At 64.3% G+C, this 55,291-nt stretch carries 57 protein-coding genes and 4 tRNA genes (1 of these 61 cut by a window edge); 34 read left to right on the top strand and 27 right to left on the bottom strand.

Annotation, left to right across the window (positions count from 1 at the left end; all coding sequences use genetic code 11):
* On the bottom strand, positions 1-3 hold the start of the coding sequence (gene finR / locus WCE05_RS18180; protein ID WP_225787376.1) for a LysR family transcriptional regulator FinR. The gene continues 924 nt to the left of window position 1, outside the view; 3 of the gene's 927 nt are visible here — the first part of the coding sequence; the start codon lies at positions 1-3; its stop codon lies off the left edge, out of view.
* A 120-nt stretch (positions 4-123) separates the two neighbouring features.
* Here finR and fpr point away from each other — a divergent pair, with 120 nt between their 5' ends.
* A complete protein-coding gene (fpr, locus tag WCE05_RS18175; RefSeq protein ID WP_225787377.1) occupies positions 124-903 on the top strand; it encodes a ferredoxin-NADP reductase in 780 nt (259 codons plus the stop codon).
* Positions 904-985: 82 nt separating this feature from the next.
* Here the strand turns inward: fpr and tsaA are convergent, their stop codons facing one another.
* From tsaA to WCE05_RS18130, 9 genes are all read right to left on the bottom strand, one after another.
* Entirely contained in the window at positions 986-1,681 is a 696-nt protein-coding gene (tsaA, locus tag WCE05_RS18170; protein WP_368816258.1) for a tRNA (N6-threonylcarbamoyladenosine(37)-N6)-methyltransferase TrmO, read from the bottom strand.
* A 6-nt stretch (positions 1,682-1,687) separates the two neighbouring features.
* On the bottom strand, positions 1,688-2,149 hold the full coding sequence (locus WCE05_RS18165; protein ID WP_225787379.1) for a DUF1456 family protein: 462 nt from the start codon (positions 2,147-2,149) through the stop codon (positions 1,688-1,690).
* 61 nt (positions 2,150-2,210) lie between these two features.
* Entirely contained in the window at positions 2,211-2,921 is a 711-nt protein-coding gene (locus tag WCE05_RS18160; protein ID WP_225787380.1) for an rRNA pseudouridine synthase, read from the bottom strand.
* 114 nt (positions 2,922-3,035) lie between these two features.
* Positions 3,036-3,494, bottom strand: a complete 459-nt coding sequence (locus tag WCE05_RS18155; RefSeq protein WP_225787466.1) for a GNAT family N-acetyltransferase — start codon at positions 3,492-3,494, stop codon at positions 3,036-3,038.
* A 129-nt stretch (positions 3,495-3,623) separates the two neighbouring features.
* The gene (gene rimO, locus WCE05_RS18150; RefSeq protein WP_225787381.1) at positions 3,624-4,955 is read right to left on the bottom strand and encodes a 30S ribosomal protein S12 methylthiotransferase RimO; all 1,332 of its coding nucleotides are present in this window, start codon (positions 4,953-4,955) and stop codon (positions 3,624-3,626) included.
* Positions 4,956-5,188: 233 nt separating this feature from the next.
* Entirely contained in the window at positions 5,189-6,469 is a 1,281-nt protein-coding gene (locus WCE05_RS18145; protein WP_368816257.1) for a virulence factor family protein, read from the bottom strand.
* Positions 6,469-9,024 (bottom strand): bifunctional lysylphosphatidylglycerol flippase/synthetase MprF, encoded by a 2,556-nt coding sequence (mprF, locus tag WCE05_RS18140; protein WP_368816259.1) that lies wholly within the window; start codon positions 9,022-9,024, stop codon positions 6,469-6,471. Before mprF ends, WCE05_RS18145 begins: the two co-directional genes overlap by 1 nt.
* Positions 9,025-9,351: 327 nt before the next feature.
* A tRNA-Met gene (locus WCE05_RS18135) sits at positions 9,352-9,428 on the bottom strand.
* A gap of 123 nt (positions 9,429-9,551) precedes the next feature.
* Positions 9,552-9,628, bottom strand: a tRNA-Met gene (locus WCE05_RS18130).
* A 231-nt stretch (positions 9,629-9,859) separates the two neighbouring features.
* On the opposite strand from WCE05_RS18130, the gene dinB reads away from it, so the two are divergent.
* Positions 9,860-10,924 (top strand): DNA polymerase IV, encoded by a 1,065-nt coding sequence (dinB, locus tag WCE05_RS18125; RefSeq protein ID WP_225787468.1) that lies wholly within the window; start codon positions 9,860-9,862, stop codon positions 10,922-10,924.
* 66 nt (positions 10,925-10,990) lie between these two features.
* On the opposite strand, the gene WCE05_RS18120 is transcribed toward dinB, so the two are convergent.
* From WCE05_RS18120 to WCE05_RS18110, 3 genes are all read right to left on the bottom strand, one after another.
* Positions 10,991-11,944: a hypothetical protein gene (locus tag WCE05_RS18120; protein WP_225787383.1), complete on the bottom strand. Its 954-nt coding sequence runs from the start codon at positions 11,942-11,944 to the stop codon at positions 10,991-10,993.
* A gap of 20 nt (positions 11,945-11,964) precedes the next feature.
* A complete protein-coding gene (locus WCE05_RS18115) occupies positions 11,965-13,680 on the bottom strand; it encodes a proline--tRNA ligase (protein WP_225787384.1) in 1,716 nt (571 codons plus the stop codon).
* A 160-nt stretch (positions 13,681-13,840) separates the two neighbouring features.
* Positions 13,841-15,115, bottom strand: a complete 1,275-nt coding sequence (locus WCE05_RS18110; protein ID WP_225787385.1) for an OprD family porin — start codon at positions 15,113-15,115, stop codon at positions 13,841-13,843.
* A 722-nt stretch (positions 15,116-15,837) separates the two neighbouring features.
* Here WCE05_RS18110 and WCE05_RS18105 point away from each other — a divergent pair.
* Complete coding sequence (locus WCE05_RS18105) at positions 15,838-16,257, top strand: HIT domain-containing protein (RefSeq protein WP_225787386.1); 420 nt, start codon at positions 15,838-15,840, stop codon at positions 16,255-16,257.
* 4 nt (positions 16,258-16,261) lie between these two features.
* A complete protein-coding gene (locus WCE05_RS18100) occupies positions 16,262-16,468 on the top strand; it encodes a SlyX family protein (RefSeq protein ID WP_225787387.1) in 207 nt (68 codons plus the stop codon).
* Between the two features lie 53 nt (positions 16,469-16,521).
* Here WCE05_RS18100 and WCE05_RS18095 read toward each other — a convergent pair whose 3' ends face one another.
* Entirely contained in the window at positions 16,522-17,115 is a 594-nt protein-coding gene (locus WCE05_RS18095; protein WP_317235040.1) for a cold shock domain-containing protein, read from the bottom strand.
* A 268-nt stretch (positions 17,116-17,383) separates the two neighbouring features.
* Between WCE05_RS18095 and WCE05_RS18090 the strand changes: the two genes are divergently transcribed.
* From WCE05_RS18090 to WCE05_RS18005, 18 genes are all read left to right on the top strand, one after another.
* On the top strand, positions 17,384-17,857 hold the full coding sequence (locus WCE05_RS18090; protein WP_225787388.1) for a Dps family protein: 474 nt from the start codon (positions 17,384-17,386) through the stop codon (positions 17,855-17,857).
* Positions 17,858-18,073: 216 nt separating this feature from the next.
* Entirely contained in the window at positions 18,074-18,346 is a 273-nt protein-coding gene (locus WCE05_RS18085; protein WP_225787389.1) for a ribbon-helix-helix domain-containing protein, read from the top strand.
* A 94-nt stretch (positions 18,347-18,440) separates the two neighbouring features.
* Positions 18,441-18,662, top strand: a complete 222-nt coding sequence (locus WCE05_RS18080) for a zinc ribbon domain-containing protein (RefSeq protein ID WP_225787390.1) — start codon at positions 18,441-18,443, stop codon at positions 18,660-18,662.
* Between the two features lie 94 nt (positions 18,663-18,756).
* Positions 18,757-20,532, top strand: coding sequence for an aspartate--tRNA ligase (gene aspS, locus WCE05_RS18075; protein ID WP_225787391.1), 1,776 nt, complete (start codon positions 18,757-18,759; stop codon positions 20,530-20,532).
* Positions 20,533-20,640: 108 nt separating this feature from the next.
* Positions 20,641-21,393: a YebC/PmpR family DNA-binding transcriptional regulator gene (locus WCE05_RS18070; RefSeq protein ID WP_253090635.1), complete on the top strand. Its 753-nt coding sequence runs from the start codon at positions 20,641-20,643 to the stop codon at positions 21,391-21,393.
* Positions 21,394-21,587: 194 nt separating this feature from the next.
* Positions 21,588-22,112: a crossover junction endodeoxyribonuclease RuvC gene (gene ruvC / locus WCE05_RS18065; protein WP_225787393.1), complete on the top strand. Its 525-nt coding sequence runs from the start codon at positions 21,588-21,590 to the stop codon at positions 22,110-22,112.
* Positions 22,113-22,220: 108 nt separating this feature from the next.
* A complete protein-coding gene (ruvA, locus tag WCE05_RS18060; RefSeq protein WP_225787394.1) occupies positions 22,221-22,838 on the top strand; it encodes a Holliday junction branch migration protein RuvA in 618 nt (205 codons plus the stop codon).
* Complete coding sequence (gene ruvB / locus WCE05_RS18055) at positions 22,835-23,881, top strand: Holliday junction branch migration DNA helicase RuvB (protein WP_225787395.1); 1,047 nt, start codon at positions 22,835-22,837, stop codon at positions 23,879-23,881. The genes ruvA and ruvB overlap by 4 nt, the downstream gene beginning before the upstream one ends.
* A gap of 125 nt (positions 23,882-24,006) precedes the next feature.
* A complete protein-coding gene (ybgC, locus tag WCE05_RS18050) occupies positions 24,007-24,459 on the top strand; it encodes a tol-pal system-associated acyl-CoA thioesterase (protein ID WP_225787396.1) in 453 nt (150 codons plus the stop codon).
* Between the two features lie 2 nt (positions 24,460-24,461).
* Entirely contained in the window at positions 24,462-25,157 is a 696-nt protein-coding gene (gene tolQ, locus WCE05_RS18045; RefSeq protein WP_225787397.1) for a protein TolQ, read from the top strand.
* A gap of 14 nt (positions 25,158-25,171) precedes the next feature.
* Positions 25,172-25,624, top strand: coding sequence for a protein TolR (tolR, locus tag WCE05_RS18040; RefSeq protein WP_084854486.1), 453 nt, complete (start codon positions 25,172-25,174; stop codon positions 25,622-25,624).
* Positions 25,624-26,655: a cell envelope integrity protein TolA gene (tolA, locus tag WCE05_RS18035; RefSeq protein WP_225787398.1), complete on the top strand. Its 1,032-nt coding sequence runs from the start codon at positions 25,624-25,626 to the stop codon at positions 26,653-26,655. The genes tolR and tolA overlap by 1 nt, the downstream gene beginning before the upstream one ends.
* Positions 26,656-26,681: 26 nt before the next feature.
* Positions 26,682-27,953 carry a Tol-Pal system beta propeller repeat protein TolB gene (tolB, locus tag WCE05_RS18030; RefSeq protein ID WP_225787470.1) on the top strand — a complete coding sequence of 424 codons (1,272 nt, stop codon included), beginning with the start codon at positions 26,682-26,684 and terminating at the stop codon, positions 27,951-27,953.
* Between the two features lie 53 nt (positions 27,954-28,006).
* The gene (gene pal / locus WCE05_RS18025) at positions 28,007-28,504 is read left to right on the top strand and encodes a peptidoglycan-associated lipoprotein Pal (RefSeq protein ID WP_225787399.1); all 498 of its coding nucleotides are present in this window, start codon (positions 28,007-28,009) and stop codon (positions 28,502-28,504) included.
* A 6-nt stretch (positions 28,505-28,510) separates the two neighbouring features.
* Positions 28,511-29,317, top strand: a complete 807-nt coding sequence (ybgF, locus tag WCE05_RS18020) for a tol-pal system protein YbgF (protein ID WP_225787400.1) — start codon at positions 28,511-28,513, stop codon at positions 29,315-29,317.
* A gap of 159 nt (positions 29,318-29,476) precedes the next feature.
* A complete protein-coding gene (gene queE, locus WCE05_RS18015) occupies positions 29,477-30,124 on the top strand; it encodes a 7-carboxy-7-deazaguanine synthase QueE (RefSeq protein ID WP_225787401.1) in 648 nt (215 codons plus the stop codon).
* 14 nt (positions 30,125-30,138) lie between these two features.
* Positions 30,139-30,813 (top strand): 7-cyano-7-deazaguanine synthase QueC, encoded by a 675-nt coding sequence (gene queC / locus WCE05_RS18010; protein ID WP_253079951.1) that lies wholly within the window; start codon positions 30,139-30,141, stop codon positions 30,811-30,813.
* Positions 30,814-30,874: 61 nt separating this feature from the next.
* A tRNA-Lys gene (locus tag WCE05_RS18005) sits at positions 30,875-30,950 on the top strand.
* A gap of 250 nt (positions 30,951-31,200) precedes the next feature.
* Here WCE05_RS18005 and WCE05_RS18000 read toward each other — a convergent pair.
* The 3 genes from WCE05_RS18000 to WCE05_RS17990 form a co-directional block, all read right to left on the bottom strand.
* The gene (locus WCE05_RS18000; protein ID WP_368816256.1) at positions 31,201-32,160 is read right to left on the bottom strand and encodes a cation diffusion facilitator family transporter; all 960 of its coding nucleotides are present in this window, start codon (positions 32,158-32,160) and stop codon (positions 31,201-31,203) included.
* A gap of 140 nt (positions 32,161-32,300) precedes the next feature.
* Positions 32,301-34,421, bottom strand: coding sequence for a methyl-accepting chemotaxis protein (locus tag WCE05_RS17995; RefSeq protein WP_368816255.1), 2,121 nt, complete (start codon positions 34,419-34,421; stop codon positions 32,301-32,303).
* Between the two features lie 63 nt (positions 34,422-34,484).
* Positions 34,485-34,673 carry a hypothetical protein gene (locus WCE05_RS17990; RefSeq protein ID WP_225787405.1) on the bottom strand — a complete coding sequence of 63 codons (189 nt, stop codon included), beginning with the start codon at positions 34,671-34,673 and terminating at the stop codon, positions 34,485-34,487.
* Between the two features lie 441 nt (positions 34,674-35,114).
* Here WCE05_RS17990 and WCE05_RS17985 point away from each other — a divergent pair, with 441 nt between their 5' ends.
* Positions 35,115-36,623 (top strand): YdgA family protein, encoded by a 1,509-nt coding sequence (locus WCE05_RS17985; protein ID WP_253079953.1) that lies wholly within the window; start codon positions 35,115-35,117, stop codon positions 36,621-36,623.
* A 328-nt stretch (positions 36,624-36,951) separates the two neighbouring features.
* Positions 36,952-38,010, top strand: a complete 1,059-nt coding sequence (nadA, locus tag WCE05_RS17980; RefSeq protein ID WP_225787407.1) for a quinolinate synthase NadA — start codon at positions 36,952-36,954, stop codon at positions 38,008-38,010.
* Positions 38,011-38,061: 51 nt separating this feature from the next.
* Here nadA and WCE05_RS17975 read toward each other — a convergent pair whose 3' ends face one another.
* The gene (locus WCE05_RS17975) at positions 38,062-39,495 is read right to left on the bottom strand and encodes a M48 family metalloprotease (RefSeq protein ID WP_368816254.1); all 1,434 of its coding nucleotides are present in this window, start codon (positions 39,493-39,495) and stop codon (positions 38,062-38,064) included.
* A gap of 109 nt (positions 39,496-39,604) precedes the next feature.
* On the opposite strand from WCE05_RS17975, the gene WCE05_RS17970 reads away from it, so the two are divergent.
* Positions 39,605-39,844, top strand: a complete 240-nt coding sequence (locus WCE05_RS17970) for a sulfurtransferase TusA family protein (protein WP_368816253.1) — start codon at positions 39,605-39,607, stop codon at positions 39,842-39,844.
* Between the two features lie 21 nt (positions 39,845-39,865).
* Positions 39,866-40,936: an AI-2E family transporter gene (locus WCE05_RS17965; protein WP_253080963.1), complete on the top strand. Its 1,071-nt coding sequence runs from the start codon at positions 39,866-39,868 to the stop codon at positions 40,934-40,936.
* A 78-nt stretch (positions 40,937-41,014) separates the two neighbouring features.
* On the opposite strand, the gene WCE05_RS17960 is transcribed toward WCE05_RS17965, so the two are convergent.
* Together WCE05_RS17960 and WCE05_RS17955 are read right to left on the bottom strand one after the other, a co-directional pair.
* Complete coding sequence (locus WCE05_RS17960) at positions 41,015-41,488, bottom strand: peroxiredoxin (RefSeq protein ID WP_225787411.1); 474 nt, start codon at positions 41,486-41,488, stop codon at positions 41,015-41,017.
* A 10-nt stretch (positions 41,489-41,498) separates the two neighbouring features.
* Positions 41,499-42,059 carry a glycine cleavage system protein R gene (locus WCE05_RS17955; protein ID WP_225787412.1) on the bottom strand — a complete coding sequence of 187 codons (561 nt, stop codon included), beginning with the start codon at positions 42,057-42,059 and terminating at the stop codon, positions 41,499-41,501.
* Positions 42,060-42,319: 260 nt separating this feature from the next.
* On the opposite strand from WCE05_RS17955, the gene dapA reads away from it, so the two are divergent.
* The 6 genes from dapA to WCE05_RS17925 all read left to right on the top strand — a co-directional run bounded on the left by dapA (position 42,320) and on the right by WCE05_RS17925 (position 47,098).
* On the top strand, positions 42,320-43,198 hold the full coding sequence (gene dapA / locus WCE05_RS17950) for a 4-hydroxy-tetrahydrodipicolinate synthase (RefSeq protein WP_225787413.1): 879 nt from the start codon (positions 42,320-42,322) through the stop codon (positions 43,196-43,198).
* Between the two features lie 17 nt (positions 43,199-43,215).
* Positions 43,216-44,331, top strand: a complete 1,116-nt coding sequence (gene bamC, locus WCE05_RS17945; protein WP_225787414.1) for an outer membrane protein assembly factor BamC — start codon at positions 43,216-43,218, stop codon at positions 44,329-44,331.
* Positions 44,332-45,090 (top strand): MBL fold metallo-hydrolase, encoded by a 759-nt coding sequence (locus WCE05_RS17940; RefSeq protein ID WP_253080962.1) that lies wholly within the window; start codon positions 44,332-44,334, stop codon positions 45,088-45,090.
* A gap of 29 nt (positions 45,091-45,119) precedes the next feature.
* Positions 45,120-45,830 (top strand): phosphoribosylaminoimidazolesuccinocarboxamide synthase, encoded by a 711-nt coding sequence (gene purC, locus WCE05_RS17935; RefSeq protein WP_225787416.1) that lies wholly within the window; start codon positions 45,120-45,122, stop codon positions 45,828-45,830.
* Between the two features lie 91 nt (positions 45,831-45,921).
* A tRNA-Ser gene (locus WCE05_RS17930) sits at positions 45,922-46,011 on the top strand.
* Positions 46,012-46,120: 109 nt separating this feature from the next.
* The gene (locus WCE05_RS17925) at positions 46,121-47,098 is read left to right on the top strand and encodes an integrase (RefSeq protein WP_368816252.1); all 978 of its coding nucleotides are present in this window, start codon (positions 46,121-46,123) and stop codon (positions 47,096-47,098) included.
* A 2-nt stretch (positions 47,099-47,100) separates the two neighbouring features.
* Here the strand turns inward: WCE05_RS17925 and WCE05_RS17920 are convergent, their stop codons facing one another.
* Genes WCE05_RS17920 through WCE05_RS17910 form a run of 3 tightly spaced genes read right to left on the bottom strand, consistent with a single transcriptional unit; the run spans position 47,101 to position 48,662 of the window.
* Positions 47,101-47,349 carry an AlpA family transcriptional regulator gene (locus WCE05_RS17920; protein ID WP_103469978.1) on the bottom strand — a complete coding sequence of 83 codons (249 nt, stop codon included), beginning with the start codon at positions 47,347-47,349 and terminating at the stop codon, positions 47,101-47,103.
* Positions 47,346-47,741: a hypothetical protein gene (locus tag WCE05_RS17915; RefSeq protein ID WP_368816251.1), complete on the bottom strand. Its 396-nt coding sequence runs from the start codon at positions 47,739-47,741 to the stop codon at positions 47,346-47,348. The genes WCE05_RS17920 and WCE05_RS17915 overlap by 4 nt, the downstream gene beginning before the upstream one ends.
* Before the next feature lie 33 nt (positions 47,742-47,774).
* Positions 47,775-48,662 carry a LysR family transcriptional regulator gene (locus tag WCE05_RS17910; RefSeq protein WP_368816250.1) on the bottom strand — a complete coding sequence of 296 codons (888 nt, stop codon included), beginning with the start codon at positions 48,660-48,662 and terminating at the stop codon, positions 47,775-47,777.
* 147 nt (positions 48,663-48,809) lie between these two features.
* Between WCE05_RS17910 and WCE05_RS17905 the strand changes: the two genes are divergently transcribed.
* Together WCE05_RS17905 and WCE05_RS17900 are read left to right on the top strand one after the other, a co-directional pair.
* Positions 48,810-50,021 (top strand): MFS transporter, encoded by a 1,212-nt coding sequence (locus WCE05_RS17905; protein ID WP_368816249.1) that lies wholly within the window; start codon positions 48,810-48,812, stop codon positions 50,019-50,021.
* A gap of 18 nt (positions 50,022-50,039) precedes the next feature.
* The gene (locus WCE05_RS17900) at positions 50,040-50,312 is read left to right on the top strand and encodes a cyclophilin-like fold protein (RefSeq protein WP_225787419.1); all 273 of its coding nucleotides are present in this window, start codon (positions 50,040-50,042) and stop codon (positions 50,310-50,312) included.
* 14 nt (positions 50,313-50,326) lie between these two features.
* Here the strand turns inward: WCE05_RS17900 and WCE05_RS17895 are convergent, their stop codons facing one another.
* From WCE05_RS17895 to WCE05_RS17880, 4 genes are all read right to left on the bottom strand, one after another.
* Complete coding sequence (locus WCE05_RS17895; RefSeq protein ID WP_253080960.1) at positions 50,327-51,349, bottom strand: XdhC family protein; 1,023 nt, start codon at positions 51,347-51,349, stop codon at positions 50,327-50,329.
* An 83-nt stretch (positions 51,350-51,432) separates the two neighbouring features.
* On the bottom strand, positions 51,433-53,679 hold the full coding sequence (locus tag WCE05_RS17890; protein ID WP_368816248.1) for a molybdopterin cofactor-binding domain-containing protein: 2,247 nt from the start codon (positions 53,677-53,679) through the stop codon (positions 51,433-51,435).
* A complete protein-coding gene (locus tag WCE05_RS17885) occupies positions 53,679-54,134 on the bottom strand; it encodes a (2Fe-2S)-binding protein (RefSeq protein WP_225787422.1) in 456 nt (151 codons plus the stop codon). Before WCE05_RS17885 ends, WCE05_RS17890 begins: the two co-directional genes overlap by 1 nt.
* A 158-nt stretch (positions 54,135-54,292) precedes the next feature.
* Complete coding sequence (locus WCE05_RS17880; RefSeq protein WP_225787423.1) at positions 54,293-55,186, bottom strand: LysR family transcriptional regulator; 894 nt, start codon at positions 55,184-55,186, stop codon at positions 54,293-54,295.
* Positions 55,187-55,291: the final 105 nt, after the last annotated feature.

Below are 55,291 nucleotides of genomic sequence, written 5' to 3'. Positions count from 1 at the left end.
CATATCTATATAACCGATAAGACATATCTTGATAATTCATTTAACAGATATTGTCGCTGCCCCTAAACTATCGCGCAACTGCGCGCTTGGTCCGCGCTGCGTCTTTCTTCAGGAGCCCCTTAGATGAGCAACATGAACCACGAACGTGTCCTCAGTGTGCATCACTGGAACGACACCCTGTTCAGCTTCAAGTGCACCCGCGATCCGGGCCTGCGCTTCGAGAACGGTCAGTTCGTGATGATCGGCCTGCAACAGCCCAATGGCCGTCCGCTCATGCGCGCCTATTCCATCGCTTCGCCGAACTGGGAAGAGCACCTGGAGTTCTTCAGCATCAAGGTGCCGGATGGCCCGCTGACCTCCCAGCTGCAGCACCTGAAGGAAGGCGACGAGATCATCATCAGCAAGAAGCCCACCGGTACCCTGGTCCTCGACGACCTGAACCCGGGCAAGCACCTGTACCTGCTGAGCACCGGTACCGGCCTGGCACCGTTCATGAGCGTGATCCAGGACCCGGAAACCTACGAGCGTTTCGAAAAGGTGATCCTGGTCCACGGCGTGCGCTACGTCAACGAGGTGGCCTACCGTGAGTTCATCACCGAGCACTTGCCGCAGAACGAGTTCTTCGGCGACGCGGTGCGCGACAAGCTGATCTACTACCCGACCGTGACCCGTGAGCCGTTCGAGAACCAGGGCCGCCTGACCGACCTGATGCGCAGCGGCAAGCTGTTCAGCGACATCGGCCTGCCTCCGATCAATCCGCAGGACGACCGTGCGATGATCTGCGGCAGCCCGAGCATGCTCGATGAGACCAGCGAGGTCCTCGACAGCTTCGGCCTGAAGATCTCCCCGCGCATGCGCGAGCCGGGTGACTACCTGATCGAGCGTGCCTTCGTCGAGAAGTAAGGCGAATGCAAAAAAACGCAGGCCTTGGTTTTGGCCTGCGTTTTTTTATTCTGCCTTTGGGTCGCCGCTGGCGCCGAAAAACTCAGCGATCCTGCACCACTTCCAGCACACGGATCTGCCCAGGCCGCGGGTAGTGCCAGCGCACCTGTACATCCCAGAACTTCACCCCGTACACCCGCTCCACCGGCGGCACCTGGTAGGCCGGCCGCGGATCCTGGCTCAGGCATTGCTCGATCAACTCCACCAGCGGCTCGCCAAGGCGCAAGGCATGCGCCTTGGCCTGGGGTAGGGCGCTGTCGCTCCAGGTCACGCCGATCGCTTCAGGCGCGTCGTTGGCCATCTGGTTGCTGGCCTCGGCGATGCTGTCGGCATAGGGTACATAGGGCTTGATGTCCAGCACCGGCGTGCCATCGAGCAGGTCGATCCCCGAAAGCAGCAGGCGCCCGGGCTCGACGCCCTCCAGGCGCACTACCGACTGGCCGATGCCGTTGGGCCTGTGGGTGGCGCGGGTGGCGAACACCCCCATGCTCTTGTTGCCACCCAGGCGGGGCGGGCGCACTTTCAGGCGGGGCTTGTCTTCCAGTGCCTGGTGGAACAGGAACAGCAGCCAGATATGGCTCACCTGTTCCAGCCCCGCCACCGCATCGCCCTGGTCGAACGGCGGCAACAGTTCCAGTACGCCGCGTGCCGCTGGCGCCAGGCGAGGCTGGCGGGGGATGGCGAACTTCTCCTTGAAGCAGGAGCGCACGATACCGACCGGCGAAACCGTATGCTGCATGCTCGTTCAGCCACGCACGCGCAGGGTCAGGCCCTTGAGGAAATTGCGCAGCAACTGGTCGCCGCAAGGGCGGTAGTTGTCATGGCCGACCTTGCGGAACAGGGCGCTGAGCTCGGGCTTGGACACGGGGAAGTTGGCCGCCTTGAGCACTGCGTGCAGGTCTTCTTCCTTGAGCTCGAAGGCCACCCGCAGCTTCTTGAGGATGGTGTTGTTGCTCACCGGCACCTCGATCGGCTGAGGAGGGCGGCTGTCGTCACGACCGCGGCGGTGGATCACCAGGCCATCGAGAAAATGCGCCATGACCCGCTCGGGGCAACGCACGTAGCCGGGCTCCTCTTCTTTCTTCAGGTAGCTGGCGACCGTCTCGGCGGAGACTTCGAGGCCGGTCAGCCCGATGATCTCGGCCATCTGGGCATCGCTGACCTTGAGCATGTAGCGCAGGCTGCGCAGGACATCGTTGTGGTTCATGCTGGGTGATCCTGTTCAGGTGCCACGCCGGAGCTGGCGTGGCGGTATTGCCTGTGGTCCGTTAGAAACGTTCGTTGACGGCCAGGTAGCGCCACTGGCCCAGGGGCAGCTTGCCCATGGATACCCCGCCGAGGCGGATGCGGCGCATGCCCAGCACGGTCAGGCCGAGGCTGGTGCAGAGCGCGTCGACCTGCCCGGGCAAGGGGTTCTTCAGGACCAGGCGCAGGTGGTTTTCGTTCTGCCAGCTGGCCTTGGCCCGTGGTAGCTCACGGCCGCCCCGGGTGATGCCGCGGGCCAGGCGTTGCAAGGCCTCGGTGGAGGCCTCGCCGTCGACCTGGACGATGTATTCCTGTTCCAGCCGATGCAAGTCGGCGTCGATCTTGCGCGTTACCCGCCAGTCCTGGGTGTACAGCTGCAGGCCGCTGGCGCCGGTCTGCAAGGGGGCGACGCAGGACAGCCGGGTGAAATGGCCATGCAGCGGCCGCACCGGCTGGCCATGGGACGCGCTGAGGGTGGCCATGCCCAGGCTGGCCCGACCTGCTTCGGCATCCAGCCCGGCGGGCTGGTTGAGCAGCAGGGTGACCGGGGCCAGGGGCTCGGCACGGGCGCCCGGTAGCAGTTCGACCCGCTGAGACAGGACCTTGAACTGGGGCTGCTCGATCACTACGCCGTCGACCGTGACCCAGCCGCCTTCGATGTACAACTCGGCCTCGCGGCGGGAGCAGCCGAGCTGCTCGATGAGGCGTTTGGACAGGCGCACGGGTTCGGACATGGAGACGATTCGCAAGAGGGCAGGGAAAGGCTGCCATTGTACCCGCCCGGGCGACCTTGGGGCTGGGAATCTGCGCCATTTCGGAGAAAGCGCACTGTCTCTTCGGAACAAGCCCTAGGAGTTTGTACGAATAAGCCTCATGTGAAGCAGGGGATAGGGTTGGCCCAAGCCGTCGGTGGCCGAGCGTCCGGTCACTTCGAAGCCTTCGTGCAGGTAGAAGCCCAGTGCCTGGGGGTTCTGCTCGTTGACGTCCAGGCGCTCGGCATTCAACTCGTCGATGGCATAGCGCAGCAGACGCTTGCCGACTCCCTGCCCGCGGTGCTCGGGAGCGACGAAGAGCATGTCCACCCGGCCGTTGGCCACACCGGCGAAACCAAGGATATGTCCGTTGCCGTCCTTGCAGCAGATCAGCATCACCGCATCGAGGTACTGGCGCAGCACGTGCTCGCGCAGCAACAGGATGTAGGACTCGGGAAGGAAGTCGTGGGTAGCGCGCACCGACGCCTCCCAGACCCGGACCAGCTCCGGGTAGTCGCTCAGGTGTGGGGTTCGCAGCGTCAGTGCCGGCGGCATGTCGTGATCCTCCATGGGGGACGTTCCGGTACCCGCGAACGGGCCGTCTTCCTCACAACATAGATGCAAAAAAATGCCCCGCCAGTGGACGGGGCGCGATGGGCTGCAAGGCAGCCCTGACATCTGGCTTCAGACCGGCTCGGCCCACATGTCGTACTCGTCGGCATCGACCACCCGGCAACGCACCTTGTCCCCCGGCTTGAAACCGTGGTTGCCATCGATGAACACGCTGCCGTCGATTTCCGGGGCATCGAAGAAGCTACGCCCGACCGAGCCCTGCTCTTCGACCTCGTCGATCAGCACCTCGATTTCCTTGCCGATGCGCAGTTGCAGGCGCGCGGCGCTGATGGCCTGCTGGTGCGCCATGAAGCGATCCCAGCGTTCCTGCTTGATGGCGTCCGGCACTTCCTCCAGGCCCAGGTCATTGGCCGGGGCCCCTTCGACCGGCGAGTACTGGAAGCAGCCGACGCGGTCGAGCTGGGCTTCGGTCAGCCAGTCGAGCAGGTACTGGAAGTCTTCCTCGGTCTCACCGGGGAAGCCGACGATGAAGGTCGAGCGGATCACCAGTTCCGGGCACTGCTCGCGCCATTTCTTGATGCGGGCCAGGGTGCGGTCCTCGAAGGCCGGGCGTTTCATGGCCTTGAGCACCTTGGGGCTGGCGTGCTGGAAGGGGATGTCCAGGTACGGCAGGATCTTGCCGGCGGCCATCAGCGGGATCACGTCATCGACGTTCGGGTACGGGTAGACGTAGTGCAGGCGTACCCAGGCGCCGAGGCTGCTCAAGGCCTCGCACAGCTCGAGCATGCGGGTCTTGACCGGGCGGCCGTTCCAGAAATCGGTCTTGTACTTGACGTCGACGCCATAGGCGCTGGTGTCCTGGGAGATCACCAGGATCTCCTTGACCCCGGCCTTGACCAGGCGTTCGGCCTCGCTCAGCACTTCGCCGACCGGGCGGCTGACCAGCTTGCCGCGCATGGACGGAATGATGCAGAAGCTGCAGCTGTGGTTGCAGCCTTCGGAGATCTTCAGGTAGGCGTAGTGACGCGGGGTCAGCTTGACGCCCTGGGGCGGTACCAGGTCGATCAGCGGGTTGTGGTCCTGGCGTGGAGGTACCACTTCATGGACGGCACTGACCACCTGTTCGTACTGCTGCGGGCCGCTCACCGACAGCACGCTGGGGTGCACTTCGCGGATGTTGCCTTCCTCGACGCCCATGCAGCCGGTGACGATGACCTTGCCGTTTTCCTTGATCGCCTCGCCGATCACTTCGAGAGACTCGGCCTTGGCGCTGTCGATGAAGCCGCAGGTGTTGACCACCACCACGTCGGCATCCTCGTAGGTGGGCACGACTTCATAGCCTTCCATGCGCAGCTGGGTCAGGATGCGTTCGGAATCGACCAGGGCCTTCGGACAGCCCAGGGAAACGAATCCTACCTTGGGAGTGGCGGGAGTGGTGGACATGGCTAACCTCGGTATTGAATGCAGGCCGCCCAGCCGGTGACGGGGGCGGTCCTGGTGGACGCTTGTGGCGCCTCTGATCAAAAAGTGCGCAATTCTAGCGAGCGCAAGGACGCTTGACCAGCACAAAAGCGACGAACGCTGCGTCGTGCTTCGCTACCCCATCGGGGGCAAGCGCTGCCGGGGCCGAACCGATCACTTGGGGCCGCTTACCTGACGGGCATACACCCATGCCTTCACGGCTGCGCGGCCATGCTGGTCTTGCCCTGGCGCGCATCGATCGCGCCGATCAGGCGCTTGGCCAGCGCCGGATAGTTCTCGTCGAAGTGATGGCCACCGGGCAGCTCCAGGCGCTCACCGACGGCGGTCTTGTCGGTGCAGCCGCTCTCGTGGGCTTCTTCCACGCCATAGACGCACACCACCTTCGCTGCCGGCAACCTGGCCATCTCCGGCCCGGTCGGCGCTTCCTGGCCCTCCTTGCCCAGCCAGCCCTCGACCTCGATCTCGAAACTGCCGCTGCGGGCGAACGCCAGCAGGATCACCGCGTCGATGCGCTGCTGGTCTTGCGCCGGGAGGCGGTTGTAGATCGCTGGCAGCACGTCGGCACCGAAGGAATAGCCGGTGAGCTCGAAGCGTTTGGTGCCCCATTTCTGTCGGTAGTGCTGCATCAGCGCGGACAGGTCGGCGGCACTCTGCTCCGGGGTCTTGTGCTGCCAGTAGTAGCGCAGGGTGTCGATGCCGACCACCGGGTAGCCGAGCTTGGCCATCTCGCCAGCCACATCGCGGTCCAGGTCACGCCAGCCGCCATCGCCGGAGAGGAACAGGGTGACGGTGTCGCTGGCCTGGCCGGCCGGGACTTCCACCACCGGCAGGTTCGGGACGTTGCCGTCACGACCGACCAGGGCCTGGGCCAGTTGGGCCCTGAGCACCTCGGGCAGGTGAATGTCGTAGTCGCTGATGCTGGTTTCGGCGTTGGCCTGGCTGCGGACGAAGGCGGCGCTGGCGTCGTCCGGGTTGTCGTTCCAGGCCACCTGCCAGTGGCCATGGGCGGCGGATTTCGGCAGCGCCTGGCAGCCGGGCTGGTCCATGCTGAAATCCACGGAGATGGCGCGTGCCGTGTCGTCGGCCTGGCCGGCCAGCCAGCGCCAGGCCTGGGCGGCGCCCGGCCCGATGCCGGCAACCAGCGTCGGCTTGCCCGACAGCTGCGCGATGGCCTGCTCGAGTGCCTGTCGTTGTCTGGTGCAGTCGGCCGGCGGCAGGATCACCTGGACCAGCTGGGCTGCACCGGCCTGGCTCAGGTCCAGCAGTTGCTTGTCGCTCAGGGCCTGGCCCTGGGGCACGCCGATGGCGACCCGGGCCTTGGCCTGTACGCCTGGGGTGGCGCGCAGCAGGCTGCTGCCGTCGGCCAGGGCCAGGTGTTGCAGATGCGCCGCTGGCGTCGGTCGGGCCCAGAGCCAGAAGACCATGGTGCCCGCCAGCAGGGGAATCAATACGTACAGCCAGTAGCGTCGGGTCATCAGCGTTTCACCAGTCCAGTCAGGCCGCCTGCGATCAGGGCAGCGGTGTCGGCCAATGCCACCAGCGGGTCGAGCCCGGCCGGCACGGCCATGTAGCGGGGTTCCCAGTCGGGCTGGAACTTGTCCTTGAAGCGTCGCAGGCCCTGGAAGTTGTAGAGCTGCTCGCCGCGTTGGAACACCATCGAGCCCAGGCGCTGGGTCAGGGGCGCGCCACGCCGGGGCTGCAGCCCGGCAAGCGGGACCATCCCCAGGCTGAAGCGGGCATGGCCGTGGCGTTTGTAGTGCAGGATCAGGCCGATCATCATGAACTCCATGGTCAGCTTGGGCGCTTGCGGGTGGGCACGCATCAGGTCCAGGCTGGCCAGTGCGTTACCGTGGGTTTCCAGCAGGTTGGCGAAGGCCACCGGGCGGCCCTGGAAACGCACCAGGGCGATGCGGAAATGCTGCAGGTACGCGGGGCTGAAACGGCCCAGGGAGAAGCCTTTCTCGCGCACGTGCTTACCCTCCAGCCAGGCGTCCGAGATCTGCTGCAACTCGTCCAGCGGGGCCTGGCCGGGCGCGTGGATCTCCAGGGCCAGGCCGTCGCGAGTGCCACGGTTCCAGGTGTAGCGCAGGTCTTTCATCTCCTTGCCCTTGGCCTCCAGGTCGAAGCGCCGCAGGTCGACCTGGGCCTCCTCGCCGAGCTTGAGGGCGGTCAGGCCGATGTCCATGTAGAACGGCAGGTTCTGCGCGCGCACCTGGTAGAACACCGGGCGGGCATGGTGCAGGTCGCACAGGTCGCGGAACTGCCAGATCATCTCGGCGCGTTCTTGGGCGGGGCCGATCGGGTCGTACAGGGCGACCAGGCTGCGGCCGCGCCGGGCATACATGAGGAAGGCGCTGTCGCTGGGGTGGAACAGCAGCGCCTTGTCGCCGCTGAGTGCCAGGCCGCCGTCGGGCTGATCCGAGGCCAGCAGGATGCGCTTGGCGCGCTGCAGCTCTGCTGCGTCCGGCAGGTGGATCACCGGCCTTGCGGTACGCAGCAGCCAGGTCAGGGCGACGATCACCAATAGCACGGCACTGCCCATGGCCGCGCGCAGGCCGCGAGGGGCGTCGGCGTCCAGGGTGAATTGCCACCACAGTTCGTGACGGTAGGGCACATCCTGGTAGGCGAACAGCAGCAGCCAGACCGAGGCGCCGACCACGCAGGTGCTGGCCATCAGGTACATCGGCGAGCATGGCAGCTCCAGCAGGCGGCTGGGGCGGTAGAAGGCGCGACGGAACATCGCCAGCAGGGCCGCCGTGAACGTCAGGATGCCGGCCTCTTCCCAATCGAAACCCTTGAGCAGCGACAACAGCGCGCCCATCAGCAGCAAGACCGTGGTCAGCAGCCAGGCGGCGGACAGGCGTCGCCGCAGCCCCTGGGCCAGCAGCAGGCACAGCACGCCAATCAGGCTGGCGCCGAAGTGCGAGGCGTCGATCAGCCGATGGGGTACCAGGAAGCCCATGTGCTCCAGACGGGTGTCGATTTCCGGGGTGGCCCCCGAGAACAGCAGGACCACCCCGGAAAGGAACACCAGGATCGCCAGCACTGGCGCGGCCAGCCCCGAGGCCGCCCTGATCGCCTGGCGCGCGGCTCGCAGGCGCCGGGCCTCGTTGGCCAGCAGCAGCACGCAGGCCAGCAGCAATGGCAGGACCACGTAGATCAGGCGGTACAGCAGCAGGGCTGCAGCCAGCGGCGCGGCACCCAGCGGGTTGGCGAAGGCAGCCAGGAGAATGGCCTCGAACACCCCCACACCGCCTGGCACGTGGCTGAGCACCCCAGCCGCCAGCGCCAGCAGGTAGACCAGGACGAAGACCGCGAAGGGCGGCGTTTCGGGCAGCAGCAGGTAGAGCACGGTGGCGGCGGCGATGACGTCCAGGGCGGTGATCAGCAATTGCAGGGCCGCCAGCCGAGCGCCCGGCAGGCGCAGGGTGCGCCGGCCGAGTCGTACCCGCAGAGTGTCGGCCAGGGGCTGTTCGTCCAGGCGCCGACGGTACAGGCCGATCACCAGCGCGGCGCTGAGCGCCAGCACCGCCAGGGAGAGGCTGGCCAGCAGTACAGGCGGTATGTGCAGGGCATTGGCCGCAGCCGGCAGGTCGCCGAGGCTGGCCAGTGCCGCCAACGGTGGCAGGGCACAGCCGAGCGACAGGCTGGCGAACGCCGTCATGCGGGCGACTTCGACAGCCCCGAGACCATGGCGGGCATACAGGCGATAGCGCACCGAACCGCCGGAGAGCATCGACAGGCCAATGGCGTTGCCGATGGCGAAGGCGCTGAACCCGCCCAGTGCCAGGGTGCGACCGGGCAGTCGTACCCCGGCGTAGCGGCTGGCCGACCATTCGTAGCCGAGCAGGATCACGAACCCGACTATCGCGGCCAGCAGGGCGCCGAGCAAGGAGGGGGGCGGGACGCTGAGCACGGCATCGCGCAATGCGTAGAGGTCCAGTTCGCTCAGAAAGTGCCGGCAGGCGACCAGGGCCAGGGCGAACAGCAGCAGGGTCAGGGCCAGGCCGAGGGGCTGGCGATAGCGCATCAGTCGCTCCCGCCAGGGCAGTGGTTGCGCCCGGGGCGGCTCTTCGTCTAGCGGTGCCCGGGACTCGGAAGGGTGGGCGGTCATGGATAACCTCGGGCGTGCCGCGCGAGGTAGGGGAGAGGTGCGGCCAAGTGAAAGTCTCTTCGGAAAACGTATCCGAATGTTACTCCGGGTGAAGTCGCTTTCAGCCGCTCGGCACGGTTAAAGATAGTTCATCCAGTCAAGCGGGCCGGGTAGTGGAAGAGGGCGGGCAGGGGGGATAGCTGGAGGTGTAAAAGCAACAAACCCCGCACTGTTGTAAACAGGCGGGGTTTGTTCTGACGAATATGGTTGCGGGAGCCGGATTTGAACCGACGACCTTCGGGTTATGAGCCCGACGAGCTACCAGGCTGCTCCATCCCGCGTCAGTGGTTGCGCATTCTACGGTTTTTCGAACGGCTGTCAAGCGTTAATCGTTGATTTTTCGTTGGAATTTTCCGCAGGCAATGAAAAAGGCCACTGTATCGACAGTGGCCTTTTTCTGAATCTGGTTGCGGGAGCCGGATTTGAACCGACGACCTTCGGGTTATGAGCCCGACGAGCTACCAGGCTGCTCCATCCCGCGCCTGTTGAAATGAATTCTACGGATATCCTTCCCTGTGTCAAGCGATTTATGGAAAAAATCCTTTTTCGTTCAATCCCTTAGCGCTTCCATATGGGCTGCGGCTCAGTAATGGCGGGGCTTGTATGGCGTTTGTCGGTGGTTTTCCCGTTGACCCTGTCCGTGGGCTGTCCCGTCTCCATCCAGTGGAGTAATATCTGTATGAATTTACAGTGCTGACGGCCATCCATGTCCTTGCGCAAGATCATCCATATCGACTGCGATTGCTTCTATGCCGCCATCGAGATGCGTGACGACCCGCGTTTGGCTGGCCGCCCGATGGCGGTCGGCGGGGCGCCGGAGCAGCGTGGGGTGATTGCCACTTGCAACTATGAGGCGAGGGCCTATGGGGTGCGATCGGCCATGTCGTCCCGGCATGCGCTCAAGCTGTGCCCCGATCTGTTGATCGTCAAGCCGCGCTTCGAGGCCTACCGCGAAGCGTCCCGCGAAATCCAGGCGATCTTCCGTGACTACACCGAGCTGATAGAGCCATTGTCGCTGGACGAAGCCTACCTGGATGTCAGCGACAGCCAGTGGTTCGCCGGCAGTGCCACGCGGATCGCCCAAGACATACGCCGGCGCGTCGCGCAGCAGTTGCACATCACCGTCTCGGCCGGCGTGGCGCCGAACAAGTTCCTGGCCAAGATCGCCAGCGACTGGCGCAAACCCGATGGGTTGTTCGTCATCACGCCGGCGCAGGTGGAGGATTTTGTCGCCGCCTTGCCGGTCGCCAGGCTGCATGGCGTGGGCAAGGTCACGGCAGACAAGCTGGCGCGCCTTGGCATCGACACCTGCCTGACGCTGCGCGAATGGCCGCGCCTGACCCTGGTGCGTGAGTTCGGCAGTTTCGGCGAGCGTCTGTGGGGCCTGGCACGGGGCATCGACGAGCGGCTCGTGCAGAACGACAGCCGGCGTCAGTCGGTCAGTGTGGAAAATACCTACGATACGGATCTGCCGGACCTGTCGAGTTGCCTGGAGAAACTACCCCGGTTGCTGGACAGCCTGAACGAGCGGGTCGCGCGCATGGACAGCAGCTACAAGCCGGAAAAGCCCTTCGTCAAGGTCAAGTTCCACGACTTCAGCCAGACCACATTGGAGCAGGCAGGGGCAGGGCGTGACCTGGAGAGCTACCGACAGTTGCTCAGCCAGGCCTTTGCCCGGGGCGGCAAACCGGTGCGGTTACTGGGGGTGGGGGTGCGGCTGCGCGACTTGCGGGGTACCCATGAGCAGTTGGAGCTTTTTCCGCCTCAGCTTCTGTAGTAGTGCGCTCATCTTCTGGCTTTGTGATCCTGGGGCTGCAAAGCAGCCCAACAAGGCCCAGCAGATTTAATGCACGCCTGGATCGGCCACCAGTCGCCCGGTGTCCTTGGTCAGCGTATGCAGAAATTCCTGCTGCAGCTCCGGATCGTTGCGGGTCAGCTCGATCAGGCTCTGTTCCAGCTCGCTGGCTTCCTCTTCCAGGCCCAGCTCCGACAGGCGCTTGACCCGGTGGACCCATTGGCCGACATCGTCGTCCTCCAGGTCATCGAAGATCAGGTCATGGGCTTCCAGCAGCTTGCTGCGCAGGTTACCGCTGACCAGCAGGCTGGCATCGCCGCGCACGCCGTTGTCCTCGTCGACGACCTGCAGGTGCAGGGTGCCGATATGGCTGAGGTTCTGTTCGGAGAACGGGCTGTCGAGCAGATTCAGGCGCAAGACGCCGTTGCGGTCAGTGGTCAGCTCATGGGTCAGCTTGCCGGCCTTGACCTCGACCAGTCGCTCGCTCCACGGCAGGCTGGTGTACTCCTCGCGCTTGCCTTTCTGTACTTCGCTGATGCCGGCCAGGTTCTGCTGGGCACGGCCGTTGGACTGTACGTTCATGAAAGGGTTGAGCCCGGCCACGCCGTAGTCGAGCCAGTCGTGGGTGACGCTGTGTGGCAGGTTGCCCAGGGTGAACACGTTGACCACGTTGGCACCGACCCCGGCGACCACGGCCACCGCGCCCAGGGGGATCTCGTAGATTTCCCGCCAGGGCTGGTAGGGCGTGTAGCGGTCGTAGCGACGGGTGACCTCGAACTCGGTGACCTCGAAGCGCTTCTGCTCGTGAACCCGCACGCGCCGCTGGGGAAGCGCCATCACCTTCGGCTCGCCGACGTCGATCTGCAGCGTGTGTTCGAGCAACTTGCGCTCGACGCGCTCCTCATGTTCGCTGCGCTGGGACATCTGGTTGGCGCAGCCGCTGACGAGCAGGGCGCCGCAGAGTGCGGCGCCCCCCAGGGTAAAGGTACTTCGCTTGGACATGTTCACTCGGGCATTGGCTATCAGCGACGGACGCGGGCTTGCAGGAAGGTCAGCACCTCGGCGAGCGGTACGGGCTGGGCATCCTGCTCGGTGCGATGCTTGTACTCCAGGTTGCCGTCGGCCAGGCCGCGGTCGCTGACCACGATGCGGTGCGGGATGCCGATCAGTTCCATGTCGGCGAACTTGATGCCGGGGCTGGTCTTCTTGTCGCGGTCGTCCAGCAGTACCTCGTAACCGGCAGCGGTCAGCTCGGCGTACAGCTTGTCGGTGGCCTCGCGCACGGCTTCGGTCTCGTAGCGCAGCGGTACCAGGGCGATGTGGAAGGGCGCCAGGGCGTCGTTCCAGATGATGCCCTTGTCGTCATGGCTTTGCTCGATGGCCGCGGCGACCACGCGGGATACGCCGATACCGTAGCAGCCCATGGACAGGGTGACCGGCTTGCCGCTCTCGCCCAGTACCTGGCACTTGAGCGCTTCGCTGTACTTGGTGCCGAGCTGGAAGATGTGGCCGACTTCGATGCCGCGCTTGATCACCAGGGTGCCCTGGCCGTCCGGGCTCGGGTCGCCTTCGACCACGTTGCGCAGGTCGGCGACCTGCGGGACCGGCAGGTCGCGTTCCCAGTTGACGCCGAAGTAGTGCTTGTCGTCGATGTTGGCGCCGATGCCGAAGTCGCTCATCAGGGCGACCGAGCGGTCGATGATGCACTCCAGCGGCAGGTTCAGCGGGCCCAGGGAGCCTGCGCCGGCACCGATGGCGGCACGCAGCTCGGCGTCGGTAGCCATCACCAGTGGGTCGGCGACCTGCTCGAGCTTGGCGGCCTTGATCTCGTTCAGTTCGTGATCGCCGCGCACGATCAGGGCGACCAGCTTGCCTTCCTCGGCACCGCGCACGATCAGGGTCTTGACGGTCTTCTCGATCGGCAGGCCGTAGTTCTCGACCAGTTGGGCGATGGTCTTGGCGTCCGGCGTGTCGACCAGGCGCAGCTCCTCGGTGGGGGCCGGGCGCACGGTTTCGCGCGGGATGGCCTCGGCCTTCTCGATGTTGGCCGCGTAGTCGGAGCTGTCGCTGAAGATCACATCGTCTTCGCCGGACTCGGCCAGGACATGGAACTCATGGGAGTAGCTGCCGCCGATGGAGCCGGTGTCGGCCTGCACCGGGCGGAAGTCCAGGCCCAGGCGGGTGAAGATGTTGGTGTACGCCTGGTGCATGCGGTCGTAGGTTTCCTGCAGGGAAGCCTGGTCGGCATGGAAGGAGTAGGCGTCCTTCATGATGAACTCGCGGCCGCGCATCAGGCCGAAGCGCGGACGGATCTCGTCACGGAACTTGGTCTGGATCTGGTACAGGTTGAGCGGCAGTTGCTTGTAGCTGGACAGCTCGTTGCGCGCCAGGTCGGTGATCACCTCTTCGTGGGTCGGGCCTACGCAGAAGTCGCGGTCATGGCGGTCCTTCAGGCGCAGCAGCTCCGGGCCGTACTGTTCCCAGCGGCCGGATTCCTGCCATAGCTCGGCGGGCTGGATGCTCGGCATCAGCACTTCCAGAGCGCCGGCGGCGTTCATCTCTTCGCGTACCACGGCCTCGACCTTGCGCATCACCCGCAGGCCCATCGGCAGCCAGGTGTACAGGCCCGAGGCCAGCTTGCGGATCATGCCGGCACGCAGCATGAGCTGATGGCTGATGACCACCGCGTCGGCGGGGGTTTCTTTCTGGGTGGCGAGCAAATATTGACTGGTGCGCATGGTGAGCCGTGTCGATTGCCTAAGACGTTGAAATGACCCCGCATTGTACGGGGATGGTTTATCTCCGTACAGAATGCAGCAGGCCTTGAAGGGTGTCAGCCAAGAAAAAGCCCGGCGCGATCGCCGGGCTTCTTCAAGTGCAGGGCACTGCAAGCCAGGCTTACAGGATGCTCAGCGGGTACTCGACGATCAGGCGCAGCTCGTCCAGGGATGGGGAGCCGTAGTAGACGCCATCGCTGGAGCGGTAGGTGGCCTGGCGGATACGGAAGCTCAGGTCTTTGGCCGGGCCTTCCTGCAGGACGTACTTGATGTCGATGTCGCGCTCCCACTCTTTGCCGTTGTTGGTGGTGGCGGTGTTGGCGCCGGTACCACGGGCATAGCGGGTCATGAAGCTCAGGCCTGGAATGCCGTATTCGGCGAAGTTCAGGTCGTAGCGGGCCTGCCAGGACTTCTCGTCTTCAGCGTTGAAGTCGGAGCGGGCGATGGAGTTGGCCAGGAACACGGTACCGCCACCGTCGACGCCGTAGCCGTAGTCACCGTCACCAGTCACGCGCTGGAAGGCCAGGGTGAAGGTATGAGCGCCGATGTTGTAGGCGCCGGACAGGCTGAACGCGCGGTTGTCGAGTTTGGTTTCGTCATCCTTGGCGGCACGCTGCAAGCCAGCGCCGTCGCTCTTGGTGTCATAGATGTTGAAGTCGAACGTCAGGCCTTGGTTGTCGGCGATCGGCAATGCCCAGTTGATGTTGGCGTAGTACTTGCGCCAGTAGTCCTCGACCTTGGAGTAGTACAGGCTGGTGCTCAGGTTGTCGCTGAAGGCGTAGGTGCCACCGAATACCTTGGCCTCCTTCAGGTGCAGGCTGTCATGATGGGTTTGCTCCTGGGCGTTCATGCCAGTGAAACGGCCAGCATGCAGCGTCAGGCCCGAGATCTCGTTTGAGGTGATCAATGCGCCTTCGGCAACCTCTGGCAGCAAGCGGCTGTCGTCGGTTGCAAAGACCGGAAGTTCGGTGAACTGGTTGCCGACTTTCAGGACGGTATCGGAGATACGGAACTTGACCGCAGCACCGCCTTCGGAGTAGTCATCCTGGGAGCGTCCATCGGAGCCCTCCGGGAACAGGCCGGTACCGGCGCGGCCCTTGCCGCTGTCGAGTTTCAGGCCGAGCATGCCGATGGCATCGACACCGACGCCGATGGTGCCTTGGGTGAAGCCGGACTCGAAGGTGCCGAGGAAGCCAAGGCCGGTTTCTTCCACGCGGCTCTGGGTGCCGCTGGGGTTGTTACGGAAGTCACGGCTGAAATACAGCATACGGGTCTTGACGTTCAGCTTGCTGTCTTCAATGAAACCCTTGGATTCATCCTGCGAAGAGGCCACGGCCAACTGCGAGGTCCCTGCCGCAACGGCCAGGGCGATCATGCTCCACTTCATCACGCGCATCGTGATTTGCTCCTTTGGTTTTTAGGAAGAGTACCGCTGCACCCTGGTTTTTTAGTTATAGGGGCAGCTCTTTCTTGTTATGTCGGCGAAAATGTATATCACGCTGACTGTTCTTGGCGATATGGGGAAAACAATCTTTCGCTAACTTTTTTCCCCTGTCGCAATTAGTGTTTTCCATGTCGCAAATCACGTCCCTTTTTTCTTGGGACGCACAACGCCAGCGCTGTTTCCCGCAGCCGTAACAAATGTGTAAACATCGGTCGGTTGGTGAAACTCCCTGGGTATCCATATCGCTGTTGTTATTTGTCGCGTCCATCTGCCGATGCAGGTGGCGTGCCGACTTGGCCGGAAGGGAATGCAAAAAGCGTGCTCAAAATTGCCGCCGATTCATGAAATTTTCACATTTGCCTGGCGATTGGTCGGAAAACCACCGCAAACACGGGGGAATGGCTGTCTGATGGTGTGCCAGGATCGAGCAAGGTGTGGCGTGAAAGAGCTGTCATGAAAGTCAATGTGTTACCGGCGACTGTTCATCCTGAGTGGTCCAAGTGGGGAGAAATGTGGCTTGCTTCACGCCAAGGCCTCATTTTGGTGCGAAAAGTAGCGCTGTGTTACCGCGCCTGGGCATGTGAGGCGATTGCATGCTTGCCTGGGCGAAGCAGGGTATCCTTTAGTCATGTTTGCCCGCATTCGCCGGGCTGTTGGTCTCGAGGAGGTTCGTCGTGTTCGTCATGGATTCACGTCTGCAGCAGGATTCCCTGGTATTGGGGGATTTTCCATTGTGCCGCCTGCTGCTCAGCAAGGATGCCAACTATCCCTGGTTCATCCTGGTGCCACGGCGTGCCGATGTCAGTGAGCTGTTCCAACTGGACGAGGCCGACCAGCGCCAGCTCTGGAAGGAAACCACCTACCTGGCCGAGACGCTCAAGGACAGCTTCGCCGCCGACAAGATGAACGTGGCGACCCTGGGCAATGTGGTCAGCCAGTTGCACATGCATGTGATCGTGCGCCGTCGCGACGATGCTGCCTGGCCGGCTCCGGTCTGGGGGCGGCAGCCGGCCGTGGCCTACACCGACGAACAGGTCGAGGCTGTACGCCAGCGTTTGCGGGCGGTCTTGAGCGATGACTTCAAGGAGGTATGAGGTTATGTCACTGGAGTCGCGAATCATCGAGCTGGAAAGCCGCCAGGCGTTCCAGGACGACACCATCCAGGCGCTCAACGATGTGCTGGTCGAGCAGGGCCGGGTGATCGAGCGCCTGCAATTGCAGATGACCGAACTGATCGAGCGTTACGAGGAGATGGTCGGACAGGTCGGTGAGGAAGGCGAGGAACCACCGCCGCCGCATTATTGAGGAGGCGTCGGCCCTGGTGCGGCGGGAGGCCGCTGCGCCAGGGCCGCGAGGGGTCAGCGGCGGGAGACCGCGACCACGTCTTCGGCCTGCAGGCCCTTGTCCCGGTGCATCACCGAGAACTCCACGCGCTGGCCTTCGACGAGCACGCGATGCCCTTCGCCGCGGATGGCGCGAAAGTGCACGAAGATATCGTCGCCGCTGTCACGGGAGATGAAGCCGAAGCCCTTGGAGGTGTTGAACCACTTGACGGTGCCGGTATCGCGCCGGCCGCCCTCTTGCACGGTGCCCTGGCTTGCGCGGGCCTTCCGGGTGCTGCGGGCAAAGCCCGCGCCCAGGTGCAGGGCCACGGCCAGCGTGGCGCAGAGCAGGGCGGGGATGTCGCCCAGTTCCGGGCGCGCCAGGAGCGTGACGGTTTGCAGGATCACCGCCACTACCAGCAGGGCGCAGGCCGCGTATTGCAGTTGCTGGCGAGCGCCTTTGTAGTAGAGCGGCAGCACGGGCGCCAGGAGCAGGTTGAGCAGGCCGAGCAAGGCCAGGTAGACGGCTTCGGGTTGCTGCAGGAAGGGTGTCGCATCGGTTTTCAGGCTGGGTATGAGCGATAGCAGCAAAGCCGCAACGCCCGTCACCAGGTGGACGATCTTGAACATTTGGGTTGGCTCACGTTGATAAGGCCGATCACAGGAAGAGCTGGCCGCGCGGTGCGCATGAGGTATAGGGCGCGATCACGCGGCTGGCCAGCCTATGCACCCGGCAATGACAGTCCGCACGGGTGGCACCCTGCTATTTAACCGCAAAGACAGTGGCTTCTCAAACTACCGGGCGATGTGTTGCCTTGGGTCACATGCAGGATCGGACGAGTCTGATACAGTGTTTCGTGCCCGCTTGATGATCAAGCCTTATGGAAAGGGGAGCGTCATGGCAATCGATATCGGTATCAGTGAAGAAGATCGCAAGTCCATCGTCGAAGGACTTTCCCGCCTGTTGTCGGATACCTACGTGCTGTATCTGAAAACCCATAACTTCCATTGGAACGTCACTGGCCCTTCGTTTCGTACCCTGCACCTGATGTTCGAGGAGCAGTACAACGAACTGGCCCTGGCCGTCGACTCGATCGCCGAGCGCATCCGGGCGTTGGGTTTCCCGGCGCCGGGCTCCTATGCGTTCTACGCACGCCACTCCTCGATCGAAGAGGAGGAGGGTGTGCCGCCGGCAGAAGAGATGATCCGCCAGCTGGTCCAGGGGCAGGAAGCAGTGGTGCGCACGGCACGCAGTATCTTCCCGGTGGTGGACAAGGTCAGCGACGAACCGACCGCCGACCTGCTGACCCAGCGTATGCAGGTGCATGAAAAAACGGCATGGATGCTGCGGGTGCTGCTCGACGGCAAGTGATCGTCCTCCCGGCCCCGAACGCTGTGCAAGCCCGGATCCAGTCGCTGGATCCGGGCTTTTTCATGGTGCGCGGGGAAGGTTTTGCCGCTGCTTTGCGAGGGCTTGCCGGCGCTTCATTAAGGCCATGTCCCATGGCGATGGAGTGATGCGGTGGAGAACCTGTTACAGAGCGGCAAGCGGAGCGTTCGCCCAGGAAAATGGCCAGACAAGCACTGTATGGACCCATTCAGGGCTGATTTCGACATGATGCAGGTGCGGCCGGTCTCTCGCTCCGTACGGCTCAACGGCCTGGCCACCTGCCTGCGCCTGGAGGCGGTCTACTGGCGGATCCTGGAGCGTATCGCCGAGGCCAATCGCTGCACGGTCAGCGCCGTGTTGTCGTACGTGGATCGCGAGGTCCACCTGCGCCACGGCGGGGCGAGGAACTTCAGCGGGCTGGTCCGCGTCATCTGCGTCGCCTGGTTGCTCGATCCGCCCAGTGTGCGCTGATCGCGGGCGGGCTGCACTGCTCTCGTTAACCATATATAATCCCGCTTTTTGCTGCCCCGGCAGCCAGCGTTGTTGTGGTTGACGAGAGACACCCATGCCCCTGTATGACTATCAATGTGCATCCTGCGATCACCGGCTCGAGGTGTTGCAGAAGATCAGCGCCGCGCCGCTGACCGATTGCCCGGCATGCCAGGCGCCGGCACTGAAGAAACTGTTGTCGGTGCCAGGCTTTCGACTGAGCGGCACCGGCTGGTACGAGACCGACTTCAAGACCGGGGCGAAAAAGAATCTGGCAGGCGGCGACAAGGCCGACTGAGTTGAATTGCTGTGACCAGGTCTTGCAGTATTAGCCCCTTGGGCGGCCAAGACCTCCACCGAATACACGAATCACGAGAAGCGAAACCACCATCATGATGCGCAGCCATTATTGCGGCCAACTGAACGAGCGCCTGGACGGCCAGGAAGTCACCCTTTGCGGCTGGGTCCATCGTCGCCGCGACCACGGCGGGGTGATCTTCCTCGATATCCGTGACCGCGAAGGCATGGCTCAGGTCGTCTTCGACCCGGATCGCGCCGAGACCTTCGCCGCTGCCGATCGCGTGCGCAGCGAATACGTGGTGCAGGTCACCGGCAAGGTGCGCCTGCGTCCGGCCGGTGCGGTCAACCCGAACATGGCCTCCGGTGCCATCGAGGTGCTGGGCTACGAGCTGAAGGTGCTCAACGAGGCCGAGACGCCTCCCTTCCCGCTCAACGAATATTCCGACGTGGGCGAGGAAACCCGCCTGCGCTACCGCTTCATCGACCTGCGTCGCCCGGAAATGGCCGACAAGCTGCGCCTGCGTTCGCGTATCACCAGCAGCATCCGCCGCTACCTGGACGACAACGGCTTCCTCGACGTCGAGACGCCGATCCTGACCCGCGCCACCCCGGAAGGCGCGCGTGACTACCTGGTGCCGAGCCGTACCCACGCCGGCAGCTTCTTCGCCCTGCCGCAGTCGCCGCAACTGTTCAAGCAGCTGCTGATGGTCGCCGGCTTCGACCGCTACTACCAGATCGCCAAGTGTTTCCGCGACGAAGACCTGCGTGCCGACCGCCAGCCGGAATTCACCCAGATCGACATCGAGACCAGCTTCCTCGACGAAGCCGAGATCATGGGCCTGACCGAGGGCATGATCCGCAAGCTGTTCAAGGAAGTGCTGGACCTGGAGTTCGGCGAGTTCCCGCACATGACCTTCGAGGAGGCCATGCGCCGCTACGGCTCCGACAAGCCTGACCTGCGCATCCCGCTGGAACTGGTCGACGTCGCCGACCAGCTCAAGGACGTCGAGTTCAAGGTCTTCGCCGGCCCGGCCAACGATCCGAAGTGCCGCGTCACCGCCCTGCGCCTGCCGGGCGGTGCCAGCATGCCGCGCAGCCGCATCGACGAATACACCAAGTTCGTCGGTATCTACGGTGCCAAGGGCCTGGCCTACATCAAGGTCAACGAGCGCGCCAAGGGCGTCGAGGGCCTGCAGTCGCCGATCGTCAAGAACATCCCCGAGGCCAACCTGAACGTGATCCTCGATCGCGTCGGTGCGGTCGATGGCGATATCGTGTTCTTCGGCGCCGACAAGGCCAAGATCGTCAGCGAGGCCCTGGGTGCGCTGCGTATCCGCCTGGGCCACGACTTCGAGCTGCTGACCTGCGAATGGGCACCGCTGTGGGTCGTCGACTTCCCGATGTTCGAAGAGAACGACGACGGCAGCTTCACTGCCCTGCACCACCCGTTCACCGCGCCCAAGTGCACCCCCGAGGAGCTGGAGGCCAACCCGGCCGCCGCCTTGTCGCGTGCCTACGACATGGTGCTCAACGGCACCGAGCTGGGTGGCGGTTCTATCCGTATCCACCGCAAGGAAATGCAGCAGGCGGTCTTCCGTCTGTTGGGCATCGACGCCGACGAGCAGCAGGAGAAGTTCGGCTTCCTGCTCGACGCCCTGAAATTCGGTGCGCCGCCCCATGGTGGCCTGGCCTTTGGCCTGGACCGCCTGGTCATGCTGATGACCGGCGCCCAGTCGATCCGTGAAGTGATCGCCTTCCCGAAAACCCAGAGCGCTGCCTGCGTCATGACCCAGGCTCCTGGCATGGTGGATGCCAAGGCCCTGCGCGAGCTGCACATCCGCCTGCGCGAGCAGACCAAGGTCGAGTAAGCGGACCCCGGGCACCCTCGACGGGTGCCCTTGCGCTTTTGCGCAGGATTTCTCGTGTTCCGCCCTCCGGGGCGGAACCTGTTTGTGTTTCAAGGATTCGGAGTCGATATGGCTGGTCATTCCAAATGGGCGAACATCAAGCACCGCAAGGGGCGCCAGGATGCCAAGAGAGGCAAGATCTTCACCAAATGGATCCGCGAACTGACCGTCGCCGCCAAGCAGGGCGGCCCTGACCCGGCGTCCAACCCGCGTCTGCGCCTGGCCCAGGACAAGGCCCTGAGCGCCAACATGAGCCGCGACGTCATCGATCGCGCCATCGCTCGCGGCGCCGGGACCGCCGAGAACGACAATGTCGAGGAACTGACCTACGAAGGTTACGGCCCCGGCGGCGTGGCGATCATGGTCGAGGCCATGACCGACAACCGCAACCGTACCGCGGCGGCAGTGCGCCACGCCTTCACCAAGTGTGGCGGCAACCTGGGCACCGACGGCTCCGTGGCCTACCTGTTCGAGCGCAAGGGGCAGATCAGCTTTGCCGCCGAACTGGGCCTTGAGGAGGACGCGTTGATGGAGGCGGCCCTGGAGGCTGGCGCCGAGGACGTGGTGGCCAATGACGACGGCTCGTTCGAGGTCTTCACCTCGTTCCAGGACTTCTACGCCGTGCGCAGCGCACTGGAAGAGGCCGGCTACAAGAGCTCCGACGCCGAGATCGTGATGCAGCCGAGCACCACCGCCGAGCTGGACCAGGACGGCGCCGAGAAGGTGCTCAGGCTGATCGACATGCTCGAAGACCTGGATGACGTGCAGAACGTCCACTCCAATGCCGAGATTTCCGACGAGATCATGGAAAAACTCGGCTAAGGTGGTCGGGAAGGCACGGGCCAGCCGCGTGGATGCCAGGCGTTCTTGCTGACCCTTCGCGGCGGCCTGGCGTCCCGGTCAGCACCAAGACCCAACACCGCCTGACCTGCCCGTACAGGCTCAGCACTGACAGCGACGGGCCCTGGCCATTCCCGAAGCCCCGGCTTCCCTATTTCCCCGGCATTGCAGGCCTTATGACTTTGATTCTTGGTATCGACCCCGGCTCGCGCATCACCGGCTACGGCGTGGTGCGCCAGGTCGGGCATGGCTGCGAGTACGTGGCGTCGGGCTGCATCCGCACCGGTGGCGGCGAGCTGCAGGAGCGGCTGCAGATCGTGTTTCGTGGCGTGCGTGAGATCATTCGCCTGCATGGCCCTGTGACCATGGGCATCGAGCGGGTGTTCATGGCGCGCAACGCCGATTCGGCGCTCAAGCTCGGTCAAGCCCGGGGCGCGGCCATCGTCGCGGCGGTGGAAGAGGGGCTGGAGATCGCCGAATACAGCGCCAGCCAGGTCAAGCAGGCGGTGGCCGGCACCGGCGGTGCCAACAAGGAGCAGGTGATGCTGATGGTCATGCACTTGCTCAAGCTGACCCAGAAGCCGCAGGTCGATGCCTCCGACGCCCTGGCCATCGCCCTGTGTCATGCCCACACCCGTTCCAGCCTGGTGCCCCACGGCCTGGCCACGGCGCGACGACGCGGCGGGCGCTTGCGTCTGTAGCGGCTTCATGCCCTGATACACATTTTGTCCGGGTGAAGCGTTCACCCGTTGCATTTGCTGATAGGGTTGTCCGGTCGCCGACCGGCGCCCGAGAGGAAGGATCGGAACGTGATTGGACGTTTGCGCGGCACCCTGGCGGAAAAGCAGCCGCCGCACCTGATAGTCGATGTCAATGGCCTGGGCTACGAGCTGGAAGTCCCCATGACGACCCTGTATCGCTTGCCCAAGGTGGGCGAGACGGTGACCCTGCATACCCATCTGGTGGTGCGCGAGGATGCCCATCTGCTGTATGGCTTCTTCGAAAAGCGCGAGCGCGAGCTGTTCCGTGAGCTGATCCGGCTCAACGGCGTGGGGCCCAAGCTGGCCCTGGCCCTGATGTCGGGCCTGGAGGCCGATGAGTTGGTGCGTTGCGTCCAGGCCCAGGACACCTCGGCGCTGGTGCGCGTGCCTGGTGTCGGCAAGAAGACCGCCGAGCGTCTGCTGGTCGAGCTCAAGGACCGCTTCAAGGCCTGGGAAACCTCGCCGGCCATGTTCACCCTGGTCGCCGACGGCCCGCTGCCGGTGTCCAGTCTCTCCAACGCCGAGGCCGATGCGGTCAGTGCGCTGATCTCCCTGGGCTACAAGCCCCAGGAAGCGAGCAAGGCCGTCTCGGCCATCGAAGGCAAGGCCAGCCTGAGCAGCGAAGAGCTGATCCGCCGTAGCCTCAAAGGGATGATCGCCAAGTGATCGAAGCCGACCGACTGATCGCCGCCAGCGGGCGTGACCGCGAGGAAGTCCAGGATCGGGCGATCCGTCCGCTGCGCCTGGAGGAGTACATCGGCCAACCGGTGGTGCGCGAGCAGATGGCGCTGTTCATCCAGGCCGCCCGCGCCCGTGGCGAGTCCCTCGACCACACCCTGATCTTCGGCCCGCCCGGGCTGGGCAAGACCACCCTTGCCAACATCATCGCCCAAGAGATGGGCGTGTCGATCAAGAGCACATCGGGGCCGATCCTCGAGCGCCCTGGCGACCTGGCAGCCCTGCTGACCAACCTCGAACCCCATGACGTGCTGTTCATCGACGAGATCCATCGCCTGTCGCCGGTGGTCGAGGAGGTGCTGTACCCAGCCATGGAGGACTTCCAGCTGGACATCATGATCGGCGAGGGGCCGGCGGCGCGTTCGATCAAGCTCGACCTGCCGCCTTTCACCCTGGTCGGCGCCACCACCCGGGCGGGCATGCTGACCAACCCGCTGCGCGACCGCTTCGGCATCGTCCAGCGCCTGGAGTTCTACAACAACGCCGACCTGGCCACCATCGTCAGCCGTTCCGGCAACATCCTCGGCCTGCCGATCGAAGAGCAGGGCGCCTTCGAGATCGCCCGCCGCGCCCGCGGTACCCCGCGGATCGCCAACCGCCTGCTGCGCCGTGTGCGCGATTACGCCGAGGTGCGTGGCAAGGGGCAGATCACCAAGGCAGTGGCCGACATGGCGTTGAACCTGCTGGACGTGGACGAGCGCGGCTTCGACCATTCCGACCGGCGCCTGCTGCTGACCATGATCGAGAAGTTCGATGGCGGCCCGGTGGGGGTCGACAGCCTGGCCGCAGCCATCAGCGAGGAGCGCCATACCATCGAGGACGTGCTCGAGCCGTACTTGATCCAGCAGGGCTACATCATGCGCACACCCCGTGGCCGTGTGGTCACCCGGCACGCCTACCTGCACTTCGGCCTGAACATTCCCGGACGCCTGGCCGAGGGCGGAGATTTTTCCGACCCGGGCGATGAATGACAGATCGAATCGGGTTTTTCGTGGTCCTACCGCTGGCATGCCATCGGCCTGCTGGCAATACGACATTATCGATGAAAAAACAGTTGCCGGGGCGGATTGGCAAGCTGAGGAGTAAGCACTAGAGTATGCGCGCGCAAAATGGCCTGGAACCGTTCGCACACCGCTGTCGCGTCTATTACGAGGACACCGACGCAGGTGGCGTGGTGTATTACGTCAACTACCTGAAATTCATGGAGCGAGCGCGTACCGAACGGCTGCGCCACCTGGGCTTCTCCCAGGCCGAACTGGCCGGCCAGAACCTGTTGTTCGTGGTCCATTCCAGCGAAGCGCGCTACCACGCGCCGGCACGCCTGGACGATACGCTGCGGGTGACCGCGCAAGTGCTTGAATTGAATCGCGCCAGCCTGCGCTTCGTGCAGCAGGTCTGGCGGGAAAAGGATGAAGTGCTGCTCTGCGAAGGGCAGTTCCTGGTGGCCGCCGTGCGCGCCGACACTTTCAAACCCCGGGCCATACCCCCAGAACTGCGCGACGCCTTCCTGGCGGACGGCACGGGTACTCAATCGAACGCAGGAGAATAAGCGTGGAAGCTAACGTCGTCGACCATACCTCCATGTGGAGTCTGGTCAGCAATGCCAGCATCGTGGTACAGCTGGTGATGCTGACCCTGGTGGCAGCCTCGGTCACCTCATGGATCATGATCTTCCAGCGCAGCAACATGCTGCGCGCCGGTCGTCGTGCGCTGGATACCTTCGAGGAGCGCTTCTGGTCGGGTATCGACCTGTCCAAGCTGTACCGCCAGGCCGGCAGCAACCCCGATCCGGATTCGGGCGTCGAGCAGGTCTTCCGGGCCGGCTTCAAGGAGTTCTCGCGCCTGCGCCAGCAACCTGGCGTCGATCCGGATGCGGTGATGGAAGGCGTGGGCCGTGCCATGCGCGTGGCCATTTCCCGTGAGGAAGAGAAGCTCGAGCAGAGCCTGCCGTTCCTCGCCACCGTCGGCTCCACCAGCCCGTACATCGGCCTGTTCGGTACCGTCTGGGGCATCATGAACTCCTTCCGCGGCCTGGCCAGTGCCCAACAGGCCACCCTCGCCACCGTCGCACCGGGCATCGCCGAGGCCCTGATCGCCACCGCGATCGGCCTGTTCGCCGCGATCCCGGCGGTCATCGCCTACAACCGCTTCTCCGCGCGCAGTGAAGTGCTGATCGGCCGTTACTACACGTTCGCCGACGAGTTCCAGGCGATCCTGCACCGCAAAGTGCACACCAGCGAAGAGTGATCAGGTAGAAGCCCATGGCCCGAGTTCGCCACAAACGCAAGCCGGTCGCCGAGATGAACGTGGTGCCCTACATCGATGTGATGCTGGTGCTGCTGGTCATCTTCATGGTGACCGCCCCCATGCTCAACCAGGGCGTGAAGGTGGACCTGCCCAAGGTTTCCAGCGAAGCCTTGCCGCAGGACAACAACGTTCAGATCCTGACCATTTCGATCAAGGCCGACAAGACCTACTACTGGAACCTCGGCAGCGAAGTCGATACCGACAAGCAGATGGACAAGGCCATGACCTTGCCGGAAATGACCGACGCCGTGACCAAGATCATTGCCGCCGGCCGTGACCAGGGCAAGCAGACCCAGGTCTTCATCCGTGGCGACAAGGCTGTCGACTACGGTGCTGTCATGGGCGCCATGGGCGGGTTGCAGAAGGCCGGTGTCGGAAACGTTGGCCTGATTACCGAGGCGCCCTGATGCAACAGCGAGAGCCATCCGCCTCGGAAAGCTACTTCTGGCCCAGTGTCTGGGCCATCGGCCTGCATGTGCTGGTGTTCGCCATGCTGTTCGTCAGCTTTGCCATGACGCCTGAGCTGCCGCCCTCCAAGCCCATCGTCCAGGCCACGCTCTACCAGCTCAAGTCCAAGAGCCAGGCGACCACCCAGACCAATCAGAAGATTGCCGGGGAGGCGAAGAAAACCGCCTCGCGCCAGACCGAAGTCGAACAGCTGGAGCAGAAGAAGGTCGAGCAGGAGGCCGTGAAGGCCGCGGAACAAAAGAAAGCCGAGGCTGCTCAAAAGGCCGAGCAGGCCCGTGAGGCCGCCGAGGCGAAGAAGGCCGAGGAAGCGGCGAAGGCCGCCGAAGCCAAGAAGGCCGAGGAGGCGAAGAAGGCCGCCGAGAAGCAGCAGGCCGACATCGCCAAGAAGAAAGCCGAGGAAGAAAAGAAGAAGGCTGCCGAGGAGGCCAAGAAAAAGGCCGCCGAAGAAGCCAAGAAGAAAGCGGCCGAGGACGCCAAGAAGAAAGCGGCGGCCGAGGAAGCGAAGAAAAAGGCAGCTGAAGAGGCCAAGAAGAAGGCCGCGGCAGAAGCCCAGAAGAAAAAGGCACAGGAAGCGGCTCGCAAGGCGGCCGAGGACAAGAAGGCACAGGCCCTGGCCGAGCTTCTGTCCGACACCACCGAGCGGCAGCAGGCGCTGGCCGACGAGCAGGGCGACCAGGTGGCCGGCGATTTCGACGACCTGATCCGCATGCGCGCGGCCGAAGGTTGGGCGCGTCCGCCATCCGCACGCAGGGGCATGACGGTAGTCCTGCAGATCAACATGCTGCCGGATGGCACCATCACCAACGTCAGCGTGTCCCGCTCAAGCGGCGACGGCCCGTTCGACAGTTCGGCGGTGGCGGCAGTGAGGAACATTGGTCGACTGACCGAGATGCAGGGCTTGAAGCCGAACGAGTTCAATCCGTATCGTTCATTCAAGATGACATTTACACCTGAGGATCTATCGTTGTGATTAAACTCCTTCGAGGACTGCTGGTCATGCTCTGCTGCGTGGCAGGCATGGCCGTGGCAGAGGAAAAGAACATCCTGGTCACCAGCGGCAGCGACCGGGCAACGCCTATCGCGGTGGTGCCGTTCGGCCTGCAGGGCGGTAGCGTGCTACCGGAAGACATGGCCGAGATCATCGGCAACGACCTGCGCAACTCTGGCTACTACGCGCCGATTCCACGGCAGAACATGATCAGCCAGCCGACCCAGGCCAGCGAAGTGATCTTCCGCGACTGGAAGGCCCTGGGCGCCCAGTACGTGATGGTCGGCAACATCGTGCCGGCCGGTGGCCGCCTGCAGGTGCAGTACGCCCTGTTCAACGTCGCCACCGAGCAGCAAGTGCTGACCGGCAGCGTCGCCGGCGGCGTCGACCAGTTGCGCGACATGGCCCACTACATCGCCGACCAGTCGTTCGAGAAGCTCACCGGCATCAAGGGGGCGTTCTCCACCCGCATGCTGTATGTGACCGCCGAGCGCTTCTCCACCAACAACACCCGCTACACCCTGCAGCGCTCGGACTACGACGGTGCCCGTGCAGTGACCCTGCTGCAGTCCCGCGAGCCGATCCTGTCGCCGCGTTTCGCCCCGGATGGCAAGCGCATCGCCTACGTGTCGTTCGAACAGCGCCGGCCGCGCATCTTCATCCAGCACATCGACACCGGCCGCCGCGAGCAGGTCACCAACTTCGAGGGCCTCAATGGTGCCCCGGCCTGGTCGCCTGACGGTTCGCGCCTGGCGTTCGTGCTGTCCAAGGACGGCAACCCGGACATCTACGTGATGAACGTGGCCTCGCGCCAGATCAGCCGCGTCACCGCCGGCCCGGGCATCAACACCGAGCCGTTCTGGGGCAAGGATGGCAACACCCTGTACTTCACCTCCGACCGTGGCGGCAAGCCGCAGATCTACAAGACGTCGGTCAGTGGCGGTGGTGCCGAGCGCGTGACCTTCGTGGGTAACTACAACGCCAACCCGAAACTTTCGGCGGACGAGAAGACCCTGGTGATGATCCATCGCCAGCAGGGTTTCACCAACTTCAAGGTGGCGGCCCAGGACCTGCAGCGCGGAAGTGTAAAGATTCTGTCCGAGACCAGTCTCGACGAGTCCCCCACTGTTGCGCCAAACGGCACCATGCTAATCTACGCCACCCGCCAGCAGGGCCGGGGAGTCTTGATGCTCGTCTCGCTCAATGGACGCGTGAGGCTCCCACTTCCCACCGCTCAAGGCGAAGTCAGAGAACCGTCCTGGTCCCCTTACCTGAACTGATTGCGGCGTAACATTTTTGCTTAACACACTGGGGTTTCATTAGGAGTTTCACGATGGAAATGCTGAAGTTTGGTAAATTCGCTGCGCTGGCCCTGGCCATGGCCGTGGCTGTAGGTTGCTCCTCCAAGGGCGGTGACGATTCTGGCGAAGGTGCTGTCGACCCGAACGCTGGCTACGGCGCCAACACCGGTGCTGTCGATGGCAGCCTGAGCGAAGAAGCCGCCCTGCGCGCAATCACCACCTTCTACTTCGAATACGACAGCTCGGACCTGAAGCCGGAAGCCATGCGCGCCCTGGACGTTCACGCCAAGGACCTGAAAGCCAACGGCAACCGCGTTGTCCTGGAAGGCAACACCGACGAGCGCGGCACCCGTGAGTACAACATGGCTCTGGGTGAGCGTCGTGCCAAGGCCGTTCAGCGCTACCTGGTCCTGCAGGGCGTTTCCCCTGCCCAGCTGGAACTGGTTTCCTACGGTGAAGAGCGTCCGGTTGCCACCGGCCACGACGAGCAGTCCTGGGCTCAGAACCGTCGCGTAGAGCTGCGCAAGTAATTTGCCATGCGTATGTGCCGTCGTGCTGTAACCGTCCTCGCACTCAGCCTGCCGCTTTCGGCATGGGCTGCGGTTCCCGTAGTAGATGACAACGCGGGCGGCTATCCGCCTGCGGGTTATGGCACGAGCGGCGCCTATGCCGGGGTGGGGGCTTCGACTCCCGCCTCTGCACAGGGCCAGCTGTTCATGCAGCTGCAGCAGATGCAGGACCAGATTTCCCGCCAGCAGGGCATCATCGAAGAGCTGCAGAACGATGTGGCCCGCATGAAGCAGGAGAACCTGGAGCGCTACCAGGATCTGGACCGTCGCATCAACAGTGGTGTCGCACCTGCCGCGACTCCCGAGAATTCCTCCACTGGCGGCGCACCGGGTGCCGCCGCCGGTGCTGCCGCTGGCGCCGCCGCCCAACAACCGGCCGCCAGCAGCGAACCAGGTGATCCGGCGAAAGAGAAGCTCTACTACGACGCGGCTTTCGACCTGATCAAGCAGAAGGACTTCGACAAGGCCAGCCAGGCCTTCAACGCCTTCCTGCGCAAGTACCCCAACAGCCAGTACGCCGGCAACGCCCAGTACTGGCTCGGCGAGGTGAACCTGGCCAAAGGCGACCTGCAAGGCGCCGGCCAGGCCTTCGCCAAGGTCAGCCAGCTGTACCCCAAGCACAGCAAGGTGCCTGACTCGCTGTACAAGCTGGCCGATGTCGAACGTCGCCTCGGCCACACCGACAAGGTCAAGGGCATCCTCCAGCAGGTCATCACCCAGTACCCCGGCACCTCCGCCGCGCAACTGGCCCAGCGCGACCTGCAGAAGCTCTGAGCATCGCCGTTCGAAAGAAACCCGCGCTCGTCGCGGGTTTTTTCGTTAGAATCTTGGCCCTTTTACGTAAACACGCTGCCGCGGATAACGCCATGTCGAGTCCGCGACAGTGCCTGACGGAGGCGGATGGCCTGTTCAGCTGTCACGCCCGTGGCGACCATGCAAGACACATTACGCATCACCGAAGTCTTTTACTCTTTGCAGGGTGAAACGCGAACGGCTGGGCTGCCCACCGTTTTCGTGCGCCTGACCGGCTGTCCCCTGCGCTGCCAGTACTGCGACAGTGCCTATGCCTTCAGTGGCGGCAGCATTCGCACCCTCGACTCCATTCTCGAGCAGGTGGCCGGTTTCCGGCCACGCTACGTCTGCGTCACCGGCGGCGAACCGCTGGCCCAGCCCAACGCGCTGCCCTTGCTCGAGCGGCTGTGCGATGCCGGCTACGAGGTATCGCTGGAAACCAGCGGTGCCCTGGACATCTCCCGGGTCGATAGCCGCGTGAGCCGTGTGGTCGACCTCAAGACGCCCGGCTCCGAGGAGGCGCACCGCAACCGCTACGAGAACATCGAGCACCTGACGCGCAACGACCAGGTCAAGTTCGTCATCTGTTCCCGCGAGGACTACGACTGGGCGGTATCGAAGCTGATCCAGTACAACCTCGACCAGCGGGCCGGCGAGGTGCTGTTCTCGCCCAGCCATCACCAGGTCGATGCCACGGCGCTTGCCGACTGGATCGTCGCCGACAACCTGCCCGTGCGCTTCCAGCTGCAGTTGCACAAGCTGCTGTGGAATGACGAGCCGGGCCGCTGACAGGAGAAAAAGACATGACAGAAAAACGCGCGGTAATCCTGCTTTCCGGTGGCCTGGACTCGGCCACTGTGGTGGCCATGGCCAAGGCCGAAGGCTACAGCTGCTACACCATGAGTTTCGACTACGGTCAGCGCCATCGCGCCGAACTCGACGCCGCGGCTCGGGTCGCCCGTGACCTGGGCGTGGTCGAGCACAAGGTGATCGGTCTGAACCTCAACGGTATCGGTGGTTCGGCCCTGACCGACAGCAGCATCGACGTGCCCGAGGCGCCGGGCGACGGCATCCCGGTGACCTACGTGCCGGCCCGCAACACGGTGTTCCTGTCCCTGGCCCTGGGCTGGGCAGAGGTGCTGGAGGCCCGTGACATTTTCATCGGTGTCAACGCCGTGGACTACTCCGGTTACCCGGACTGCCGCCCGGAATTCGTCGAGGCTTTCGAGCGCATGGCCAACCTGGCGACCAAGGCCGGGGTCGAGGGGCAGGGCTTCCGTATCCAGGCACCGCTGCAGAACTTGAGCAAGGCGCAGATCATCCAGGCCGGTATCGCCCGTGGCGTGGACTACAGTCTTACGGTTTCCTGCTACCAGGCCGACGATCAGGGCCGCGCTTGCGGCAAATGCGACAGCTGCCGCCTGCGCGCCGAAGGCTTCAAGGCGGCCGGTGTCGAGGATCCGACGAACTATTTTTGAAAAAAGTTGCGATGGGGTGTTGATTTCCCGTTAGAAATCAGTATTATACGCGCCATCCAACGGGTCGTTAGCTCAGTTGGTAGAGCAGTTGGCTTTTAACCAATTGGTCGAAGGTTCGAGTCCTTCACGACCCACCATATATATGAAATAGCCCACCTATCATGGTGGGCTATTTCATTTCTGCTTCAGAAAAATCAATGGTTTGGGCTCATGCGGCGGGTGATGGCTGCTGTATTGTGTTCCCCGATTCCAGGTCCATTTGATCTTTCTCGGGGGGCTGCAACGCAGCCCCAAAATGGCAACTGAAATATTTTCCCTGTCGAAGAACGGATGGGCCTGTACGGTGAGGCCCGTGCTCCCCGCAAGCCGCTCGCGATTGCCGGTGTTCTACTCGGCCCATTCCGGGTCGCCGGTGAACACCACCGTGAGCCAGCGATCCGGCCCTTCGCCGCCGATGGCCGCGCCGATCTCGTCGCGCAGGGCGTCCCACTCGGCGATCGTCCTGGCTGCCAGGGTGGCCGGTACGATGAAGTACAGTTCGATCTCCCGCGAGCGTCCGACCTTGGCGACATAGGCACGATAGGATTGCAGGCCGTGCCGGCTGACGAAGGTCTGGGCGACTTCGTCGACATGCTGCTTCAGGTCGCTCGGGGTCACCAGGAACATGTCCGCCAGCGCCTGGCGCACCACCGACATCGGCAGCGGGATGATGACCAGGCAGACCAGGGCCAGCACGGCTGGGTCGATGTACGGCGAGAGCCATTGCCACTTCGTGCCCTGCACCGCATAGCCGAAACAGAAGGCGACCAGTAGCGCGGCGGTGATGCTGGCCGACATCACCCAGCCCTTGACGTCCATGCGCACGAAGTCAGAGCCGATCCCACGGTTGGCGCGGGCCTCGACGACGGCGATGGCCACGCAGGCGGCGACGGTGACCAGCGCATAGACCAGCGCCACGCCGAATTCCAGGTCACGGCCGCCTTCGAGCAGGCTGCTGACGGCGTTGATCAAGGCATAGATGGCCACGCCAGTGAGCAGGATGCCATTGAGTGCCAGGACCATCGGCTCCAGGTGCCAGAACCCCATGGTGAAGCGTTCGCGCAGCTTGCGTGAGAGCTGCGTGGCCCTGGCGTGGGCGGTGATCAACCTGACCACCACCAGGGACAGGCCGCTCATGCTGGCGTCGACCAGCGAATACACGCCGTCGAAAATGATCGAGAACGAGCCCGAGGCCAGACCGAAAGCGATGCCGATGCTGGCGATGAACAGGGTCACGGCGATGGACATGCGTAGCAGGCCCTGTTCGCTATTCAGGTCGAAGAGTGGGGTTTTGCTCGGTGTTTCCATGATCGGGCTCATTCAGGTGGTGCCGGGGTGCTTGTACTGGTCCATTCGCGGGCAAGCCCGCTCCCACGCAGACCGCGCCGTTCCTGAGAGCGGTACCGAGCCTGTGGAAGCGGGCTTGTCCGCGAATGGGCCGCTACAGGCTAGACGCGAAACTGTTCCATCAATGCCTGTTGCTGGTTGGCCAGGCGGTTCAGTGCCTGGCTGATCCGTGCCGACTCGTCCGCCTGGCCAGACAGCGACTCGGTCACGTCGCGGATGCCAGCCACGTTGCGGTTGACCTCCTCGGCCACGGCGCTCTGTTCCTCGGCGGCCGAAGCGATCTGCAGGTTCATGTCGCTGATCACCGCCACCGCCTCGCCGATACGCTGCAGGGCGGGCAGGGCCTGTTCCATTCGCGTGGCGCTGTCCTGAGCCTGGCGCTGGCTCTCGTTCATGGCGCCGACCACGTCATGGGTACCTTGTTGCAGGCCTTCGATCACCTGGCGGATCTCCTCCACCGAGACCTGGGTACGTTGGGCCAGGCTGCGCACTTCGTCGGCGACCACGGCGAAGCCACGGCCGGCTTCGCCTGCACGGGCAGCCTCGATGGCGGCGTTGAGCGCCAGCAGGTTGGTCTGCTCGGCGATGGCCCGGATCACCTCGAGCACCGAGCCGATCTGCTCGCTACGCCCTGCCAGCGAACGGGCCTGGCCCATGGCCGTGTCCATGTCGTCCGCCAGCCGGTCGATGGCCTGGCGGGTGGCGGCGACCAGTTCCAGGCCCTCGCGCGTGGCCTGGTCGGCACCGCGCGCGGCTTGGGCCGCCTGGGCCGCGTTATGGGCGACGTCGTGGGCGGTGGCGCTCATCTCGTTGGCGGCGGTGGCTACTTGCTCGATCTCCCGCTGCTGCTGTTGCATGCCGCTGCTGGTCTGGCTGGCGATGGCGGCAGACTGGTCGGCGGTGCCGCGGGCTTCCTGCAGCGAGCCCTTGACCTGGGCGATCACCGGCTGGAGCTTGTCGAGGAAGCGGTTGAACCACGCGCTCAACTGGCCCAGTTCGTCGTCCCTGGCATAGTCCAGGCGCCGGGTCAGGTCGCCTTCGCCGCTGGCGATGTCGCGCAGGCGCTCGGCCACGGCGAGAATCGGCCGGGTCACGCCCCGGGCGGTCAGCCAGACCAGCAACAGCCCGAGCACGGCGGCGGCCAGGCCGATCAGCAGGCTGGTGAGGTTGGCCTGTTGGTTGTACGCGTCCAGGCGCTGGTTGAGGGCGATGGCTGGCGCCTGCAGCACGGGCTCCGGGAGTTCCAGCAGCACCTGCCAGGGCGCTGCGTCGGGGATCGGCGCGAATGGCCGGGAGATGTGCATCAGGCCGTCATCCAGACGCTCCAGCGCCTGGCCGGTGCGCAGGGTGTCGGCCAGGGAGCGGTCGTCGAAGGCCTGCTCCAGCGGCTTGCTCAATTGCGTATTGTCGCGGCTGTGCCCGGCCAGCAGGCCTGCGGGGCTGACGATACTGACCTCTCCCCGGCCGTCGAACAGTTCCTGGCGACCGGCCAGGCTCAATTGCTGCAGGTTGTCCAGGCCGATGTCCAGGCCGACCACGCCGATCACCTTGCCACCCTCCAGCAAGGGCAGGGCGATGCTGGTCATCAGTACCTGGCGGCCGTTGACCTCGTCGAAATACGGGTCGAGCACGCAGGCCCTGGCCGTTTCCTGGGGGCAGGTCAGCCAGCGGTTGTAGGGCGAGCCGTTGGCGGCGGGGCTGGTATCGGCGAGCATCGATTCGGGCATGGCCTCGGCCTCCAGGGTGCCGGGGCGGGGTTGCGACCAGTACAGCGAGAAGCGGCCGCTGTCGTTGCTGCCCAGGGCGTCCTGGCCGATGAAGCGGGCGTCCTGCTGGTCCAGGGCGTCGGGTTGGAATACCAGGTACAGGCCGATCAGCTCCGGGTTCGCGGCCAGTGCGGCGCGTGCCTGGGTGACCAGTTCGCTGCGCAGGTCGGCATTGCCATGCGCCTTGAGTACCTGCACCAGGCGGGCGAAGCCGTTGCCGTACTGGTAGGCATCCATGAAGTAGCGCTCGATGCGCAGGGCCTGGGTCTCGGCGTGGGCCTGCAGGCGCAGGCGGGCACTATGGTCGAGTAGCTCGGTGTTGGCTTGGAAGACCTGCACCGCGCTGCGCCGGGCCTGGGTCAGCGACGTGGCCACCAGCAGGGCGACGATGGCCACCAGGCACAGGCCGGCGAGGAGGGTGATCTTCCATTGGATGGAGAGGCGGCGCAGGGGCATGGGGCTTTCCTTCTCGATCGAAGACAACGCCCGCGCTCTGGCGCGGGCATTGTCGGCGGGGTCTCATTCGGCGATATAGCTCGGTGGCGCTACCCGGAAGGCCTTTGTCAGCCAGGTCAGGTATAGCACGCCAACCACGACGATATTCACTGCCGGCGTCTTGTGGCGCGGGTGCAGGCGGGCGAACAGCCGCCGGGGATCACCTTCTGCGGCGGGTGACGGGCGCGGCAAGGGCGAGCGGGTGGGCTCCATGTTGTTCACCTTTCTTGTAGGAGCGGGAGCTGGCGCGGCGGGTTTGCCTGTATGATGGATGGCAGGGGGGCAACGTAGGAGGTGGCGCGTGAGGGCAGGGGCGGATGGGGGTCATGGCAGCGCTGTTCTTCTTCGTTATGTTGGGCGCGGAGCTGGGTGGGAAAAATAAAAAACGAAAGGTGTCTATGTGTCAAGTGTAATACGACAAATTATTACTTTTGCAGAAAATTATCGGTGTGTTTAACGATTTAATTAGGGGTTTTTGCATGTAAAAGGTGATTTATATAGATTTTTGCGTTCAAAAAAATTAACGATTGCGACGCAAGGTGCAATTTCCCAGGCAGGGCCGCCGCCCGTGCTGCGGACAATGGTAATCTTGGTGCACCGCGTCGCGCCCTGTGCCGCGCATCCCGCCCTTATGGACAGCAATCGGTTCTATTCATGAAGAAATCAGTAGGCATCCTTTCCGGCCTGGCCGTTGTCATCGCCGTCGCAACCACTGCTGGCGCCTGGTACACCGGCACGCACCTGCCCGCGGAACTGGAGCGCTCCGTCGCCCGTGGCAACGAGCAGTTGCAAAAGACCATGGCCGGCACCGGTGGCAGCATGACCCTCGAACTGGCCTCGCTCGAGCAGCGCTTTTTCACCAGTACCGCGCACTACCGGCTCAAGGCCAAGGATGTCTGGCTGGGCGAGGGCGAGCCGCTGAACTTCGATCTCGGTATCGTTGACCAGATCGAGCACGGCCCGTTTCCCTGGTCGCGGATCAAGGCCCTGAAGCTGATGCCGGTCATGGCCACCAGCAACAGCGTGCTGGAGAAGGACGACTTCACCGCAGCCTGGTTCACTGCCGCTGGCGACAAGACACCATTGGCCGGCCAGGTCAGCCTGGGCTATGGCGGCGGCATCGAGAGCGACATCCGCCTGGCGCCACTCAAGCTCAGCGAGGAGAACGGCAGCACCCTCGACTTCTCTGGCATGCAACTGCTGCTGCGTGGCGATCGCGACGGCAAGGTGGTGAAGATCGACGGTCACGCCGACAGGCTGGAGATGAACCTGGCCGGTGACGAGCATCCGCCGATCAAGTTCCTGCTCAACGGCTTCAAGGTCGATGGTGACCTGGCCGGGATCGGCCACGACATGATCTACGTGGGCAACCTCGACCTGGCCCTGGCCGAGACCCAGGTCACCCTCGGGCCGCAGCAGGATGTACTGGTGCTCAAGGGGCTGGAGCAGAACAACCGCTACGACGCCGAAGGCCAGGACAAGCTGTCCGGCCGCCTGGAATACAAGGTCGCCGATATCACTTATGCCGGCCGTGCCGTGGGCAGCGGGGAGATGGTCTGGACCATGAAGTCCCTGGATATCCCGGCTATGCAAGCGCTGCTCGCCTGGTACCAGACCAAGATGCCGCAGGTGCAGCAGGCTGCCGCCCAGGGTGAGCCCCTGCCGTCGCTCGACATGACTGCCCAGGAGCAGGCCAAGGTCCAGGCCGATCTGCAGAAGATGCTCGCCGCCAAGCCACAGTTGGCCCTGGAGAACCTGTCGTTCAAGACAGCCAATGGCGAGAGCCGTTTCAACCTGGCGGTCGACTTGGCCAGCCCCACGTCCTTCGACTTGCCGCCTGAGCAGTTGGGCAAGCAATTGGTCACCCGCTTGCAGGGCAAGCTGACACTGTCCAAGCCGATGATCGGCGACCTGGCGACCCTGCAGGCGCTGCTCGAGGGCCAGACCGATGCCCAGTTCATCGCCCGGCAGTCCAGCCAGGCGGGCGAAATGGTCGGCATGATGGCGCTGCAGAGCGGCATGGCCACGGTCGAGGGCGACGATGTGGTATCGAGCCTGCACTATGCCGATGGCATGGTCGATTTCAACGGCCGGAAGATGACCGTCGAGGAGTTCGCCATGCTTCTCAATGCCCACCTGGCTGCGTTGGCGCCGCAGGGCTGATACCCCCGGTGGTGTTCTGCGCCCTTTTAGCGACACAAGGCCGCTCCCACACAGCGCTGATGACAAAACAGCGCCAGTTTGTGGGAGCAGGCCTGTCGAGGCGCCGAACCGCCACGAATAGACCAGGAAGATTGCCCTGACCCACTCGCCCGGTAAAAAGCGCTTTTGAATTGTCTCGATTGTCTGTAGCCTTCGGCGTCCGATAATAATCCGTGCCCGCAGATGGGCCGCGATGGCCCGCCTGGCCATCCGGCACCTGTTAGCCGATCTGCCAGGGCCGGGTGTTACACTCGATTGACGCGCACATGCGCCCGCAGGTCCAGCGATCATGACCCAGATTTCCGAACGCCTGTTGGTTCAAGCCCATCTTGATGCCAAGCAGCCCAATCCGCTGACGCCCGAGCAGGAGGCCGAATACCGTGCGGCCATCGCTGCCGAACTCAAGGCCCAGAATGCCGTTCTGGTCGCCCACTACTACTGCGACCCGGTGATCCAGGCACTGGCCGAGGAGACCGGTGGCTGCGTATCCGACTCGCTGGAGATGGCCCGTTTCGGCAAGAACCACTCGGCCAGCACCGTGGTGGTCGCGGGGGTGCGCTTCATGGGCGAGACGGCGAAGATCCTCACCCCGGAAAAGCGTGTGCTGATGCCGACCCTGGACGCCACCTGCTCCCTTGACCTGGGGTGCCCGGTGGAAGAGTTCTCGGCCTTCTGTGACCAGCATCCGGAGCGTACCGTGGTGGTGTATGCCAACACCTCGGCAGCGGTGAAGGCGCGGGCCGACTGGGTGGTGACTTCCAGTTGCGCGCTGGAGATCGTCGAGAGCCTCATGGACAACGGCGAAACCATCATCTGGGGCCCGGACCAGCACCTGGGCCGCTACATCCAGAAGCAGACCGGTGCCGACATGCTGCTCTGGGATGGCGCTTGCATCGTCCACGAAGAATTCAAGTCGCGCCAGCTGGCGGACATGAAGGCGCTGTACCCGGACGCGGCGATCCTGGTCCATCCCGAGTCGCCTGAGTCGGTGATCGAACTGGCCGACGCGGTGGGCTCCACCAGCCAGTTGATCAAGGCTGCCCAGACCCTGCCGAACAAGACCTTCATCGTCGCCACCGACCGTGGCATCTTCTACAAGATGCAGCAGTTGTGCCCGGACAAGGAATTCGTCGAGGCCCCCACCGCCGGCAATGGCGCCGCCTGCCGCAGTTGCGCCCATTGCCCGTGGATGGCCATGAACACCTTGGAGCGCACCTTGGATTGCCTGCGCAAGGGCAGCAACGAGATCTTCGTCGATCCGGCGCTCATCCCCAAGGCGATCAAACCGCTCAACCGTATGCTCGACTTCACCCAGGCGGCACGGCTTAAGCTATCCGGCAACGCGTGAGGCAAGGGGCTGCAAGGCAGCCCCAAATGGCGGCTGAACACGCGCTACACCTTAGCGCATCATCTCCTTGACCATCCGCTGCTGCTCGAGGATCTCCCGCTGGCGCGCATCGATCTGCGAGGCCAGCGGGAAGTTGCCGCCTGCGCGGCGTTTGGCGTAATCCAGTTGCTGGATGGCCTGGTCGAAGTCGCCCACCAGGGTGAAGTACTCGGCCCGGGCCCGGTGCAGGCCGATGGTGTTGCCAGACAGACCGCGCACCTCAGCGATGTCGTACCACACGTCCGGGTCATAGGGGCGGCTCTTGACCAGGCTGTCCAGCACCTTCTCCGCCTCGGCCGGACGGTTCTGCTTGACCAGCAGGTCGGCGCGCACCTGCTGCAGCGGGTAGCTGCTCGGGTACAGCGCACGCAGCCGCTCGACACGTTGTTGGGCATCAGCCAGGCGGTTGTTGGTGATCTCCAGATCGATCTGCGCCAGGTTGTAGGTGAGGTCATTGGGCGCCTTGGCCAGCAGGGGCTTGAGGTTCTCCCGCGCTTCGTTGAGCCGGCCGCCTTTGATCTGGGCGATCGCCAGGCCATAGCGCGCCGCATCCATGTTTGGATTCTCATCGAGCTGGGCGCGGAAGCGCTTGGCCGCCAGGCCCGGCGTGCCTTCGTAGATCAGTGCCACGCGGGCGCGGATCAACTGGTAGCGCTGGCTGTCCTCGATGCCCCCCTTGGGCGCCTGCTCGGCACGGTTGCGGGTGTCGGCGATACGCGACTCGGTGACCGGGTGGGTAAGGAGGAATTCCGGTGGCTTGGCGTCGTAGCGATACTGGCGGGCCAGGCGCTCGAACATGGTCGGCATGTTGCGTGGGTCATACCCGGCACGCTCCAGGTTCTGGATGCCGATGCGGTCGGCTTCCTGCTCGTTCTGCCGGGAGAAGCGCCGCTGCTCCTGGATGGCCGCCGCCTGGGTTCCGGCGATCACGCCGATGCCGGCATCGCCCCCGCCCCCTGCCGCCAGCACGATACCGGCCAGCAGCGCTGCCATCATCGGCAACTGCATGCGCTGCTGGGCCTCGACGCCGCGGGCGAAGTGGCGCTGGGACAAGTGCGCCAGTTCGTGGGCCAGCACCGAGGCGTACTCGCCCTCGGTCTGGGCGTTGAGGAACAGGCCGCCGTTGACCCCGACGATGCCGCCGGGCGCGGCGAAGGCGTTGAGCTCGCGGCTGTCGATGAGGATGAATTCCAGGCGCCGGTCCTGCAGCTGGCTGGTTTCGGCCAGCTTGTAGACGCTGGTCTCGACGTAGTCCTTGAGCTGGGGGTCGTTCAACTGGTTGACCTGGCCGCGCAGCAGACTCAGCCAGGCCCGGCCCAGTTGATGCTCCTGCTGTGGCGAAACGATCGCGGAACTGGCGTCGCCCAGTGACGGCAGGTCGTCGGCATGGCCGGGAAGGGCCATCAGGCAGGCCAGCGTCAACAGGGTAGGGCGCAGTAGATTCATGCACGAAGCTCGCGTCGGTCAAAGAGCTCTACTGTAGCCGGCTCGCACGTTGACGACCAGTGGCGCTATCCTAGCGGATTGCCCCGCCATGCCCTTGGAGAAACCCTCGATGAGCGACACCCCGACCTGCGACGCCGAACTCGACGTCAGCGGCCTGAATTGCCCCCTGCCGCTGCTCAAGGCGAAGATGGAGCTCAACCGCCTGGCCAGCGGCGCGGTGCTCAAGGTAGTCGCCACCGATGCCGGCTCCCAGCGCGACTTCCGCACCTTTGCCCAGCTTGCCGGTCATACGCTGCTGCGTGAAACGGCCGAGGCGGGCGTCTACACCTACTGGCTGCGCAAGGCCTGAGTCTTTTCCCAAGGATCGTCAATGTTCAAAGTGCTTCGTGACTGGATGCAGCGCTACTTCTCCGATGAGGAGGCAGTGGTGCTGGCGGTCCTGCTGTTCCTGGCCTTCACTGCTGTGCTGACCCTGGGTGGCATGCTCGCGCCGGTCCTGGCCGGGATGGTGTTGGCGTTCCTCATGCAGGGGCTGGTCAATGCTTTGGAGCGCCTGAAGGTGCCGACCCGGCTGGCGGTATGGCTGGTGTTCGCCCTGTTCATGGGCGCGTTGGCGGTATTCCTGCTGGTGCTGGTGCCGTTGCTCTGGCACCAGTTGATCACCTTGTTCAACGAGCTGCCGGGCATGCTCGGCAAGTGGCAGTCGCTGCTGCTGTTGCTACCGGAGCGCTACCCGCACCTGGTGTCCGACGAGCAGGTGCTGCGCGCCATCGAGTCGGTGCGCGGCGAGATCGGCAAGTTCGGCCAGTGGGCCCTGACGTTCTCCCTGTCGAGCCTGCCCTTGCTGGTCAATGCGATGATCTACCTGGTGCTGGTGCCGATCCTGGTGTTCTTCTTCCTCAAGGACCGCGAGCTGATCGCCCGCTGGGTCAGCGGTTACCTGCCCCGCGAGCGCACCTTGCTGAACCGGGTGGGGGACGAGATGAACCGGCAGATCGCCAACTACATCCGCGGCAAGGGCATCGAGATACTGATCTGTGGTATCGCCACCTATATCGCCTTCATCAGCCTGGGCCTCAACTATGCCGCCTTGCTGGCGCTGCTGGTGGGGCTGTCGGTGGTGGTGCCCTACGTGGGCGCGGTGGTGGTGACCGTGCCGGTGACCTTGATCGCGCTGTTCCAGTGGGGCTGGGGCGATGAGTTCATCTACCTGATGATGGTGTACGCGATCATCCAGGCGCTGGATGGCAACGTGCTGGTGCCGCTGCTGTTCTCCGAGGCGGTCAGCCTGCACCCGGTGGCGATCATTTGCGCGGTGCTGCTGTTCGGCGGATTGTGGGGCTTCTGGGGGATCTTCTTCGCCATCCCGCTGGCGACCCTGTTCAAGGCCGTGCTCGATGCCTGGCCGCGGCAGGAGCCCTCGGTCGCGCCGATGCTCTAGCTGCACGCTACAAGCCGCAAGCTGCAAGTAAAAGCAGATCGCGTTGACGCCGCTTTACTTGTAGCTTGCAGCTCGGCCCTAGCGCTGGTTCAGGGCCTGGGCTGCCGCCAGTACGGCTTCGACATGGCCGGGGACCTTCACGCCGCGCCATTCCTGGCGCAGCACACCGTCCTTGTCGATCAGGAAGGTGCTGCGGTCCACGCCCATGTATTCCTTGCCGTAGAGCTTCTTGAGCTTGATCACGTCGAACAGCTGGCACAGCGCCTCGTCCTTGTCGCTGATCAGCTCGAAGGTAAAGCCCTGCTTGGCCTTGAAGTTCTCGTGGGATTTGATGCCATCGCGGGACACACCGAACACCACGGTGTTGGCGGCCTTGAACGCCTCGTGATGGTCGCGGAAACCCTGGCCCTCGGTGGTGCAGCCGGGGGTACTGTCCTTGGGGTAGAAATACAGCACCACCTGCTGGCCCTTGAGGGCAGAAAGGCTGACGGCCTGGCCGCTGGTGGCCTGGGCCTGAAAATCGGCAACGGGTTGGTCGAGTGCTACGGCCATGGGAGCTTCCTTACATGGGGTTCTGTGGGCGCCAGGGTTCGATCAGCGCGTCCAGGTTCAGGGCGTCGGCGAAGTCGAGGAACTGGTCGCGCAGCCAGCTGATTTGCGTGCCGGCCGGCAGGATCACGGTGAACTGGGCATTGAGCATGCTGCTGCCGGTCTGCGGTGCCAGGTAGGTGTCGCAGGTCATGCTTTCCAGCTCGACGCGGTGGTCGAGGAAGAACTGGCACAGCTCGCTGACGATGTCCGGGCGATAGGCCGCGCTGACATAGGCCACGTAGGGCAGGGCTTGCGGGCGGACCTCCTGGTCGGCGCTGCGTACCACGTCGAGGGTCAGGCCGTGCTTTTTACCCAGGCTCGGCAGGGCTGTCTCCAGGCGCGCCAGGGCGTCCCAGCTGCCGCCGACCTGCAGCACCAGGGCGCTGGTCTCGCCGTGGCGGGTCAGGCGCGAGGTGACCACCGCGCAACGATTGTCGAAGGCGGCACGGCTCAGGACATTGGCCAGCTCCATGGGGTTGGGGCCCAGGGCGCTGATGACGAGGAATTGTTCGCGGACGGTGGGGGTGGACATGCAGCATTCCTAAAGCGATGAGCGGTCGGCGCAGGACGGGGACAAGCCTCCGGTTGCGCCAGGGCCAGGAGCCGGCTTGGCGGTCGTGGACGCTGGCGGGGAGCACCGTCGACGGCCCGGCGGGCCGCGTTGCACCGATCAAAGGATCAAGGGTAGCGAAAAGCGGCGCGAAGGGGAATGCTCCGCCCGCCTGCTTCGCTTGTGCAAGGCCGATGGCGCCAGTACCATTACGGCTCTCTTTTTCCGGCAGGAGCAGTTACATGATTGCGGGCAGTATGGTGGCATTGGTCACACCCATGGATGCACAAGGGCGTCTTGATTGGGACAGCCTCGGCAAACTTGTAGACTTCCACCTGGAAAAAGGCACCCATGCGATCGTCGCCGTCGGCACCACCGGCGAGTCGGCCACCCTCGACGTCGAGGAGCACATCGCGGTCATCGAATTCGTGGTCAAGCGCGTCAATGGCCGTATCCCGGTCATCGCCGGCACCGGCGCCAACTCCACCACCGAAGCCGTCCACCTGACCCAGAACGCCAAGAACGCTGGCGCCGACGCTTGCCTGCTCGTCGTGCCGTACTATAACAAGCCGACCCAGGAAGGCCTGTACCAGCACTTCAAGCACATCGCCGAAGCCGTCGACATCCCGCAGATCCTCTACAACGTGCCCGGCCGCACCTCCTGCGACATGCAGGCCGAGACCGTGATCCGCCTGTCGAAGGTGCCGAACATCATCGGCATCAAGGAAGCCACCGGCGACCTGGCCCGCGCCAAGGCGATCCTCGAGGGCGTGAGCGACGACTTCATCGTCATGTCCGGCGACGACCCGACCGCCGTCGAGCTGATCCTGCTGGGCGGCAAGGGCAACATCTCCGTCACCGCCAACGTCGCCCCGCGCGAAATGGCCGACCTGTGCGAGGCCGCCCTTGCGGGCAATGCCGAGAAGGCCCGCGCGATCAACGAAAAACTCATGCCACTGCACAAGCACCTGTTCTGCGAGGCCAACCCGATCCCGGTGAAGTGGGCGCTCGTCGAGATGGGCCTGATGCAACCGGGCATTCGCCTGCCGCTGACCTGGCTGAGCGAATCCTGCCACGACGTTGTCCGCCAGGCCCTGCGCCAGTCCGGCGTGCTGGTTTAATCGAGGAAGTACACCGCATGAAGCGACTGGTTGGCCTTTCCACCCTCGCCCTGATCATCTCCAGCACCAGCGGTTGCGGCTGGCTGTGGGGCGAGGATGGCTATTTCCGCGACCGCGGCAGCGATTACCTGCAGGCGCACCCGACCGCGCCGATGCAACTGCCGCCGGACGCCAGCAACGTCAAGCGTCTCGACCCGCTGCTGCCGATCCCGCGCAACGTCGCCGACGACCGCGTCACCGGCGAGTTCGAGGTACCCCGGCCGCAGCCGCTGTCGACCGCCGCCGAGGTCAGCGACTTCAGCCTGCAGCGCAGCGGCAACAGCCGCTGGGTACTGGCCCAGCGCTCGCCTGCCGAAGTCTGGCCGGTGGCCCACCAGTTCTTCGAGGACAACGGCTTCCGCATCGCCGAGGAGCGTCCGCAGACCGGTGAATTCAATACCACCTGGCAGCGTTTCGACGAGCTGTCCGCCTCCCTCGGCCAGCGTCTGGCCAGCACCGCCAGCAGCGGTGACAGTGAAGTGCGCGTCCGTGTGCGCATGGAGCCTGGCGTGCAGCGCAATACCTCCGAGGTCTACATCGTCAGTGTCGAGCGTCCGGCTGGCAGCACTGCCGAGCCCGACTTCCCGTCCAGCTCCACCAACACCGGTGCCGATGCGTTGCTGGTCGACGAAATGCTGGCCAGCATGAACCGCAGCGCCGAGAAGGGCGGTTCGGTCTCGCTGCTGGCCGCCCGCGACTTCGACGCGCCGAGCCGTGTCAGCCTGAGCGAGGACGGCAGCGGCAACCCGGTGCTGTACCTGGGCGCCGACCTGGACCGCGCCTGGTCCAGCGTGGGCCGTGCCCTGGAGCAGGGCGAATGGCGGGTCGAGGACATCAACCGCAGCTTGGGCCTCTACTACATCAACCTGTCCGAGAAGCCCGACGACAAGCAGAACGAGCCTGGCTTCTTCAGCCGCCTGTTCGGCAGCGCGCCGACCCAGGAAGAGCGTGAAGCCCGCGCCGAACGCTACCAGGTGCGCCTGAGCAAGGTCGCCGAGAGCGTCCAGGTCACTGTCGAGAAGGACATCAACACCGTGGCCCCGGCCGATGTGGCTCGCCGCGTGCTGAGCATGATCCAGGACCACCTGGGCTAAGTGCGCTTCGCGGTACTTGGAAGCGGCAGCCAGGGAAACGGCACGCTGATCGCCAGTGGTGATACTTTCATCCTGGTCGATTGCGGTTTTTCCTTGCGCGAGACCGAGCGGCGCCTGGCGCTGCTCGGCGTATCGGCGACGCAACTGAGCGCCGTGCTGGTGACCCACGAACATGCCGACCACGTGCATGGCGTCGGATTGCTGGCACGGCGCTACAATGTACCGGTCTACCTCAGCCAGGGTACCTTGCGCGGCATGCGCAAGCCGGTGGAGGTGGCCGGTTTTCTCGGCTGTGGCGACAACCTGTGCATCGGCGACCTGCAGGTCAGCGCGGCGCGGGTCGAGCACGATGCGTTCGAGCCGCTGCAATATGTGCTCAGCGACGGGCGTCGGCGCTTCGGCATGCTCACCGACCTGGGCTCCTACGACGGGCGCCTGCTGGACCGCTACCAAGGCCTGGATGCACTGCTGATCGAAGCCAACCACTGCCGTGACATGCTGGCCCGCGGACATTACCCGTACTTCCTGAAGCAACGGGTCGGCGGCAGCCAGGGACATCTGAACAACCACCAGGCCGCCAGCCTGGTGGCCGAGTTGGGCTGGCAACACCTGCAGCACCTGGTGCTGGCCCACCTCAGCAGCAAGAACAACCGGCCACAACTGGCCCGCCAGTGCTTCGTCGACACCCTGGGGTGCGACCCGGACTGGCTCCAGGTGGCGAACCAGGAACACGGGCTCGACTGGCGTGAAATCGCCTAGCCCACCCACTCAAGCAAGCGGAGCCCATCATGGAAAAACGCGAAGAACTCTACCGCGGCAAGGCCAAATCGGTTTACAAGACCGACGACGCCGACCGCTTGATCCTGCTGTTCCGTAACGACACCTCGGCGTTCGACGGCAAGCGCATCGAACAACTCGACCGCAAGGGCATGGTGAACAACAAGTTCAATGCCTTCATCATGCAGAAGCTCGAAGCAGCCGGCATCCCGACCCAGTTCGACAAGCTGCTGGGCGACAACGAGAGCCTGGTCAAGAAGCTGGACATGATCCCGGTCGAGTGCGTGGTGCGTAACTATGCCGCTGGCAGCCTGGTCAAGCGCCTGGGCGTCGAGGAAGGCATCAAGCTCGAGCCTTCGACCTTCGAACTGTTCCTCAAGAACGACGAGAAAGGCGACCCCTTCATCAACGAATCCCACGTGATCGCCTTCGGCTGGGGCACCGCCGAGCAACTGGCGACCATGAAGCAGCTGTCGCTGAAGGTCAACGAAGTGCTGAGCAAGCTGTTCGACGACGCCGGCCTGCTGCTGGTCGACTTCAAGCTGGAATTCGGCCTGTTCCACGGCCAGATCGTCCTGGGCGACGAGTTCAGCCCCGACGGCTGCCGCCTGTGGGACAAGGAAACCCGCAAGAAGATGGACAAGGACCGCTTCCGCCAGGGCCTCGGTGGTGTCATCGAAGCCTACGAAGAAGTGGCCCAGCGCCTGGGCGTGCCGCTCTAAGCGCTACGCGCACGCAAGCGCCTGATACCACGCGAATTTTTTCAAAGAAGGGTTTGCCTTTCGCGAAATCGCTGGTATGATGCGCGCCACTGGAGAGATGCCGGAGTGGTCGAACGGGACGGATTCGAAATCCGTTGTACCTTCGCGGGTACCTAGGGTTCAAATCCCTATCTCTCCGCCATATTAAAGGCCCCGAGCGCTGTGAAGCCCTCGGGGCTTTTTCATTTGGGGGAATTTTGGGGGAATTGGGGGAGGGTGATATTCCCCCAAGCGTTCGCTATCATTCCGCCATGGCCTACTTCGAGAAACGCGGCGAGGCCTGGCGCGCCCAGATCCGTCGCAAAGGATACCCAACCCTTTCTGCAACCTTCGACACCAAGGCAGAAGCCCAGCGATGGGCCGCTGAGATCGAGGGTGATATGTCGCGTGCGCGCTTCGTCGACATGCGCGAGGCCGAGAGCACCACGCTCGATGATGCGCTCGACCGCTACCTGCGTGAGGTGACTTCGACCAAGAAGGGCGCCAAGCAGGAAGAGGTTCGCATCAAGAAGTGGAGGGAGCACAAGCTGGCAAGCAAGGGGCTGGCCGCGATCCGCTCGAGCGACATGGCTGCCTACCGCGATGCGGAACTGAAGGAAGGGAAGTCGACCGCGACCGTTCGTCTCAACCTGGCGGTGATCAGCCATCTCTACACGGTGGCCACCAAGGAGTGGGGGATCGAAGGGTTGACCAACCCGTGCCGAGCGATCCGGATGCCGAAGGGCAGCAAGGAGAGAGATCGGCGCCCGACGCCGGCGGAGCTCACCGCCCTCTACAAGGCAGCCGGCCAGATGAATGCCCAGCTTCCGGTGTTCATTGAGTTGGCGGTGGAGACGGCTATGCGCCGGTCTGAGCTGCTGATGCTGCGCCGCGATCAGGTCCGCGGCAAAGTGGCCTACCTGGAAGACACCAAGAACGGCGAAAGGCGAGCCGTGCCACTGTCATCCCGGGCGATCGCTCTGCTGGAGAGCTTGCCCACGCCGATCAATGGCGGCCGGTACTTCAGCCTGGCCCTCAACACGATCAGCAACTACTTCCCCAGGGCCTGCGAGGCTGCTGGGATTGAAGGCCTTCGCCTTCACGACCTTCGCCATGAGGCGACCAGTCGGTTCTTCGAACGCGGCTTCACCATGATGGAGGTCGCGAGTATCACTGGTCACAAGACCCTGGCGATGCTAAAGCGTTACACGCACCTCAGCCCGCAAGACCTCGCCGAAAAACTCGGCTGAGGTCAGGCGACCCGGAGCGACGGCGGATCTTTCCGCTTCCGCCCCGGTTTGGGCTTCTGGTGCTCCCCATCCCGAAATTCGCGCAGGAATTTGCGCACGTCTTCTTTCAGCCAGCAGTGCCGGTTGCCCATCTTGAAGCTCTTGGGCAGCCACGGCACGCCCCGGCGAATCCCTTCCCTGATCGACGCCTCGGTGCGGCCCAGCAGCTTGGCCAGACCCTCCACCGTCAACACCTCGGTTTCTTCGCTCATTCCTTCCTCCCGGCCTGATGCGTCAGAATCTGGTTGTCACGCCGACCTGTCACGTCAGCCGTCTTCAGCTCAGTGATCACGGATTCGATACCAGCTACATAGCTGCCTGGCCGGCCTACCGTTGCGCCGGTCAACCGCTCAACTACCACCTCGACCGACGACCCTCGCAGCGAGGCGACCAGATCAATTGCCCAGTTCCTCGCCTCCAGGTACATGAAGCGGTTGATGGGGCCTGATATCGGTGTTTCCGTCTCAAAGGTGCCAGTGCTGGGTGCCACTGGGGTGGCTACCGGCAGTTTTGCCGAGGACCTGGACTGCACCGAATTCAATCGACCACGGGCACGCCGCAAAGCCATGTGCATTACTTCTTGTAGCGCCAATGGCCGCTGCATCGGTATGCATCCTCTGCCTTCAAAAGCGGCCTGTCACATACGCAGTGCATTGACGACCAAGGTAAACGCATGGGATGGCTGCCGACGACTCGGGTAATACAAGTGATAACCCGGGAATGGCGCGCACCAGTCTTCCAGTACGCGAACCAGACGGCCATCCTCCAGGTGCGGGGCGAATTCCTCCTCGGGAAGAAACGCGATGCCCAGGCCTGCCAATGCAGCATCCACCATGCTGGGCGAGGTGTTGAATACCAGCTGGCCGTCCACCCGCACATTCAACGGCTGGCCACGCCGCTCGAACTCCCAGACGTACAGCCCACCTGCCGACTGCATGCGCTGGTTGATGCAGCTGTGCTTGAGCAGGTCGCGTGGGGTCTTGGGAACGGGGCGACTTTCAAAGTACGCCGGGGAGGCTGCAGCGGCCATGCGCAAGGGTGGGCCGATGGGAACCGCGATCATGTCCTTGTCGATGGTATCGCCCAGGCGCACGCCCGCGTCGAAACGGTCGGCAACGATATCGCGAAAGCCGTAGTTGATGTCGAACTCCATCTTGATGTCGGGGTACTCGCGCAAGAGGGGCGTGAGCTTGGGAAGCAGGTAGGTGCGCAGAATATGCTCGCCACAGGTGATCCGCACGGTACCTGCAGGCTTGTCTCGCATCTCGGTCAACTCGTCGAGCTCTGCTTCGATTTCGTCGAAGCGATGACCAATCGCCTTCAACAGGCGCTCGCCGGCTGCCGTAGGCGACACGCTGCGCGTGGTGCGGGTGAGCAGGCGGATGTCCAGCCTCGCTTCCAGCCCGCTGATTGCCTGGCTCAGGGCGGACTGGGTCACGCCCAGCAGCGAGGCGGCGCGGGTGAAACTGCCTTCCCGGGCAACGGTCACGAATGACAACAGATCGTTGAGGTTTCGTCTGACCATGGCTGCTGCGTCCCACACTTGACTGATTAGTAGGTCTTATATCCCCTTTAAGCATTCATTAGCTAGTAATGGGGCCCGGCATGTTCCACCATTTCCAACGCCTGCCATCACCGGGCTCCTTTTTCCTGACTATTCCAGCTGTAGCAGATGACTGAAAACATCGAGAGAACCCTATCCTCAAACGACCAGACGCAGGCACCCATTGCCCATTGGAGCGGTGTCTTCGCGATGTCGCTGTGCGTGTTCGCGCTGATCGCCTCCGAGTTCATGCCCGTCAGCCTGCTGACGCCAATCGCGGCCGATCTCCAGGTCACGGAGGGGATGGCCGGGCAAGGTATCGCCATCTCCGGCGTGTTCGCCGTGTTGACCAGCCTGTCGATCTCCGCGTTGGCCGGCGGCATGAACCGCAAGACGTTGTTGCTGCTGCTGACCGGGGTGATGGCCCTGTCGGGTGCCGTCGTCGCGCTGGCGCCGAACTACCTGGTCTATATGGTCGGCCGTGCGCTCATCGGTGTGGTCATCGGTGGCTTCTGGTCCCTGTCGGCGGCAACGGCCATGCGCCTGGTGTTGCCCCACCAGGTGCCGCGTGCCCTGGCGATCTTCAACGGCGGCAATGCGCTGGCCACGGTGATCGCGGCGCCGCTGGGTAGCTACCTGGGGTCGATCATGGGCTGGCGTGGTGCGTTCTTCTGCCTGGTGCCGGTGGCGGCGATTGCCCTGGTCTGGCAATGGGTGAGCCTACCGGCCATGCAGGTCCCGCAGCGCCCGTCGGCTGCGAGCAATGTCTTCACGGTGCTCAAGAACCGGGCCGTGGCATTGGGCATGGCTGCTTGCGGTGCCTTTTTCATGGGCCAGTTCGCCTTGTTCACCTATGTGCGGCCGTTCCTCGAGAAGGTGACGCAGGTCGGCGTGTCCGCCTTGTCGCTCATCCTGTTGGTGATCGGCGTCGCCGGTTTCATCGGTACCCTGTTGATCGGCAGCGTCCTGCGGCGCGGCCTGTACGGGACGCTGATGGTCATTCCAGTGGTGATGGCGGCCATTGCATTGACGCTGATTCCGCTCGGCGGCTGGGCTGCGGCGGTCGTGGCGCTGCTGGGCCTGTGGGGCCTGATAGCGACCTCGGCGCCGGTGGGCTGGTGGAGTTGGATCGCCAAGGTCATGCCCCACAATGCCGAGGCTGGCGGCGGGCTGATGGTCGCGGTCATCCAGCTGGCCATTGCCCTGGGGTCTACCATGGGCGGCGTATTGTTCGATGCCAGCGGCTACCAGAGCACCTTCGTCGTGAGTGCGGCCGTGCTGCTGCTTGCGGCTTTGCTGACCTTCCTGACCTCGCGCGCGCCAGCGCCCAAGATCGCCTGAGCCCCGCTGGCGGGGGCAATGCCCGAGATTACCAAGGAATCACCCATGTGGATGACCGGCGGCGAACGCCGCTTTGCCATTACCTTGGCCGATACCGAGGCGGCCCATGCCTTCGCCGCGATGTTGCCGCTGGCCATCGACATGGCCGACCTCAATGGCAACGGGAAGCACGCGGACTTGCCGAAGCCGCTTCCACAGGGACAGCGCTCAACTCATGACTGGCGCCGAACCTTGTGGGGCTTGCCGGTGATGGGGCGCGAAGCGGCCCCAAAAATGCCGGCTGAAAGTTAACTGACCGGCATTCGCTAGGTCGTCAGCACCTGGCGCTCCCTGGCGCGCTTGGCCCTGGACACGCTGATTTCACCGGGCAGGGCGACGGCATTCTTGCTGGCAAGGACTTCGGCCATGACGCTGACCGCGATCTCGGCCGGTGTCTTGCTGCCGATGTAGATGCCGATAGGGCCATGCAGGCGCTTGAGCGACGCCTCGGTTTCGCCGAAATGCTCGATCAGGCGCTCGCGGCGCAGCTGGCTGTTGCGCCGCGAGCCAATCGCGCCAATGTAGAACGCCGGGCTGTGCAGGGCTTCGAGCAGGGCGAGGTCGTCGAGCTTGGGGTCGTGGCTGAGGGCGATGATGCAGGTGCGCTGGTCCGGGACGAAGGCCCTGACCACGTCATCTGGCATGCCGACGATCTGCTCGACGCCCGGCAGGTGCCAGCCGGCCTGGTGTTCGGGGCGGGGATCGCAGACCGACACGTTGAAACCGTTGAACAGGGCCATGGTCGCCAGGTACTCGGCCAGCGCACCGGCACCGATCAGCAGCATGCGATACCCTGGGCCGAGCGTATTGACCATGCGCTGCCCGTCGAAGCTGAACTGGTCTGGAACCGGGGTCGGGGTGAGGCTGACTTCGCCATTGGCCAGGTCCAGTTCGCGGCGTACCAGGCTGCCCGTGTCGAGGCTGGCGAGGAGTTCGTCCAGGCTGTCCACGGCCGGCTGGAACTCCAGGACCAGCTCCAGCGTACCGCCGCAGGGCAGGCCGAAGCGATGGGCCTCGTCGGCGCTGACACCATAGCGGACCACCTGCGGCAGGTCGCCGTGCATGCCGGGCCCGCCATAGGCCGTGGTGTGGCGGTGGATGAGATCGTCCTCGATGCAACCACCGGACACGCTGCCCACCACGCGCCCATCGCCGCGCAGCGCCATCATCGAGCCGACAGGCCGTGGCGACGAGCCCCAGGTGCGGGCAACGGTGGCCAACAGGACGCGCTCGCCAGCGGCGAGCCAGTCGCGGGTGGTGCGCAGTACGAGCAGGTCGATGCTTTCCATGGGTGTCGCGAAGCCTCTATGGTGTCTGTGCTGGCTTGCGCGGCCTGCCAGCGGATCTTGCGCATCAGCGATCGTCCAGCGCGTCAGCCGAACGTATGGCGGCTCAGCGGTATGCTGCGAATACGCTGGCCGGTCAGTTGCGCCACCGCATTGGCCACGGCGGGCGCCACCGCTGGCAGCGGCGGTTCGCCGATGCCGCCCATCTTCGCGCCGCTCTCGACGATACGCACATGCACCCGGGCCATGCGCGACGGCGGCAGGATCGGGTACTGGTCGTAGTTGCGTGCCCGCGGCATGCCATCGCGCCACACCGCTTCCTCCAGCAGCGCTTGCGACAGGCCCAGGGCCACGGCCCCGTTGACCTGTGCCTCGATGATCGCCGGGTTGACGATGCTGCCCGGGTCGATCGCCTGCCAGATGTCGTGGACCTTGACCTGGCCGTCGTCGATCGACACCTCGGCGATCACCGCCGCCTCCGAGCCGAACGGCGAGGCCATGGCCACGCCACGGGCGCGCTTGCTGCCGTCCTCGGCGGTGAACGGGCCGCGTTTCCAGCCCCCGGACAGCTCGCCGACCGCCTGCAGCAGGTCGCTCAGGCGCGGGTTGTCGCGCAGCAGGTGCAGGCGCAGCTCGAAGGGGTCGTGACCGCCTTTGTCGGCCAATTCGTCGAGAAAGGCCTCGTAGAAGAAGTCGTTCAAGGAGTTACCCACGGAGCGCCAGTAGCCGAGCATGGCAGGCCCTTTGACGTAGACCTGGGCGATGCGCTTGTTGGCGATGGCATAGGCCTTGCCCGCCAGCCCTTCGAGCGCACTGGGGTCGAGCTTCTCGCCCTGCTTGCCGGCGATGGCTTCGGTAGGGCCTTCGGTGGCGCTCACGGCTTCCAGGGCTACCGGCAGGCCTTTGTCATCCAGCCCGGCGCGGAACTTGACCACGGCCATGGGGCGCAGGACATCGCGCAAGAACTCCTCCTCGCGGCTCCAGATCACCTTGACCGGGCGGCCGACCGCCTTGGCCAGCGTGATCGCCTGCGGGTAGGGATTGGCCGAGTCGTAAAGAAAATGCCGGCCGAAGAAGCCCCCCAGCAAGGGCGAGTGCAGGGTGATCCGCGCAGGCTCGAGCCCGGTGCGCTTGGCGATGTCGTCGCGGAACATGTCTGGCGCCTGGTTGGGCAGCCAGACCTCCAGCGAGCCGTCAGGGTTGAAGCGTGCCGTCGCTGACGGTGGCTCCAGCTGGGCATGGTTGAGGTACTGGTTATGGTAGGTGGCCTCGACCGTGGTCTTGGCGCTGGCCAGGGCAGCAGCCACATCGCCTTCCTTCTCGTCGTCGCGCCCTGGGCCGGGCTGGGCGGCCAGGTGCTCGCGCCAGGCGTCGCTGGAAAAGTCCTTGGGCATCGGCCGCACCTTCGAGTCCGGGCCCGGCTCCTGCCAGTCGACCTGCAGCGCCTCTGCTGCGCGTTTGGCATGCCACCAGCGTTCGGCGACCACCGCCACCGCGCCTGGCAACTGGTGCACCGAATGCACGCCCTTCATGGTCTTGACCTGCGCTGCGTTGCGCAGGCCGCCGACGGTCATGCCCAGGCGCGGCGCGTGCTGCACGGCGGCATGCAGCATGCCGTCGACCTTGATGTCGATGCTGTACTGGGCCTTGCCGGTGGACTTGTCGTAGGCATCGACGCGCTTGACCGGCTTGCCGATCCAGCGGAACTGGCTGGGGTCGCGCAGCTTGACGGTGGCCGGGGCCGGCACGGGCAGGTCCATGGCGCGCTCGGCCAGTTCGCCATAGCTGATGGTACGGCCCGAGGCGGCATGGACCACCTTGCCGGGCTCGGTGGAGAGCTCACCCAGCGGCACGCCGAAGTGCTCGGCGCCGGCCTGCAGCAACATGTTCCGGGCCAGGGCGCCGAGGCGGCGCATGGTCGGGTAGCTCATGCGTACTGACATGCTGCCTCCGGTGATGCGCATGCCGTTCTCCATGACCACGTAGGCCTCGCCGGGCGGTGCACTCTCGACCAGGAAGGTGGCCGGGTCGGCATCCAGTTCTTCGCCGACGATCTGCGCCATCGAGGTGTAGGTCCCCTGGCCGCCCTCCATGAACGGGCTGAGCAGGCGCACGGTGTTGTCCGGGCGGATCTCCAGGAAGGCAGGCACCTGGGTGCCACGCTCGGTGGTCGCGGCGGCGGCCTGCACACGGGCCGACCCCAGTGGCAGGCCGAAACCCAGTACCAGCGCACCCACGGCGGTGCCGGCGAGAAAGCGTCGGCGGGACAGGTTGACGGTTTCGCCCACGGGCAGGTGCAGCAGGTCTTCAGGGGTGTCGATGCGCGTCTTCATCAGGCCTTACCCCCTTGGGCCAGGTCATGCATGGCGGCATGAATGGCGTTGTAGGTGCCGCAGCGGCAGAGGTTGACCATCGCGGCGTCGATCTGCTCGTCGCTGGGCCTTGGCGTGTGCTTGAGCAGCGCGGTCGCCGCCATCACCTGGCCAGACTGGCAATAGCCGCACTGGGCCACCTGGTGCTCGACCCACGCGGCCACGACCCGTTTGCCCACCTCGTCGGCTTCGATCGCTTCGATGGTGGTCACCTCACGCCCGACCACAGCGGCCGCCGGGGTGACACAGGCACGCACGACGTTGCCATCGACCAGCACCGAGCAGGCGCCGCACTGGGCGAGGCCACAGCCATACTTGGTGCCGGTCAGCCCCAGGTCGTCGCGAATCACCCACAACAAGGGCGTGTCGGCCTCGGCATCGACCTGATAGGTCCGTTGGTTGATTTTCAGCTCCATGGCTCACCCGTAATCAGTCGGTTGATGTGTCGATTTTTCTTGTAGGGAGGAGGGCCAAGCACGCCCAATCCCGAAACGCTAGCACAGCGTCGCTGGGCCAAGGCCTAGCCGCCATCGCTAGGACCTAGCGATGGGATTGATAAATCGCCTGCGCAGCTTCAATCCGCCAGCCGCAAGGCGTCGATCACCACCTGCATGGCCCGCGAGGTTTCCCGGTGCGCGGCGTAATAGAGGTGAAAGCCCGGAAAGCTGCGCCACCACTGCTCCAGCACCGGCAGGGCGCGCCCGGACTCCAGGTGCGGTCGGGCCAGGTCCTCGGGCACATAGGCCAGGCCATGGCCATCGAGCGCCGCATTGAGCACCTGGTAGATGCCATTGAACACCAGGCGGCCCGGCACGCGCACGTTCATCTCCTGCTCGCCGTGCTTGAGTTCCCAGGCATAGAGGTTGCCGTGGGTGGGCAGGCGTAGGTTGATGCACGCGTGCGTCATCAGGTCGGCAGGGGTTCGGGGGCGCTCGCGGGTGGCGAAGTAAGCGGGCGTGCCGATGATGGCCATGCCGAAGGGCGGGCCGATGGGCACCGCGCAGATGTTCTTGGCCAAGCCGTCGCCGAGCCGTACGCCAAAGTCGAAGCGGCCCTGGACGATATCGGTGAAGGCATAGTCGGCGTGCAGTTCCAGGTGCAGCCGCGGATGCTGGGCCAGGACTGGTGCCAGCTTGGGCCATAGCAGTGTGTCGATGGCATGGTCGCTGGCCGTGATACGCAAGGTGCCGCTGACCGTGTCGCCGAACTCGGCCACGGCGTGCAACTGCGCTTCGATGGCTTCGAGCCTGGGCGCCACCGAGGCGAGCAGACGCTCGCCCGCCTCGGTCACCGACACGCTGCGGGTGGTGCGCGTCAGCAGGCGCACGCCCATCTGCGCCTCCAGGGTGCGGATGGTGTGGCTGAGCATCGACTGCGACATGCCCAGTTGCGCGGCGGCACGGGTGAAGCTGCGTTCACGCGCCACGGCGACCAGGGCCAGCAATTGGCTGTAGGGCTCCTTGGCCATTGGCCGGTCTCCTCGGGTTGGCTGTTCCAGTGTAATGGGCGCTGACGTGGCCTGCCTCAGGGGCGGGCTGGCGGCGTCGGTCGGTGCCCCTGGGGAGCGCAGGGG

The organism is Pseudomonas sp. I2 (assembly GCF_040984075.1).
Classification (GTDB): Bacteria; Pseudomonadota; Gammaproteobacteria; order Pseudomonadales; family Pseudomonadaceae; genus Aquipseudomonas; species Aquipseudomonas guariconensis_B.
Note: the sequence above shows the minus strand (reverse complement) of the source record. Positions and strands in the feature narration are given on the sequence as shown.

Bases quoted from the DNA above. Each gene is read 5' to 3' on its own strand.
- WCE05_RS17880 (WP_225787423.1), bottom strand. From the start codon at position 55,186: ATGGCCAAGGAGCCCTACAGCCAATTGCTGGCCCTGGTCGCCGTGGCG.
- WCE05_RS17915 (WP_368816251.1), bottom strand. From the start codon at position 47,741: ATGCAGCGGCCATTGGCGCTACAAGAAGTAATGCACATGGCTTTGCGG.
- rimO (WP_225787381.1), bottom strand. From the start codon at position 4,955: ATGTCCACCACTCCCGCCACTCCCAAGGTAGGATTCGTTTCCCTGGGC.
- WCE05_RS18000 (WP_368816256.1), bottom strand. From the start codon at position 32,160: ATGGAAACACCGAGCAAAACCCCACTCTTCGACCTGAATAGCGAACAG.
- WCE05_RS18095 (WP_317235040.1), bottom strand. From the start codon at position 17,115: ATGTTCAAGATCGTCCACCTGGTGACGGGCGTTGCGGCTTTGCTGCTA.
- purC (WP_225787416.1), top strand. From the start codon at position 45,120: ATGGAAAAACGCGAAGAACTCTACCGCGGCAAGGCCAAATCGGTTTAC.
- WCE05_RS17970 (WP_368816253.1), top strand. From the start codon at position 39,605: ATGAGCGACACCCCGACCTGCGACGCCGAACTCGACGTCAGCGGCCTG.
- WCE05_RS17965 (WP_253080963.1), top strand. From the start codon at position 39,866: ATGTTCAAAGTGCTTCGTGACTGGATGCAGCGCTACTTCTCCGATGAG.
- WCE05_RS18070 (WP_253090635.1), top strand. From the start codon at position 20,641: ATGGCTGGTCATTCCAAATGGGCGAACATCAAGCACCGCAAGGGGCGC.
- WCE05_RS18165 (WP_225787379.1), bottom strand. From the start codon at position 2,149: ATGAACCACAACGATGTCCTGCGCAGCCTGCGCTACATGCTCAAGGTC.
- WCE05_RS18100 (WP_225787387.1), top strand. From the start codon at position 16,262: ATGTCACTGGAGTCGCGAATCATCGAGCTGGAAAGCCGCCAGGCGTTC.
- queC (WP_253079951.1), top strand. From the start codon at position 30,139: ATGACAGAAAAACGCGCGGTAATCCTGCTTTCCGGTGGCCTGGACTCG.
- WCE05_RS18090 (WP_225787388.1), top strand. From the start codon at position 17,384: ATGGCAATCGATATCGGTATCAGTGAAGAAGATCGCAAGTCCATCGTC.
- WCE05_RS17900 (WP_225787419.1), top strand. From the start codon at position 50,040: ATGCCCGAGATTACCAAGGAATCACCCATGTGGATGACCGGCGGCGAA.
- WCE05_RS18115 (WP_225787384.1), bottom strand. From the start codon at position 13,680: ATGCGCACCAGTCAATATTTGCTCGCCACCCAGAAAGAAACCCCCGCC.
- WCE05_RS17890 (WP_368816248.1), bottom strand. From the start codon at position 53,679: ATGAAGACGCGCATCGACACCCCTGAAGACCTGCTGCACCTGCCCGTG.
- ybgF (WP_225787400.1), top strand. From the start codon at position 28,511: ATGCGTATGTGCCGTCGTGCTGTAACCGTCCTCGCACTCAGCCTGCCG.
- tolB (WP_225787470.1), top strand. From the start codon at position 26,682: ATGCTCTGCTGCGTGGCAGGCATGGCCGTGGCAGAGGAAAAGAACATC.
- WCE05_RS17990 (WP_225787405.1), bottom strand. From the start codon at position 34,673: ATGGAGCCCACCCGCTCGCCCTTGCCGCGCCCGTCACCCGCCGCAGAA.
- WCE05_RS17975 (WP_368816254.1), bottom strand. From the start codon at position 39,495: ATGAATCTACTGCGCCCTACCCTGTTGACGCTGGCCTGCCTGATGGCC.
- aspS (WP_225787391.1), top strand. From the start codon at position 18,757: ATGATGCGCAGCCATTATTGCGGCCAACTGAACGAGCGCCTGGACGGC.
- WCE05_RS17905 (WP_368816249.1), top strand. From the start codon at position 48,810: ATGACTGAAAACATCGAGAGAACCCTATCCTCAAACGACCAGACGCAG.
- ruvC (WP_225787393.1), top strand. From the start codon at position 21,588: ATGACTTTGATTCTTGGTATCGACCCCGGCTCGCGCATCACCGGCTAC.
- ybgC (WP_225787396.1), top strand. From the start codon at position 24,007: ATGCGCGCGCAAAATGGCCTGGAACCGTTCGCACACCGCTGTCGCGTC.
- WCE05_RS17895 (WP_253080960.1), bottom strand. From the start codon at position 51,349: ATGGAAAGCATCGACCTGCTCGTACTGCGCACCACCCGCGACTGGCTC.
- WCE05_RS17955 (WP_225787412.1), bottom strand. From the start codon at position 42,059: ATGTCCACCCCCACCGTCCGCGAACAATTCCTCGTCATCAGCGCCCTG.
- pal (WP_225787399.1), top strand. From the start codon at position 28,007: ATGGAAATGCTGAAGTTTGGTAAATTCGCTGCGCTGGCCCTGGCCATG.
- tsaA (WP_368816258.1), bottom strand. From the start codon at position 1,681: ATGCAGCATACGGTTTCGCCGGTCGGTATCGTGCGCTCCTGCTTCAAG.
- WCE05_RS18145 (WP_368816257.1), bottom strand. From the start codon at position 6,469: ATGACCCGACGCTACTGGCTGTACGTATTGATTCCCCTGCTGGCGGGC.
- mprF (WP_368816259.1), bottom strand. From the start codon at position 9,024: ATGCGCTATCGCCAGCCCCTCGGCCTGGCCCTGACCCTGCTGCTGTTC.
- WCE05_RS18155 (WP_225787466.1), bottom strand. From the start codon at position 3,494: ATGCCGCCGGCACTGACGCTGCGAACCCCACACCTGAGCGACTACCCG.
- WCE05_RS17920 (WP_103469978.1), bottom strand. From the start codon at position 47,349: ATGAGCGAAGAAACCGAGGTGTTGACGGTGGAGGGTCTGGCCAAGCTG.
- WCE05_RS18080 (WP_225787390.1), top strand. From the start codon at position 18,441: ATGCCCCTGTATGACTATCAATGTGCATCCTGCGATCACCGGCTCGAG.
- dapA (WP_225787413.1), top strand. From the start codon at position 42,320: ATGATTGCGGGCAGTATGGTGGCATTGGTCACACCCATGGATGCACAA.
- WCE05_RS17925 (WP_368816252.1), top strand. From the start codon at position 46,121: ATGGCCTACTTCGAGAAACGCGGCGAGGCCTGGCGCGCCCAGATCCGT.
- queE (WP_225787401.1), top strand. From the start codon at position 29,477: ATGCAAGACACATTACGCATCACCGAAGTCTTTTACTCTTTGCAGGGT.
- WCE05_RS18160 (WP_225787380.1), bottom strand. From the start codon at position 2,921: ATGTCCGAACCCGTGCGCCTGTCCAAACGCCTCATCGAGCAGCTCGGC.
- fpr (WP_225787377.1), top strand. From the start codon at position 124: ATGAGCAACATGAACCACGAACGTGTCCTCAGTGTGCATCACTGGAAC.
- WCE05_RS18085 (WP_225787389.1), top strand. From the start codon at position 18,074: ATGGACCCATTCAGGGCTGATTTCGACATGATGCAGGTGCGGCCGGTC.
- WCE05_RS17910 (WP_368816250.1), bottom strand. From the start codon at position 48,662: ATGGTCAGACGAAACCTCAACGATCTGTTGTCATTCGTGACCGTTGCC.
- tolA (WP_225787398.1), top strand. From the start codon at position 25,624: ATGCAACAGCGAGAGCCATCCGCCTCGGAAAGCTACTTCTGGCCCAGT.
- WCE05_RS17985 (WP_253079953.1), top strand. From the start codon at position 35,115: ATGAAGAAATCAGTAGGCATCCTTTCCGGCCTGGCCGTTGTCATCGCC.
- tolR (WP_084854486.1), top strand. From the start codon at position 25,172: ATGGCCCGAGTTCGCCACAAACGCAAGCCGGTCGCCGAGATGAACGTG.
- WCE05_RS17960 (WP_225787411.1), bottom strand. From the start codon at position 41,488: ATGGCCGTAGCACTCGACCAACCCGTTGCCGATTTTCAGGCCCAGGCC.
- bamC (WP_225787414.1), top strand. From the start codon at position 43,216: ATGAAGCGACTGGTTGGCCTTTCCACCCTCGCCCTGATCATCTCCAGC.
- WCE05_RS18110 (WP_225787385.1), bottom strand. From the start codon at position 15,115: ATGCGCGTGATGAAGTGGAGCATGATCGCCCTGGCCGTTGCGGCAGGG.
- nadA (WP_225787407.1), top strand. From the start codon at position 36,952: ATGACCCAGATTTCCGAACGCCTGTTGGTTCAAGCCCATCTTGATGCC.
- WCE05_RS17995 (WP_368816255.1), bottom strand. From the start codon at position 34,421: ATGCCCCTGCGCCGCCTCTCCATCCAATGGAAGATCACCCTCCTCGCC.
- WCE05_RS17885 (WP_225787422.1), bottom strand. From the start codon at position 54,134: ATGGAGCTGAAAATCAACCAACGGACCTATCAGGTCGATGCCGAGGCC.
- WCE05_RS18120 (WP_225787383.1), bottom strand. From the start codon at position 11,944: ATGTCCAAGCGAAGTACCTTTACCCTGGGGGGCGCCGCACTCTGCGGC.